55 protein-coding genes and 1 pseudogene (1 of these 56 only partly in view) are annotated in these 56,013 nt (G+C 72.5%); 20 read left to right on the top strand and 36 right to left on the bottom strand.

The annotated features are described in order from the left end of the window. Window positions 1–128, top strand: the 3' portion of a protein-coding gene (locus JK356_RS20960; RefSeq protein ID WP_307815818.1) for an endonuclease/exonuclease/phosphatase family protein. It extends 1,729 nt beyond the left edge of the window; only the last 128 of its 1,857 coding nucleotides appear in the window; its start codon lies beyond the left edge, outside the window; its stop codon occupies window positions 126–128. Window positions 129–166: 38 nt separating this feature from the next. Further along, complete coding sequence (locus tag JK356_RS20955; protein ID WP_236671678.1) at window positions 167–1,084, top strand: dihydrodipicolinate synthase family protein; 918 nt, start codon at window positions 167–169, stop codon at window positions 1,082–1,084. Between the two features lie 20 nt (window positions 1,085–1,104). Here JK356_RS20955 and JK356_RS20950 read toward each other — a convergent pair whose 3' ends face one another. Genes JK356_RS20950 through JK356_RS20935 form a run of 4 tightly spaced genes read right to left on the bottom strand, consistent with a single transcriptional unit; the run spans window position 1,105 to window position 3,819 of the window. Beyond that, complete coding sequence (locus JK356_RS20950; RefSeq protein WP_201870251.1) at window positions 1,105–1,896, bottom strand: EI24 domain-containing protein; 792 nt, start codon at window positions 1,894–1,896, stop codon at window positions 1,105–1,107. A gap of 15 nt (window positions 1,897–1,911) precedes the next feature. Continuing rightward, the gene (gene dapD / locus JK356_RS20945; protein ID WP_201870250.1) at window positions 1,912–2,901 is read right to left on the bottom strand and encodes a 2,3,4,5-tetrahydropyridine-2,6-dicarboxylate N-succinyltransferase; all 990 of its coding nucleotides are present in this window, start codon (window positions 2,899–2,901) and stop codon (window positions 1,912–1,914) included. 10 nt (window positions 2,902–2,911) lie between these two features. Further along, window positions 2,912–3,499: a TetR/AcrR family transcriptional regulator gene (locus tag JK356_RS20940; RefSeq protein WP_201870249.1), complete on the bottom strand. Its 588-nt coding sequence runs from the start codon at window positions 3,497–3,499 to the stop codon at window positions 2,912–2,914. After that, entirely contained in the window at window positions 3,499–3,819 is a 321-nt protein-coding gene (locus tag JK356_RS20935) for a multidrug efflux SMR transporter (RefSeq protein ID WP_201870248.1), read from the bottom strand. Before JK356_RS20935 ends, JK356_RS20940 begins: the two co-directional genes overlap by 1 nt. A 147-nt stretch (window positions 3,820–3,966) precedes the next feature. On the opposite strand from JK356_RS20935, the gene JK356_RS20930 reads away from it, so the two are divergent. Beyond that, window positions 3,967–4,203, top strand: coding sequence for a hypothetical protein (locus JK356_RS20930; RefSeq protein WP_201870247.1), 237 nt, complete (start codon window positions 3,967–3,969; stop codon window positions 4,201–4,203). Window positions 4,204–4,298: 95 nt separating this feature from the next. Here JK356_RS20930 and JK356_RS20925 read toward each other — a convergent pair whose 3' ends face one another. From JK356_RS20925 to JK356_RS20890, 8 genes are read right to left on the bottom strand one after another with little or no spacing between them, the layout of a single operon-like run. Further along, window positions 4,299–4,685, bottom strand: a complete 387-nt coding sequence (locus JK356_RS20925) for a metal-sulfur cluster assembly factor (protein ID WP_201870246.1) — start codon at window positions 4,683–4,685, stop codon at window positions 4,299–4,301. Then, entirely contained in the window at window positions 4,628–5,092 is a 465-nt protein-coding gene (gene sufU / locus JK356_RS20920) for a Fe-S cluster assembly sulfur transfer protein SufU (RefSeq protein ID WP_201870245.1), read from the bottom strand. Before sufU ends, JK356_RS20925 begins: the two co-directional genes overlap by 58 nt. 17 nt (window positions 5,093–5,109) lie before the next feature. After that, entirely contained in the window at window positions 5,110–6,378 is a 1,269-nt protein-coding gene (locus tag JK356_RS20915) for a cysteine desulfurase (RefSeq protein WP_201870244.1), read from the bottom strand. After that, window positions 6,375–7,139, bottom strand: coding sequence for a Fe-S cluster assembly ATPase SufC (gene sufC / locus JK356_RS20910; protein ID WP_201870243.1), 765 nt, complete (start codon window positions 7,137–7,139; stop codon window positions 6,375–6,377). The genes JK356_RS20915 and sufC overlap by 4 nt, the downstream gene beginning before the upstream one ends. Before the next feature lie 7 nt (window positions 7,140–7,146). Beyond that, the gene (locus JK356_RS20905; RefSeq protein ID WP_201870242.1) at window positions 7,147–7,488 is read right to left on the bottom strand and encodes a non-heme iron oxygenase ferredoxin subunit; all 342 of its coding nucleotides are present in this window, start codon (window positions 7,486–7,488) and stop codon (window positions 7,147–7,149) included. Further along, window positions 7,485–8,666: a Fe-S cluster assembly protein SufD gene (gene sufD, locus JK356_RS20900; RefSeq protein ID WP_201870241.1), complete on the bottom strand. Its 1,182-nt coding sequence runs from the start codon at window positions 8,664–8,666 to the stop codon at window positions 7,485–7,487. Before sufD ends, JK356_RS20905 begins: the two co-directional genes overlap by 4 nt. A gap of 60 nt (window positions 8,667–8,726) precedes the next feature. Continuing rightward, window positions 8,727–10,148: a Fe-S cluster assembly protein SufB gene (gene sufB, locus JK356_RS20895; protein WP_201870240.1), complete on the bottom strand. Its 1,422-nt coding sequence runs from the start codon at window positions 10,146–10,148 to the stop codon at window positions 8,727–8,729. After that, complete coding sequence (locus JK356_RS20890; RefSeq protein ID WP_201870239.1) at window positions 10,145–10,996, bottom strand: helix-turn-helix domain-containing protein; 852 nt, start codon at window positions 10,994–10,996, stop codon at window positions 10,145–10,147. Before JK356_RS20890 ends, sufB begins: the two co-directional genes overlap by 4 nt. A gap of 172 nt (window positions 10,997–11,168) precedes the next feature. On the opposite strand from JK356_RS20890, the gene JK356_RS20885 reads away from it, so the two are divergent. From JK356_RS20885 to JK356_RS20875, 3 genes are all read left to right on the top strand, one after another. Next, window positions 11,169–12,101: an ABC transporter ATP-binding protein gene (locus JK356_RS20885; RefSeq protein WP_201870238.1), complete on the top strand. Its 933-nt coding sequence runs from the start codon at window positions 11,169–11,171 to the stop codon at window positions 12,099–12,101. A gap of 107 nt (window positions 12,102–12,208) precedes the next feature. Further along, window positions 12,209–12,934 carry an ABC transporter permease gene (locus JK356_RS20880; RefSeq protein ID WP_236671690.1) on the top strand — a complete coding sequence of 242 codons (726 nt, stop codon included), beginning with the start codon at window positions 12,209–12,211 and terminating at the stop codon, window positions 12,932–12,934. 51 nt (window positions 12,935–12,985) lie between these two features. Further along, window positions 12,986–13,987, top strand: a complete 1,002-nt coding sequence (locus JK356_RS20875; protein WP_201870260.1) for a heme A synthase — start codon at window positions 12,986–12,988, stop codon at window positions 13,985–13,987. 225 nt (window positions 13,988–14,212) lie between these two features. Here JK356_RS20875 and JK356_RS20870 read toward each other — a convergent pair whose 3' ends face one another. Both JK356_RS20870 and JK356_RS20865 read right to left on the bottom strand, forming a co-directional pair. After that, a complete protein-coding gene (locus JK356_RS20870; protein ID WP_201870236.1) occupies window positions 14,213–14,503 on the bottom strand; it encodes a hypothetical protein in 291 nt (96 codons plus the stop codon). A gap of 49 nt (window positions 14,504–14,552) precedes the next feature. Further along, entirely contained in the window at window positions 14,553–15,506 is a 954-nt protein-coding gene (locus JK356_RS20865) for a heme o synthase (protein WP_374100692.1), read from the bottom strand. 370 nt (window positions 15,507–15,876) lie between these two features. Here JK356_RS20865 and tkt point away from each other — a divergent pair, with 370 nt between their 5' ends. The 5 genes from tkt to pgl are packed head-to-tail and all read left to right on the top strand — an operon-like array spanning window position 15,877 to window position 22,528. Continuing rightward, window positions 15,877–17,955 (top strand): transketolase, encoded by a 2,079-nt coding sequence (tkt, locus tag JK356_RS20860; RefSeq protein ID WP_201870234.1) that lies wholly within the window; start codon window positions 15,877–15,879, stop codon window positions 17,953–17,955. 33 nt (window positions 17,956–17,988) lie between these two features. Next, on the top strand, window positions 17,989–19,107 hold the full coding sequence (gene tal / locus JK356_RS20855) for a transaldolase (protein WP_201870233.1): 1,119 nt from the start codon (window positions 17,989–17,991) through the stop codon (window positions 19,105–19,107). A gap of 27 nt (window positions 19,108–19,134) precedes the next feature. Next, the gene (gene zwf / locus JK356_RS20850) at window positions 19,135–20,661 is read left to right on the top strand and encodes a glucose-6-phosphate dehydrogenase (protein ID WP_201870259.1); all 1,527 of its coding nucleotides are present in this window, start codon (window positions 19,135–19,137) and stop codon (window positions 20,659–20,661) included. Then, window positions 20,658–21,770 carry a glucose-6-phosphate dehydrogenase assembly protein OpcA gene (opcA, locus tag JK356_RS20845; RefSeq protein ID WP_201870232.1) on the top strand — a complete coding sequence of 371 codons (1,113 nt, stop codon included), beginning with the start codon at window positions 20,658–20,660 and terminating at the stop codon, window positions 21,768–21,770. The genes zwf and opcA overlap by 4 nt, the downstream gene beginning before the upstream one ends. Further along, complete coding sequence (pgl, locus tag JK356_RS20840; protein WP_201870231.1) at window positions 21,767–22,528, top strand: 6-phosphogluconolactonase; 762 nt, start codon at window positions 21,767–21,769, stop codon at window positions 22,526–22,528. Before opcA ends, pgl begins: the two co-directional genes overlap by 4 nt. 120 nt (window positions 22,529–22,648) lie before the next feature. Here pgl and pgi read toward each other — a convergent pair whose 3' ends face one another. The 11 genes from pgi to JK356_RS20785 all read right to left on the bottom strand — a co-directional run bounded on the left by pgi (window position 22,649) and on the right by JK356_RS20785 (window position 34,157). Further along, a complete protein-coding gene (gene pgi, locus JK356_RS20835) occupies window positions 22,649–24,301 on the bottom strand; it encodes a glucose-6-phosphate isomerase (RefSeq protein ID WP_201870230.1) in 1,653 nt (550 codons plus the stop codon). A 122-nt stretch (window positions 24,302–24,423) separates the two neighbouring features. Next, window positions 24,424–24,759, bottom strand: a complete 336-nt coding sequence (locus JK356_RS20830; protein ID WP_201870229.1) for an RNA polymerase-binding protein RbpA — start codon at window positions 24,757–24,759, stop codon at window positions 24,424–24,426. Window positions 24,760–24,884: 125 nt separating this feature from the next. Next, complete coding sequence (secG, locus tag JK356_RS20825) at window positions 24,885–25,112, bottom strand: preprotein translocase subunit SecG (protein WP_201870258.1); 228 nt, start codon at window positions 25,110–25,112, stop codon at window positions 24,885–24,887. A gap of 93 nt (window positions 25,113–25,205) precedes the next feature. Continuing rightward, the gene (tpiA, locus tag JK356_RS20820; protein ID WP_201870228.1) at window positions 25,206–25,982 is read right to left on the bottom strand and encodes a triose-phosphate isomerase; all 777 of its coding nucleotides are present in this window, start codon (window positions 25,980–25,982) and stop codon (window positions 25,206–25,208) included. Window positions 25,983–25,985: 3 nt separating this feature from the next. After that, complete coding sequence (gene pgk, locus JK356_RS20815; RefSeq protein WP_201870227.1) at window positions 25,986–27,188, bottom strand: phosphoglycerate kinase; 1,203 nt, start codon at window positions 27,186–27,188, stop codon at window positions 25,986–25,988. Between the two features lie 129 nt (window positions 27,189–27,317). Beyond that, on the bottom strand, window positions 27,318–28,322 hold the full coding sequence (gap, locus tag JK356_RS20810; protein ID WP_201870226.1) for a type I glyceraldehyde-3-phosphate dehydrogenase: 1,005 nt from the start codon (window positions 28,320–28,322) through the stop codon (window positions 27,318–27,320). A gap of 155 nt (window positions 28,323–28,477) precedes the next feature. Then, entirely contained in the window at window positions 28,478–29,455 is a 978-nt protein-coding gene (gene whiA, locus JK356_RS20805; RefSeq protein WP_201870225.1) for a DNA-binding protein WhiA, read from the bottom strand. Beyond that, window positions 29,446–30,522: a uridine diphosphate-N-acetylglucosamine-binding protein YvcK gene (yvcK, locus tag JK356_RS20800; RefSeq protein WP_201870224.1), complete on the bottom strand. Its 1,077-nt coding sequence runs from the start codon at window positions 30,520–30,522 to the stop codon at window positions 29,446–29,448. Before yvcK ends, whiA begins: the two co-directional genes overlap by 10 nt. 2 nt (window positions 30,523–30,524) lie before the next feature. Continuing rightward, complete coding sequence (gene rapZ, locus JK356_RS20795; protein WP_201870223.1) at window positions 30,525–31,427, bottom strand: RNase adapter RapZ; 903 nt, start codon at window positions 31,425–31,427, stop codon at window positions 30,525–30,527. 41 nt (window positions 31,428–31,468) lie between these two features. Further along, entirely contained in the window at window positions 31,469–33,466 is a 1,998-nt protein-coding gene (gene uvrC / locus JK356_RS20790; protein WP_201870222.1) for an excinuclease ABC subunit UvrC, read from the bottom strand. Window positions 33,467–33,500: 34 nt separating this feature from the next. Continuing rightward, window positions 33,501–34,157 carry an MBL fold metallo-hydrolase gene (locus JK356_RS20785; protein WP_201870221.1) on the bottom strand — a complete coding sequence of 219 codons (657 nt, stop codon included), beginning with the start codon at window positions 34,155–34,157 and terminating at the stop codon, window positions 33,501–33,503. Between the two features lie 399 nt (window positions 34,158–34,556). Between JK356_RS20785 and uvrA the strand changes: the two genes are divergently transcribed. Both uvrA and JK356_RS20775 read left to right on the top strand, forming a co-directional pair. After that, the gene (gene uvrA / locus JK356_RS20780; protein WP_201870220.1) at window positions 34,557–37,403 is read left to right on the top strand and encodes an excinuclease ABC subunit UvrA; all 2,847 of its coding nucleotides are present in this window, start codon (window positions 34,557–34,559) and stop codon (window positions 37,401–37,403) included. Between the two features lie 122 nt (window positions 37,404–37,525). Next, window positions 37,526–40,999, top strand: a complete 3,474-nt coding sequence (locus tag JK356_RS20775; protein WP_307815814.1) for a phosphodiester glycosidase family protein — start codon at window positions 37,526–37,528, stop codon at window positions 40,997–40,999. Between the two features lie 57 nt (window positions 41,000–41,056). On the opposite strand, the gene JK356_RS20770 is transcribed toward JK356_RS20775, so the two are convergent. Both JK356_RS20770 and uvrB read right to left on the bottom strand, forming a co-directional pair. Then, window positions 41,057–41,656 carry a TerD family protein gene (locus JK356_RS20770; protein ID WP_201870218.1) on the bottom strand — a complete coding sequence of 200 codons (600 nt, stop codon included), beginning with the start codon at window positions 41,654–41,656 and terminating at the stop codon, window positions 41,057–41,059. A 62-nt stretch (window positions 41,657–41,718) separates the two neighbouring features. After that, window positions 41,719–43,818, bottom strand: coding sequence for an excinuclease ABC subunit UvrB (gene uvrB, locus JK356_RS20765; protein ID WP_201870217.1), 2,100 nt, complete (start codon window positions 43,816–43,818; stop codon window positions 41,719–41,721). Between the two features lie 173 nt (window positions 43,819–43,991). Between uvrB and JK356_RS20760 the strand changes: the two are divergent. Together JK356_RS20760 and JK356_RS20755 are read left to right on the top strand one after the other, a co-directional pair. Then, window positions 43,992–44,882: pseudogene (locus JK356_RS20760) on the top strand (glycerophosphodiester phosphodiesterase). Window positions 44,883–44,942: 60 nt separating this feature from the next. Beyond that, on the top strand, window positions 44,943–45,494 hold the full coding sequence (locus tag JK356_RS20755; protein WP_201870216.1) for a methylated-DNA--[protein]-cysteine S-methyltransferase: 552 nt from the start codon (window positions 44,943–44,945) through the stop codon (window positions 45,492–45,494). Between the two features lie 126 nt (window positions 45,495–45,620). On the opposite strand, the gene JK356_RS20750 is transcribed toward JK356_RS20755, so the two are convergent. The 3 genes from JK356_RS20750 to JK356_RS20740 form a co-directional block, all read right to left on the bottom strand. After that, window positions 45,621–46,310: a M23 family metallopeptidase gene (locus JK356_RS20750; RefSeq protein WP_201870215.1), complete on the bottom strand. Its 690-nt coding sequence runs from the start codon at window positions 46,308–46,310 to the stop codon at window positions 45,621–45,623. A 357-nt stretch (window positions 46,311–46,667) separates the two neighbouring features. Continuing rightward, window positions 46,668–47,432 carry a PIG-L deacetylase family protein gene (locus JK356_RS20745; RefSeq protein WP_236671677.1) on the bottom strand — a complete coding sequence of 255 codons (765 nt, stop codon included), beginning with the start codon at window positions 47,430–47,432 and terminating at the stop codon, window positions 46,668–46,670. A gap of 66 nt (window positions 47,433–47,498) precedes the next feature. Continuing rightward, a complete protein-coding gene (locus JK356_RS20740; RefSeq protein WP_374100691.1) occupies window positions 47,499–47,954 on the bottom strand; it encodes a type II toxin-antitoxin system PemK/MazF family toxin in 456 nt (151 codons plus the stop codon). An 83-nt stretch (window positions 47,955–48,037) separates the two neighbouring features. Between JK356_RS20740 and JK356_RS20735 the strand changes: the two genes are divergently transcribed. Together JK356_RS20735 and JK356_RS20730 are read left to right on the top strand one after the other, a co-directional pair. Further along, a complete protein-coding gene (locus JK356_RS20735) occupies window positions 48,038–48,484 on the top strand; it encodes a MarR family transcriptional regulator (RefSeq protein WP_201870214.1) in 447 nt (148 codons plus the stop codon). 56 nt (window positions 48,485–48,540) lie between these two features. Beyond that, on the top strand, window positions 48,541–49,800 hold the full coding sequence (locus JK356_RS20730) for an MFS transporter (RefSeq protein ID WP_201870213.1): 1,260 nt from the start codon (window positions 48,541–48,543) through the stop codon (window positions 49,798–49,800). Window positions 49,801–49,820: 20 nt separating this feature from the next. On the opposite strand, the gene JK356_RS20725 is transcribed toward JK356_RS20730, so the two are convergent. The 3 genes from JK356_RS20725 to JK356_RS20715 all read right to left on the bottom strand — a co-directional run bounded on the left by JK356_RS20725 (window position 49,821) and on the right by JK356_RS20715 (window position 52,310). Further along, window positions 49,821–50,402, bottom strand: a complete 582-nt coding sequence (locus tag JK356_RS20725; protein ID WP_201870212.1) for a hypothetical protein — start codon at window positions 50,400–50,402, stop codon at window positions 49,821–49,823. A 96-nt stretch (window positions 50,403–50,498) separates the two neighbouring features. After that, the gene (locus tag JK356_RS20720) at window positions 50,499–51,614 is read right to left on the bottom strand and encodes a DUF5954 family protein (RefSeq protein ID WP_201870211.1); all 1,116 of its coding nucleotides are present in this window, start codon (window positions 51,612–51,614) and stop codon (window positions 50,499–50,501) included. Between the two features lie 45 nt (window positions 51,615–51,659). Next, window positions 51,660–52,310 (bottom strand): uridine kinase, encoded by a 651-nt coding sequence (locus tag JK356_RS20715; protein WP_201870210.1) that lies wholly within the window; start codon window positions 52,308–52,310, stop codon window positions 51,660–51,662. Window positions 52,311–52,369: 59 nt separating this feature from the next. On the opposite strand from JK356_RS20715, the gene JK356_RS22465 reads away from it, so the two are divergent. From JK356_RS22465 to JK356_RS20705, 3 genes are all read left to right on the top strand, one after another. After that, complete coding sequence (locus JK356_RS22465) at window positions 52,370–52,534, top strand: hypothetical protein (protein WP_307815813.1); 165 nt, start codon at window positions 52,370–52,372, stop codon at window positions 52,532–52,534. Next, window positions 52,522–52,668: a hypothetical protein gene (locus tag JK356_RS22460; protein WP_307815812.1), complete on the top strand. Its 147-nt coding sequence runs from the start codon at window positions 52,522–52,524 to the stop codon at window positions 52,666–52,668. The genes JK356_RS22465 and JK356_RS22460 overlap by 13 nt, the downstream gene beginning before the upstream one ends. Window positions 52,669–52,773: 105 nt before the next feature. Beyond that, the gene (locus JK356_RS20705) at window positions 52,774–54,000 is read left to right on the top strand and encodes an aromatic acid exporter family protein (RefSeq protein WP_201870209.1); all 1,227 of its coding nucleotides are present in this window, start codon (window positions 52,774–52,776) and stop codon (window positions 53,998–54,000) included. Between the two features lie 19 nt (window positions 54,001–54,019). On the opposite strand, the gene JK356_RS20700 is transcribed toward JK356_RS20705, so the two are convergent. From JK356_RS20700 to JK356_RS20690, 3 genes are all read right to left on the bottom strand, one after another. After that, complete coding sequence (locus JK356_RS20700) at window positions 54,020–54,772, bottom strand: hypothetical protein (protein ID WP_201870208.1); 753 nt, start codon at window positions 54,770–54,772, stop codon at window positions 54,020–54,022. Further along, window positions 54,769–55,395 carry a hypothetical protein gene (locus JK356_RS20695; RefSeq protein WP_201870207.1) on the bottom strand — a complete coding sequence of 209 codons (627 nt, stop codon included), beginning with the start codon at window positions 55,393–55,395 and terminating at the stop codon, window positions 54,769–54,771. Before JK356_RS20695 ends, JK356_RS20700 begins: the two co-directional genes overlap by 4 nt. A 153-nt stretch (window positions 55,396–55,548) precedes the next feature. Next, window positions 55,549–55,908 carry a hypothetical protein gene (locus JK356_RS20690; protein ID WP_201870206.1) on the bottom strand — a complete coding sequence of 120 codons (360 nt, stop codon included), beginning with the start codon at window positions 55,906–55,908 and terminating at the stop codon, window positions 55,549–55,551. Window positions 55,909–56,013 lie beyond the last annotated feature (105 nt).

Below are 56,013 nucleotides of genomic sequence, written 5' to 3'. Positions count from 1 at the left end.
AGGTGCTCGACCAGACCCTGGTGTCGCCGTCGATCCGCCGCTTCGACTACGACATCGTGCACGTGAACGCCGAGTTCGCCGGCCAGGCCAGCGACCACGACCCGCAGGTGCTGCGCTTCACGCCCTGACCGTCCGCCAGGCGGGCCAGGCTGGGAGACTGCCGGACATGAGCAGCGACCCGGACATGCCCCTCGGCCGCCACGCGGCCGCGATGATCACTCCGTTCACCGCGAGCGGCGCCCTCGACACCGAGGGCGCTCAGCGGCTCGCCGCGCACCTGACGCGGCGGGGCGGCTGCGACGCGCTGGTGGTGAACGGCGCGGCGGGCGAGTCGCCGACGACGACGGACGCGGAGAAGACGGCGCTGGTCCGCGCCGTCGTCCAGGCCGTGGGCGACCGCGCGACGGTGGTGGCGGGCGTCGGCGGCAGCGATACCCGGCACGCGGTGGCGCTGGCGCGCGCGGCGCGCGTGACCGGCGCGCGAGGGCTGCTGGTGGCGCCGCCGAGCTGCCCGCACCTCGGCCAGGAGGAGGTCGTCCGCCATCTGCACACGGTCGCCGACGCCACGGACCTGCCGGTGCTGGTGCGTGACGTCGCCCACCGCGCCGGCAGCGGGCCGGCGCTGACGGCCGGTTCGCTGCGGCGGCTGGCCGCGCACCCGCGCGTCGCCGGCGTCGAGGGCGCCGCCGGTGACCCGCTCACGACCGGGCTGGTCCTGGCCGGCACGGACCTGGCCTGCTACTCGGGCGCCGACGAGCTGAACCTGCCGCTGTTCGCCCTGGGCGCGCGGGGATACGTCTCCACGGTGGCCAACGTGGCGGGCCCGCAGGTGCGGGCGGTGCTTGACGCGTTCGAGGCGGGCGACCACGCCCGGGCCGCCCGGCTGCACGGCGCACTGCTGCCGCTGGTCGAGGCGATGACGGGCGTGCCCGGCGCGGTCGCGGTCAAGGCGCTGTTCCGCGCGGCCGGCCTGCCGGGCGGCCCGGTGCGCGGCCCGCTGCGCGACGGGGACGCGGCGCTGACCGAGCGGCTGGCCGGGGCGCTGCGCCGGGCCGTGACCGGGTGCGCCGAAGCGGGCGCGTAGCACGCCGGGCAGGCTCCCGGCTACGGGGCGGCGGCCGGCGCCTGCGGAGGCGCGGCGTCGCGGCCGGTGCTCGCGTGGTCCGTCAGGTGCCGGGCGAGCATCGTGGCGCCGGCGACCGCCCCCGGCATCAGCACCACGGCTCCCAGCGGCAGCATGAACAGCAGCACCAGCGGCACGCCGAAGCCGAGGGCGGCCCCGAGGTGGCGGCGCAGCAGCCGCAGCCGTTCCCGCACGGCAACGCCCCGTCGTTCCATGGCGAACGACGTCAGCTCGGCCGCCAGGAAGAACCCGGAGACGGCGGCTCCCAGCACCGGGATGACGGTCTGGCCGAGCACCGGCACGAAGCCGAGCACGAACAGCGGCACCGTCACCAGCGCCATCCGCAGCAGCAGGGAGCAGCTGTCGCGCAGGGAGTGCCATAGCTGCCGCCACAGCGGCAGCTGCGGCGGGCCGCCCGGCACGCCCCCTTCGGAGTCGTCGACGCGCTCGGAGAGCGTTTCGTAGAAGGGGTCGCCGATCAGCAGCGTGACCGCGGTGAACGTGACCGCCGCCAGTGCCAGGCCGCCGCCGGTCAGGGCGAGGGCAACCACGGTGCGCAGCAGCGTGCGCCAGGTCTCGTCCCAGTTGTCGGCGAACGGCGTCGCCCAGGCGGCGAGGTCACCGGCGTTGAGCAGCAGGGCGACGAGCGCCCCCGCGTAGATCACGAGCGTGATCAGCGCGGGGAGCAGCCCGAACCCCAGCCAGCGCCGTCTGCGCAGGACCCACAGCTGTCCGCGTCCCAGGAGGGCGAGCCCGGTCGCTATGCCGTGCACGGGCGCGGCGTCCTCTCAGTTGTGGCTGTGCAGCTCGGCGTTGAGCCCGCCCCAGGAGCCGGTGCGGGGCAGCGCCTCGACCACGCCCGTGGTGGAGTTGCGGCGGTACAGCAGGTTGTCGGCGCCGGACAGCTCCAGGGCCTTGACGACCTTGCCGTCGGGCAGCGTGACCCGGGTGCCCGCCGTGACGTAGAGCCCGGCCTCGACGACGCAGTCGTCGCCGAGCGAGATGCCGATGCCGGCCTGGGCGCCCAGCAGGCAGCGCTCCCCGATGGAGATGGTTTCCTTCCCGCCGCCGGAGAGCGTGCCCATGATGGAGGCGCCGCCCCCGATGTCCGAGCCGTCGCCGACGACGACGCCCGCGCTGATGCGGCCCTCGACCATCGAGATGCCGAGGGTGCCCGCGTTGTAGTTGCAGAAGCCCTCGTGCATCACGGTGGTGCCGGTCGCCAGGTGGGCGCCGAGCCGCACGCGGTCGGCGTCGGCGATCCGCACCCCGGAGGGGACCACGTAGTCGGTCATGCGGGGGAACTTGTCCACGCTCGTCACCGCGAACGGGAGGCCCTCGGCGCGCGCAGCCAGCCGGGCCCGCCCGACGTTCTCCGGCGTGACCGGGCCCAGGCTCGTCCAGGCGACGTTCGCCAGCAGGCCGAAAACGCCCTCCAGGTTGAGCCCGTGCGGGCGGACGAGACGGTGGCTGAGCAGGTGAAGCCGCAGGTAGACGTCGTGGGCGTCCTGGGGCTTGTCGTCCAGCGACGCGATGACCGTGCGGACCGCCACGACCTCGACGCCGCGGCGGGGATCGGGCCCCAGCGCGCGGGAGGCGTCCGGTCCGAGCAGCTCGGCGGCGCGCTCCGGGGACAGCCGCTCGGTGCCCGCCGGGCCCGGGTCCTCGGTGAGTTCCGGGGCCGGGTACCAGGTGTCGAGCACGGTCCCGTCGTCGGTCACGGTGGCCAGCCCGGCGGCGACCGCGCCGGAGTGCGAGGTGGTGGGTGCGTCGGTCATGCCCCAGACGCTAACCCGTCCGGCCGCCGCCGTGCGAACTGGCTCCCCCGCCGGGCAGCACCCGCGCGAAAGCGGCGCTGACCTGCTCCGCGTCGAAGGGCGCGCCGGTCACCAGCAGCTGGAGCGTGAGCCCGTCGGCGAGGGCGACGACGGCGCGGGCGGTGGCCTCGTCGGAAAGGCGGCGGCGGATCAGCTCCGCCGTCTCGGCGTACCAGCGGGCGGCCACCGGGCGCACCGCCGGATGACGGAGGGCGGCGACGTACAGCTCGTACTCCAGCTGGGTCCGCTCGCGGCCGGGGCCGACGCACTCACCGACGAAGCGCGCCAGCTCTTCGGCCGGCGGGCGGGCCGGGTCCATGCCGTCCAGCCAGCGCTCCAGGCGCTCCCGCCACCGGCCGGTGACCCGCTCCAGCGCGGCGACCAGCAGCTCGTCGCGCCCGGAGAAGTGGTAGGTCGTCGAGCCCAGCGGCACGCCGGCCTCGGCGGCGACGGCCCGGTGGGTGAGGCCGGCGACGCCGCGCTCGGCGACGACGCGCACGGCCGCCTCGGTGAGCCGCTCGCGGCGGTCGGGGTCGTAGCGGCGGGTGCGGCCGGCCATCAGTGGGCACCGCTGAGGTTGAGGACGACGACGCCGGCGATGACGAGCAGCACGCCCAGGATCTTCGCGGCGGAGGCGGTCTCCCCCATGACCGCCATGCCCAGGGCGGCGATGAGCGCCGTGCCGGCCCCGGACCAGATGGCGTAGGCCGTACCGACCTCCATGTCCTTCAGCGTCCGCGCCAGCATCGCGAAGGCGATCAGGTAGCCGGCGACGGTGCCCAGCGAGGGCCACAGCCTGCTGAACCCGTCGCTGTACTTCATGCACGTGGTGCCGCCGATCTCGGCGAGTATCGCGGCGGCGAGGGTCAGATTGGCCATGTGGACGAGCGTACACAACGTTATGGACTACCGTCCATAACACGGCGCTGGCGGAGTGACCCGCCCGCGCGCCGACGAGTGGCCTCCCGCCGCGGTCCCGCATCCTTGCGGCGTTGGACGGCAGCCCAGCTCAGGGAGTGAGAAGCGATGGCACAGTGCGAGGTCTGCGGCAACGACTACCGGATGTCGTTCGAGGTGCACGCCGCCGGCAGCGTGCACGTCTTCGACAGCCTCGAATGCGCGGCCCAGAAGATGGCACCCGTCTGCGAGAACTGCGGCTGCCGCATCCTCGGGCACGGCATGGAGACGGAGCAGGGCCGCTTCTACTGCTGCGGCCACTGCGCCCGCGCCCAGGGCCACGCCGCGCTCGTCGACCACGCCTGACCCCGCGCCGCGGAACCCCCGCAACGACACGGCGGTGCCCCGATCCCCGTGCGGCACAGGGACCGGGGCACCGCCGCGCGCCGGCCGGATGTGGGTCAGACGTTGAAGCCGAGCGCCCGCAGCTGCTCGCGCCCCTCGTCAGTGATCTTGTCGGGACCCCACGGCGGCATCCAGACCCAGTTGATCCGCAGGTCCTTCACCAGGCCCTCGGTCGCCGTCCTGGCCTGGTCCTCGATGACGTCCGTCAGCGGACAGGCCGCCGACGTCAGCGTCATGTCCAGCGTGGCGACGTTGTCCTCGTCCACGTGGATGCCGTAGATCAGCCCGAGGTTCACGACGTCGATGCCCAGCTCCGGGTCGACGACGTCCATCATCGCCTCCCGGATCTCCTCCTCGCTGGCGGGCGTGGTGGTCGTGGTCTCGCTCACAGCGCCTCCTTCCGGGCAGCGCCGCCCAGAGCCTGGGCGGTGGCGTCCTTCCATGCCATCCAGCTCAGCAGGGCACACTTCACACGCGCCGGGTACTTCGACACGCCGGCGAAGGCCACCGCGTCCTGCAGCACCTCCTCCATGGCGTCGTCCGGAGTGAGCTGCCCCTTGGACTGCATCAGCTCCAGGAACGTCTCCTGGATCTTGCGCGCTTCGGCGAGATCCTTGCCCACGAGCAGTTCGTTCAGCACCGAGGCGGCGGCCTGGCTGATGGAGCAGCCCTGCGTCTCGTAGCTGATGTCGGCGATGGTCTCCCCGTCGTACCGCACGCGCAGCGTGATCTCGTCACCGCACGTCGGATTGACGTGGTGCACCTCGGCGTCACCCTCGCGCAAGCCACGCCCGTGCGGGTTCTTGTAGTGGTCCAGGATCACGTCCTGGTACATGGTCTCTAGCTGCACGTCGCTGGACCGCCCCTTCAGCCGAAGAAGTTCCGTACGTACTCCAGGCCCTCCGCCAGCGCGTCCACCTCGGCCGGAGTGGAGTACAGGTAGAACGACGCCCTCGTCGTCGCGGGAATTCCGTACCGCAGGCACACCGGCCGCGCGCAGTGGTGCCCCACCCGCACGGCGATGCCCTGCTCGTCGAGGACCTGACCGACATCGTGCGGGTGGATGTCGCCCAGCGTGAAGGAGATCGTCGCACCGCGGTCCTCAGCCGAGGCCGGCCCGATGATCCGCAGGCCCGGCACCTCGGCCAGCCGCCGCAGCGCGTACTCGGTCATGGCCCGCTCGTGCGCGGCGACGCGCTCCATGCCGATCGAGCTGAGGTAGTCCACGGCCGCGCCGAGCCCGACCGCCTGCGCGATCGGGGGCGTCCCCGCCTCGAACTTGTGCGGCGCCGGCGCGTACGTCGAGGAGTGCATCGTGACCGTCTCGATCATCTCGCCGCCGCCGAGGAAGGGCGGCAGGTCCTCCAGCAGCTCCTGCCGCCCCCACAGCACGCCGATGCCGGTCGGGCCGCACATCTTGTGGCCGGTGAACGCGACGAAGTCCGCCTGCAGCGCCTGCACGTCCAGCGGCATGTGCGGGGCGGCCTGCGAGGCGTCGATGACGACCAGCGCGCCCACCTGCTGGGCGCGCCGCACGATCTGCTCGACCGGGTTGTGCGTGCCCAGGACGTTGGAGACCAGCACAAACGAGACGACCTTGGTCCGCTCCGTGATGACCTCGTCGAGGTTCGACAGGTCCAGGCGGCCTTCGTCCGTCAGGCCGAACCACTTCAGCTTCGCGCCGGTCCGCTGCGCCAGGAACTGCCACGGCACGATGTTGGAGTGGTGCTCCATCTCCGTGATGACGATCTCGGTCGAGTCGTCCACCCGGTAGGGCTCGTCGGCCCAGCCGAGCATGTTGGCCACCAGGTTGAGCGACTCCGAGGCGTTCTTGGTGAAGACCACCTCGTCGCGGCTGGGCGCGTTGATGAACGCCGCGACCTTGTCGCGGGCGCCCTCGTACAGCGCCGTGGCTTCCTCCGCCAGCACGTGAACCCCGCGGTGGACGTTCGCGTGGTGGCGCTCGTAGTAGTCGCTCAGCGCGTCGAGCACCTGCCGCGGCTTCTGGGAGCTGGCCGCGTTGTCCAGGTAGACCAGCTTCTTCCCTTCGTGCACAGTGCGGTCGAGGACCGGGAAGTCCTTGCGGATCGCCTCGGCGTCCAGCGGACTGTGAGGCGCCGCGGCGGCAGAGGTCATGACGTGGCGCCCCCCTTGGTGTACTGCTCGTAGCCCTCGGCCTCCAGCTTGTCGGCCAGCTCGGCACCGCCGGACTCGACGATGCGGCCGCCCGCGAAGACGTGGACGTAGTCCGGGGTGATGTACCGCAGGATGCGGGTGTAGTGGGTGATCAGCAGGGTGCCCGCCTCGCCCGCGGCGCGGACGCGGTTGACGCCCTCGGAGACGATGCGCAGCGCGTCGATGTCCAGCCCGGAGTCGGTCTCGTCCAGGATGGCGATCTTCGGCTTCAGCAGCTCCAGCTGGAGGATCTCGTGGCGCTTCTTCTCACCACCGGAGAAGCCCTCGTTGACGTTGCGCTCGGCGAAGGACGGGTCCATGTCGAGGCGCTCCATGGCCTCCTTGACCTCCTTCACCCAGGTGCGCAGCTTGGGCGCCTCACCGCGGACGGCGGTCGCGGAGGTGCGCAGGAAGTTGGAGACGGAGACGCCGGGCACCTCGACCGGGTACTGCATGGCGAGGAAGACGCCGGCGCGGGCGCGCTCGTCGACGCTCATCTCGAGGACGTCCTCGCCGTCGAGCGTGACGGTGCCGCCGGTGACGGTGTACTTGGGGTGCCCGGCCAGCGAGTAAGCCAGGGTTGACTTGCCGGAGCCGTTCGGGCCCATGATGGCGTGCGTCTCGCCCTGCTTCACGGTCAGGTCGACCCCACGCAGGATCTCGGTGGGGCCGGACTCGCCCTCGACGGAGACGTGCAGGTCGTGGATCTCAAGCGTTGCCATGGTGCCTTCAGGACTCCTGAGTGACGGAGACGAGCACGGCCGCGCCGGGACCGTCTCCTTCGATCTTGACGGGGTAGACGGGGATGGGGCGTGTGGCGGGCAGGCCCGAGGGCTTGCCCGTGCGCAGGTCGAAGGTGGAGCCGTGGAGCCAGCACTCGATCTGGCAGTCCTCCACCTCGCCCTCGGAGAGCGAGACGTTCGCGTGCGAGCAGGTGTCGCTGACCGCGTAGACCTCGCCCTCGGTACGGACGACGGCCACCGGGGTGCCGTCCACCTCGACGCGCTTGGGCGTGTCCTCCTCCAGCTCGCCGAGGGTGCAGACCTGCTGGAACGACGCGGATCCGGTCATGCGATGGACGCCTCCAGTTCGGCGTCGAGCTTCGCCAGCAGCCGCTCCTCGACGTCCGGCACGCCGATCTGCTGGACCAGCTCGGCGAAGAAGCCCCGCACCACCAGGCGGCGGGCCTCCTCGGCGGGAACACCGCGCGACATCAGGTAGAACAGCTGCTCGTCCTCGAAGCGGCCGGTGGCCGAGGCGTGCCCGGCGCCGGCGATCTCGCCGGTCTCGATCTCCAGGTTGGGGACCGAGTCCACCCGCGCGCCGTCGGTGAGGACCAGGTTGCGGTTCAGCTCGTAGGTGTCGGTACCGGTGGCGGCCGACCGGATCAGCACATCGCCGATCCACACCGCGTGCGCCGACTCGCCCTGGAGCGCGCCCTTGTAGGCCACGTTGCTCCGGCAGTTGGGCGTCGCGTGGTCCACGAACAGCCGGTGCTCGTGGTGCTGGCCGTTGTCCGTGAAGTACAGGCCGTACAGCTCCGCCTCGCCGCCCGGCCCGGTGTAGCTGACGCGGGGGTGGAGGCGGACGACGTCGCCGCCGAAGGTGACGACGACCGACTTGAACGTGGCGTCCCGGCCCACCAGCGCGTTGTGCTGGGAGCAGTGGACGGCGGTGTTGTCCCAGTCCTGCACGGACACGACGGTCAGCTTGGCGCCGTCGCCGACCTGGAACTCGACGTTGGCGGCGCGCACGGCGTCGCCGGTGTGGTCGAGCACGAGGACGGCCTCAGCGAAGTCCCCGATGGAGAAGACGGTGTGGCCGTAGGTGACGCTGCCCTCGCCGTGCAGACTGAACCGCACGGGCTCGGTGAGGACGGCGTTCTTCGGCACGGTGACGACCGTGGCCTTCTCGAACGAGGTGAACGCCTGCGCGGCGATGCGGTCGACGGGCTTCCCCGCCCGGCCGATGCGGGGATCGTCGCGGCCGACGGTCTCCATGGTGACGCCCTCGGGCGCGGAGAACTCGACCTTCAGGGCGCCGGAGGCGGCGGCGGAGCCGTCGTGCAGTCCCCGCAGCCGTTCCAGCGGGGTGAAGCGCCACTCCTCCTCGCGGCCGTGGGGCACGGGGAAGTCCGCCACATCGAAGGACGGCGGCGCGCTCATCCGCGTCGCGACGGTGGACTCGGCGGCCACGGCGACCGCGCCGCCCGCGGATGAGCCGGCCGGCATGCTCTGTGCCTCAGCCATGGGTCTCGTCGTGCTCACTCTCTTGCTCGGGCTTGATCGGTTCGTGGGGAGGGCGCCGGGTCAGCCGACGGCGCCCTCCATCTGGAGCTCAATGAGGCGGTTCAGCTCAAGGGCGTACTCCATCGGCAGCTCCTTGGCGATGGGCTCGACGAAACCGCGGACGATCATCGCCATGGCCTCGTCCTCGGACAGGCCGCGGCTCATCAGGTAGAAGAGCTGGTCGTCGCTGACCTTCGAGACCGTCGCCTCGTGGCCCATCGTCACATCGTCCTCGCGGACGTCGACGTACGGGTAGGTGTCGGAGCGCGAGACGGTGTCCACGAGCAGCGCGTCGCACAGCACGTTGGACTTCGAGCCCTCCGCGCCCTCGCCGATCTCGATGAGGCCCCGGTAGGAGGTGCGGCCGCCGGACCTGGCCACGGACTTGGAGACGATGTTGGACGAGGTCCGCGGCGCCATGTGGACCATCTTGGCGCCGGCGTCCTGGTGCTGGCCCTCGCCCGCGAAGGCGATGGACAGCGTCTCGCCCTTGGCGTGCTCGCCCATCAGGTAGACGGCCGGGTACTTCATCGTCACCTTGGAGCCGATGTTGCCGTCGATCCACTCCATGGTGGCGCCCTCGTAGGCCACGGCGCGCTTGGTCACCAGGTTGTAGACGTTGTTCGACCAGTTCTGGATGGTCGTGTAGCGGCAGCGGGCGTTCTTCTTGACGATGATCTCGACGACGGCCGAGTGCAGCGAGTCCGACTTGTAGATCGGCGCGGTGCAGCCCTCGACGTAGTGCACGTACGCGCCCTCGTCCACGATGATCAGGGTCCGCTCGAACTGGCCCATGTTCTCCGTGTTGATGCGGAAGTAGGCCTGGAGCGGGATCTCCACGTGGACGCCCTTGGGCACGTAGATGAACGAGCCGCCGGACCAGACCGCCGTGTTCAGCGCGGCGAACTTGTTGTCCCCGGCCGGGATCACGGTGCCGAAGTACTCCTGGAACAGCTCCGGGTACTCCCGCAGGCCGGTGTCCGTGTCCACAAAGATGACGCCCTGGGACTCCAGGTCCTCGCGGATCTTGTGGTAGACGACCTCGGACTCGTACTGCGCGGCAACGCCAGCGACCAGCCGCTGCTTCTCGGCCTCCGGGATGCCCAGCTTGTCGTACGTGTTCCTGATGTCCTCCGGCAGGTCATCCCAGGTCTGGGCCTGCTTCTCGGTGGACCGCACGAAGTACTTGATGTTGTCGAAGTCGATCCCGCTGAGGTCCGAACCCCACGTGGGCAGCGGCTTCTTCTCGAAGAGCTTCAGCCCCTTCAGGCGCAGCTTCAGCATCCAGTCCGGCTCGGACTTCTTGGCCGAGATGTCGCGGACGACCTCCTCGGACAGGCCACGCCTGGCGGCGGCACCGGCCGCGTCCGGGTCGGCCCAGCCGTACTCGTAGTTGCCCAGCCCTTCCAGCTCGGGGTGGGCAGTCTCCGTGGGGAGCGTCATGCGGGGTTCCTCCCGGCGTTACGTGCTGATGCGGTGGTCTTGGGTGCGGACGGTCTGTGTGAGGAAGGCCGTTGTGACGACGGGGCCGCAGCGGACCCGGGGACGGACTCCGGGACAGACTCGGGGACAAACGTGGTGCAGACGCCGTCGCCATGGGCGATGGTGGCCAGGCGCTGCACGTGGCTGCCCAGCAGCGCGGAGAACACCTCGGTCTCCGCCTCGCACAGCTGCGGGTACCGCTCGGCGGCGTGCGCCACCGGGCAGTGATGCTGGCACAGCTGCTGCCCCGCCGTTGCCGGGGCCGGTGCGGCGCGCGCCGTCGCCGAGTAGCCGTGGCGGGTCAGGGCCTCGGCCAGCGCCCTGGTCCGGTCCCCGGGAGCGGCCCGCTCGACGTGCGGGCGGTACTGCTCCGCCTGGGCCGCGGCCCTGGCGCGGGCGAACGCCATCACGGCCGCCGCGCCCCGGGACCCGCCGCCGGCGGACTGCTCGATCCAGCGCAGCGCCTCGACGGCGAGTTCGTCATAGGCGTGGTCGAAGGCGTCCCTGCCGCAGTCGGTCAGCGCGAACACCCGCGCCGGACGGCCGCGGCCCCGCGAGCCGTAGACCCGCTTCTCGCGGGGCTCGACGACGCCCTCCGCGGTGAGCGCGTCGAGGTGACGGCGCACCGCGGCCTGCGTCAGCTCCAGCCGGTCGGCCAGCTCGGCCGCCGTGGACGGACCGTGGTCGAGGATCGAACGGGCCACGCGCTGCCGCGTGCCGTGCTGCTCCTCCAGGGCCGCGGGCAGGCCCGAAGCGCCGGTGGCACCCTTGGCCACCGGCTCGTCGCGCCGCTCGCTCGCCTTTTTCACAACGTCATTGTTGCGTAATTCGAAGGACACGAGCAAGCCAGCTCCTGACCAGCCGGAATGCCGTTCGTCACGTTAGGCGACCCTAACCGGCCGGCCCATCCCGCCGGCCCGCCGCCCCCTGGGGAGCACCCCGCCCGCGGTCTCCCCCGCCGGTGCTTCCTACACTTCGGGCATGCACGCAGCAGGGGGCACGCCCGCGGTCGAGGCGGCCGGCCTGGTCAAGCGGTACGGCACGGTCACCGCAGTCGACGGGCTCGACCTCACCGTCGGCCGCGCCACGGTCACCGCCGTGCTCGGCCCCAACGGCGCCGGCAAGACCACCACCCTCGAGTGCTGCGAGGGCTACCGCAGGCCCGACGCCGGGCGGCTGCGCGTGCTGGGCCTGGACCCGGTGACACAGGGCGCCGAGCTGCGCCCCCGCATCGGGGTGATGCTCCAGAGCGGCGGCGTCTACCCCGGGGTGCGCGCGGCCGAAATGCTGCGCCACATGGCCCGGCTGCACGCCCACCCCCTCGACGTGCCCGCGCTCATCGACCGGCTCGGCCTGGGCTCGTGCGGCCGCACCCCCTACCGGCGGCTGTCCGGCGGCCAGCGGCAGCGGCTGGCCCTCGCGCTCGCCGTCGTCGGCCGCCCGGAGCTGGTCTTCCTGGACGAGCCCACCGCCGGGCTCGACCCGCAGGCCCGCCGCGCCGCCTGGGACCTGGTGCGCGAGCTGCGCGCCGACGGCGTGACCGTCGTGCTCACCACCCACCACATGGAAGAGGCCGAGGAGCTGGCCGACGAGGTGGCCATCGTGGACGCGGGCCGCGTCATCGCCCAGGGCACGCCCGCCGCGCTCTGCGGCGGCGCGGGCGACGTGCTCCGCTTCACCGGCCGCCCCGGCCTGGACCTGGCGTCGCTGCTGGCCGCCCTGCCCGACGGCTGCGACGCCGCCGAGCCCTCCCCCGGCTCCTACCGCGTCACCGGCGACGTCGGCCCCCGGCTGCTGGCCACCGTGACCGCCTGGTGCGCCCAGCACGGCGTGCTGCCCGACCGCATCACCACCCAGCGGCACAGCCTCGAAGACGTCTTTCTCGACCTCACCGGCAAGGATCTGCGCTCATGACCGCCCCACCGCCCTCACCGCGCGAGCCGGGCCGCGAGGGGCGTCCCGGCACAGGAGGAGCCGCCGGCCGGTACACGCCCCGGCCCGGCGCCGCGCCGCTGCCCCGCATGATCGCCGCGCAGACCGCCCTCGAGACGCGGATGCTGCTGCGCCACGGCGAGCAGCTGCTGCTCACGATCGTGATCCCCGCGCTGCTCCTCGTCGTCTTCAGCGGCGCCGACATCATCGACGGTATGAACGAGGGGCGCGGCGGCCGGGTGGACTTCATGGCGCCCGGCGTGCTGGCGCTCGCGGTGCTCTCCACGGCCTTCACCGGCCAGGCCATCGCCACCGGGTACGAGCGCCGCTACGGCGTGCTCAAGCGGCTCGGCGCCTCCCCGCTGCCGCGGTGGGCACTGATGTGCGGCAAGACCGGTGCGGTGCTGGTCGTGCTGCTGCTGCAGACGGCGCTGCTGACGGTGGCGGCCCTGTCGCTCGGCTGGTCACCGCAGGGCAGCCCGGTCGCGGCGGCGGCGCTGATGCTGCTCGGCACGGCCGCCTGCTCAGGGCTGGGGCTGCTGATGGCCGGGACGCTGCGCGCCGAGGCCACGCTGGCGGCGGCCAACCTGGTCTTCGTGCTGCTGCTCGTCGGCGGCGGCGTGGTCATCCCGCTCGCGGACTTCCCCTCCGGCGTGCGGGGCGCGCTGGAGCTGCTGCCGCTCACCGCCCTGGCGGAAGGGCTGCGCGAGGTGCTGCGCGAGGGCGCGGGCATGCCCTGGGGGAACGCCGGGGTGCTGGCCGCCTGGGCGGTGCCGTCACTGGCCGCCGCGGCCCGGTTCTTCCGCTGGGAGTGACCCTCGTGAAAACACGCACAAGCTCGGGCCTACCATGAGCGTGTGCCTTTTATGCCGGAACTGTCGAAAGCCGCGCGCAACCCCCTGGCGTACATCGCCGCGCGCTACACCTCCCGCCCCGAGACGGTGCGCCGGGCGGCCCTCACCGCGCTCGCGATGAGCGTGCTCATCGTCATCACGGGCGGCGCCGTCCGGCTCACCGGCTCGGGCCTGGGGTGCGACACCTGGCCCAAGTGCTCGGACGACAGCCTCGTCGCCACCTCCGAGATGGGCATCCACGGGGCGATCGAATTCGGCAACCGCCTGATGTCCTACGTGGTCTGCGCGGCGGTCGGCTGGTTCATCATCACCGCCCGGTCGGCCAAGCCGCGCCGCCGGAGCCTGACGCGGCTCGGCTGGCTCCAGTTCTGGATCGTGGCGAGCAACGGCATCATCGGCGGCATCACCGTGCTGACCGGGCTCAACCCGTACATAGTGGCCTCCCACTTCCTGGCGGCCATGGCACTGGTCACGGCGACCACCGTGGCCTGGCTGCGCGCCCGCGAGGGTGACGCGGCGCCGCGCCCGCTGGTGGGGGTGCCGGTGCGCCGCGCCGCGCTGGGCCTGACGCTGCTGGCCGGGGCGCTGCTCGTGGTCGGCACGGCGGTGACCGGCAGCGGCCAGCACTCGGGCGACGACGGCGACATCAGCCGCATGCCGTTCGACTGGGAGGCCATCACCCGCGTCCACTCCGCGCTGGCCTGGCTGGTGGTGCTCGGCACGCTCGCTCTGTGGGTCCTGCTGCGGATCGTGGACGCCCCCAGCGGGCCGCGGGCCCGGGCCAGGGAGCTGCTGGCCGTGCTGGTGGCCCAGGGCGTCATCGGGTACGTCCAGTACGCGCTGGACGAACCGGCGTGGCTGGTGGGCTTCCACCTGTTCGGCTCGACGCTGGTGTGGATCGCCGCGCTGCGCCTGCTGCTGTCCACGCGGGAGCGGGCCGAGGCCGCACCCGGCACCGGGCCGGCCCGCGCCGCGGCCGCCACGCGCGCGCCGGCCACGCCGGCCGCCCCCTGACCCTCACGCTGACCCTCACGCTGGCCCTCACGCCTGTCCGGCCCGGCGCTGCCCCACGCGGACCGGTGTCATGCCGGCGCCCGTGCGGCGGCGGAGTGCCCGGGAGGGCAGCGCGGCAGCGGCCGGAGGGGCAGAACGCAGGGGCCGGAGGGGCAGAACGCAGGCGCTTCACGGGGCGGAACCACGGCAGCCGGAAGGGCCGGGCAGCAGGCAGCGGGAGGCGCCTCAGCCCCGGGCGCCGGTGAGCTGGGAGCCCGCCATGCGCCGCCACTCGTAGCTGCCCGTGCGCATCCGCCCGGCCAGGTCGCCCGACAGCTCCTCGCGCAGTTCCACCCCGGCCCGCGCGGCCGCCTCCGCCAGCTCCTCGCGGCCAGGAGCCACCAGGTCGCCCCACGCCCCGTCCTGGCCGACCAGCACCAGCCGGTAGCCGCGGGCGCCGAGATACGCGAGGTGGCCCTCGGCGCCGCCGTGCGCGGCGGCGAAGGCGCGGACGCTGCCGGTGAGATCGCGTGCCATGGAATCCTCCTCGTCGGAGAGCCTCGTCGGAAAGCCGGCCGGGGGCTGGTCAGCTGAGGAACGGGTCGAGGGCGACGGCGAGGAAGAGCAGCGAGATGTAGCTGATGGAGTAGTGGAACAGCCGCATCTCCTTCAGCTTGGCGCCGCCGACGCCCGCCCGGGCCCGGGCCCGCAGCGCGTGCGCCTCGTACAGCCACCAGCCGCCCGCCGCCGCCGCGACGACCGTGTAGAACCAGCCAACGTAGCCCAGCGGCCACAGCGTCAGGGAGACGGCGACCATGGCCCAGCTGTAGAGCACGATCTGCCGCGCCACGACCGTGCGGGCCGCGATGACCGGCAGCATCGGCACCTTGACCCGGGCGTAGTCCTCCTTCACCCGCATCGACAGCGGCCAGTAGTGCGGGGGCGTCCAGAAGAAGATGACCAGGAACAGCACGACCGCGGCCCACGAGACGGTGCCCGTCACCGAGGACCAGCCGATCAGCACCGGCATGCACCCGGCGATGCCGCCCCACACGATGTTCTGTGCGGTCCGCCGCTTGAGCCAGGCCGTGTACACCAGCACGTAGAACAGCAGTGCGCTCAGCGACAGCGCCGCCGAGACCCAGTTCACCGTCAGCCCGAACCACGCCGTGGAAACCACGGCGAGACCGACGCCGAAGACCAGGCACTCCCGCGGGCTGACCGCGCCGGTGACCAGCGGCCGGTTGCGGGTGCGGTCCATCAGGGCGTCGATGTCGCGGTCCAGGTACATGTTCAGCGCGTTGGCGCCGCCCGCCGACATGTATCCGCCCAGGCACGTGGCCAGCACGAGCCACAGGTCCGGCACGCCCTGTTCCGCGAGGAACATCACGGGCACGGTGGTGATCAGCAGCAGCTCGATGATGCGCGGCTTGGTCAGTGCGAGGAACGCCTTGCACCGGTCGGCCGCCGACAGGTGCGCCGGAGCCGGGCCGGGCCCGGTGCCGGGCTTCGCCACGGAACGGGAATCGACGGCCGTCACGGACACCCCTGGTAGTGCGAACGTCAGCGACTTGCGCTGCGGGCGGATGGCTGCGGGCTCGGCCTGCGCCGGTCCCGGAGGAACGGCTGCGGAACCGCAGGTAAGAGCTCGCGCGTACCACGTCACTTTAGACGGCCCCGGGCCGCCGCCCGCCGCCGGGGTCGGGCGTGCCGTGGCCGCGTGGCGGAACCGGTGTGCCCGGGCAGTCCGGTAGCCGTCGCCGCGCCCCGGGTACGTCAGGGGGCGGGCGGTAGGCTCGAAGGCGCCGGTGCACCTGCCAGTGCTGTCAGGCGAAGCGAGTCGTACACCGGCCTGGAGAGAGCGCAGCCCGGTCGTACGCGATAGTTGCGGAGAGGAGCCCTGACGCAGGGTGAGCAGCAAGAAGACCACCTCAGACCTCGACTGGACCGACCTGGACGACCGGGCGGTCGACACCGCCCGGGTCCTGGCCATGGACGCCGTGCAAAAGGTGGGCAACGGCCACCCCGGAACGGCGATGAGCCTGGCGCCCGCCGCCTACGTGCTCTTCCAGAAGCTGATGCGTCATGACCCGTCGGAGCCCGACTGGACCGGCAGGGACCGGTTCGTGCTCTCCGTCGGCCACACCAGCCTGACGCTGTACATCCAGCTGTACCTCGCCGGGTACGGTCTCCAGCTCGACGACCTGAAGTCGTTCCGCACCTGGGGCTCGCGCACGCCGGGCCACCCCGAATACGGGCACACCGCCGGCGTGGAGACCACCACCGGCCCGCTGGGCCAGGGCCTGGGCAACGCCGTGGGCATGGCGATGGCCGCCCGCTACGAGCGGGGTCTGTTCGACCCGGAGGCGGCCCCCGGCGAGTCGCCGTTCGACCACACCATCTGGGTCTTCGCCGGTGACGGCTGCCTCCAGGAGGGTGTCGCCAGCGAGGCGGCCTCCCTGGCCGGGCACCAGAAGCTGGGCAACCTGGTCCTGCTGTACGACGACAACCACATCTCCATCGAGGGCGACACCGCCACCGCCTTCTCCGAAGACGTGCTGGCGCGCTACGAGTCCTACGGCTGGCACGTGCAGCGCATCGAGCCCAAGGAGAACGGCGACCTCGACCCGCACGCGGTGTACGCGGCGCTGAAGGCCGCCCGCGAGGAGACCGGCCGCCCGTCCATCGTCGCGGCCCGCTCGATCATCGCCTGGCCCGCGCCGAACGCGCAGAACACCGAGGCCGCCCACGGCGCCGCGCTGGGCGAGGAGGAGGTCGCCGCCACCAAGCGCGTGCTGGGCTTCGACCCCGAGCGCCACTTCCAGGTCGAGGACGAGGTGCTGGCGCACACCCGCGCCGCCGTGGAGCGGGGCCAGACCGCGCGCGCCGAGTGGGAGAAGCGGCTCGCCGCCTGGCGTGCCGCCAACCCCGAGCGCGCCGCCGAGTTCGACCGGATCGCGGCCGGGCAGCTGCCGGAGGGCTGGGAGAAGGAGCTGCCGGTGTTCGACGCCGGCTCCTCGGTGGCCACGCGCAAGGCGTCCGGCCAGGTGCTCAAGAGCCTGGGCGCGGTGATCCCCGAGCTGTGGGGCGGCTCCGCCGACCTCGCGGGCTCCAACAACACCACGATCGACCCGTCCTCCTCGTTCCTGCCCGAGGGCAACCCGCTGCCGGAGGCCGACCCCTACGGCCGCACCATCCACTTCGGCATCCGCGAGCACGCCATGGGCGCGGCCATGAACGGCATCGCGCTGCACGGCAACACCCGCGTCTACGGCGGCACGTTCCTGGTGTTCTCCGACTACATGCGGCCCGCGGTGCGGCTGGCGGCGCTGATGAAGCTGCCCGTCACCTACGTGTGGACGCACGACTCGATCGGCCTGGGCGAGGACGGCCCCACCCACCAGCCCGTCGAGCACCTCCCGGCGCTGCGCGCGATCCCCGGCCTGAACCTGGTGCGGCCCGCCGACGCCAACGAGACCGCGATCGCCTGGCGCGAGATACTTCGCCGCCACTCCTCTCACCCGGCCCCGCACGGTCTGGCGCTGACGCGGCAGAACGTGCCGGTGTACGAGCCCAACGAGAACGCCGCCAAGGGCGGTTACGTGCACACGGAGGCTGAGGGCGGCACCCCGCGGGTGCTGCTGCTGGCGACCGGCTCCGAGGTGCAGCTGGCGCTCGCGGCCCGCGAGCAGCTCCAGGCGGAAGGCATCCCGGCGCGCGTGGTGTCGCTGCCGTGCCTGGAGTGGTTCGAGGAGCAGGATCAGGCGTACCGCGACCACGTGCTGCCGCCCGACGTCACGGCGCGCGTCGCCGTGGAGGCCGCCGTCGGCCAGTCGTGGCACCGGTACGTGGGCGACGCCGGCCGCGTGGTGTCGCTGGAGCACTTCGGTGCCTCGGCCGACGCCGCCACGCTGTTCCGGGAGTTCGGCTTCACGCCTGAGGCGGTCGCCCAGGCCGCCCGGGAATCCATCGCCGCCTCTGAGCGCTGAACCCGTAGACGAGACAACAGGAGACCGAATCCCATGACTGACGCGCTCAAGCGGCTCTCCGAAGCGGGGGTCGCGATCTGGCTGGACGACCTGTCGCGCCGGCGCATCACCTCGGGCAACCTGTCCGAGCTGGTGGACCAGCAGCACGTGGTCGGCGTAACGACGAACCCGGCGATCTTCCAGAAGGCCATCTCCGGCGGCGACGGCTACGAGGAGCAGCTCGCTGACCTCGCGTCCCGCGGCGTCACGGTCGACGAGGCGGTGCGCATGATCACCACCGCCGACGTCCGCGACGCGGCCGACGTGCTCCGCCCCGTGTACGACGAGACCGGCGGGCGGGACGGCTGGGTGTCCATCGAGGTGGACCCGCGCCTGGCGCACCAGACCCGGGCGACGGTCGCCGAGGCCAAGCAGCTGTTCTGGCTGGTGGACCGCCCCAACACCCTGATCAAGATCCCGGCCACCCGGGCCGGCCTGCCCGCCATCACCGAGACCATCGCGCGGGGCATCAGCGTCAACGTCACGCTGATCTTCTCCCTGGAGCGCTACCGCGAGGTGATGGACGCCTACATGGCCGGGCTGGAGCGGGCGAACGCCGCGGGCCTGGACCTGAAGCAGATCCACTCGGTGGCGTCGTTCTTCGTCTCCCGCGTGGACACGGAGATCGACAAGCGCCTCGACGCGCTGGGCACGGCCGAGGCCGCGGCGCTGCGCGGCAAGGCGGCCGTCGCCAACGCGCGGCTGGCCTACCAGGCGTACGAGGAGGTCATCGCCTCCGACCGCTGGGAGGCGCTGTCGCGCGCCGGCGCCAACCCGCAGCGTCCGCTGTGGGCCTCGACCGGCGTGAAGGACCCGGCCTACCCGGACACGCTGTACGTCACCGAGCTGGTCGCCCCCGGCACCGTCAACACCATGCCGGAGGCCACGCTCACCGCCACCGAGGACCACGGCAAGGTCACCGGCGACACCATCAAGGGCACCTACGAGCAGGCCCGCGCCGATCTCGACGCCGTCGAAAAGCTCGGCATCTCCTACGACGAGGTCGTACAGCAGCTGGAGGACGAGGGCGTCGAGAAGTTCGAGACGGCCTGGAACGCGCTGCTCGACTCGACGAAGGCGGAGCTGGAGCGTCTCGCGGCCAAGGAGCGCTGAGCGGCCGTGACCACTGGCGACGCTGTGATCCGCGCGGCGGGCAACCCGCTGCGCGACCCCCGGGACCGGCGGCTGCCCCGCATCGCCGGTCCCTCGGGGCTGGTGATCTTCGGAGTCACCGGCGACCTGTCCCGCAAGAAGCTGATGCCGGCCGTCTACGACCTGTCCAACCGCGGGCTGCTGCCGCCGGGCTTCTCCCTGGTGGGCTTCGCCCGCCGGGACTGGGAGGACGAGGACTTCAGCCAGGTCGTCCACGACTCGGTGGAGGCGCACGCGCGCACGCCGTTCCGCGAGGAGGTCTGGCGGCAGCTGGCCGAGGGCATGCGCTTCGTCTCCGGCACGTTCGACGACGACGACGCGTTCGCCCGGCTGCGCTCCACTATCGAGGACCTCGACAAGCAGCGCGGCACCGGCGGCAACTTCGCCTTCTACCTGTCCGTTCCGCCGAAGTTCTTCCCCACGGTGGTGCGGCAGCTGAAGAAGCAGGGCCTGTCAAACGCGCCGGAGGGCAGCTGGCGGCGCGCCGTGATCGAGAAGCCGTTCGGGCACGACCTGGCCTCGGCGCGTGAGCTGAACCGGATCGTCCACGAGGTGTTCTCGCCGGACGAGGTCTTCCGCATCGACCACTACCTGGGCAAGGAGACCGTCCAGAACATCCTGGCACTGCGGTTCGCCAACACCCTCTTCGAGCCGGTGTGGAACCGCAGTTACGTGGACCACGTGCAGATCACGATGGCCGAGGACATCGGCATCGGCGGCCGGGCCGGGTACTACGACGGCATCGGCGCGGCACGTGACGTCATCCAGAACCACCTGCTCCAGCTGCTGGCGCTGACCGCGATGGAGGAGCCCGCCTCCTTCGACGCCGAGTCGCTGGTCACCGAGAAGCTGAAGGTGCTCCGGGCCGTCAAGCTTCCCGAGGACCTCGCGCGGCACACGGTGCGCGGCCAGTACACGGCCGGCTGGCAGGGCGGCGAGAAGGTCCCCGGCTACCTCGAGGAAGAGGGCATCGACCCGGACTCGGTGACGGACACCTACGCCGCGATGAAGCTGGAGATCGACAACCGCCGGTGGGCGGGCGTGCCGTTCTACCTGCGCACCGGCAAGCGGCTGGGGCGGCGGGTCACGGAGATCGCGGTCGTCTTCCAGCGGGCGCCGTACTCCCCGTTCGACGCCACCGACACCCAGGAGCTGGGGCAGAACGCCCTGGTCATCCGGGTGCAGCCGGACGAGGGCGTCACCGTGCGCTTCGGCTCGAAGGTGCCGGGCACGCAGATGGAAATCCGGGACGTCACGATGGACTTCGCCTACGGCGAGTCGTTCACCGAGTCCAGCCCGGAGGCCTACGAGCGGCTGCTGCTCGACGTGCTGCTCGGCGACGCCAACCTCTTCCCCCGCCACCAGGAGGTGGAGCGGTCCTGGGAGATCCTCGACCCGGTCGAGGAGTTCTGGGCCCAGCACGGCAGGCCTGAGCCGTACACGGCGGGCTCCTGGGGCCCCAGGGCGGCGGACGAGATGCTCGCGCGCGACGGACGGAGCTGGCGGCGGCCATGAACATCGACCTGACGGACACCACATCCGGAGAGATCAACACGGCGCTCGTGCGCGCGCGGCGCGCCGCCGGCGCCCCGGCGGTCGGCATGGTGCTGACGCTCGTCATCGTCACGGACGAGGGGAACCACTACGACGCGCTGCGGGCCGCGAGCGAGGCCTCCAAGGAACACCCGGCGCGCACCCTGGTGGTCATCCGCCGGCCCGGCCGCTCCCCGCGTGACCGGGCCGCCGCCCGGCTCGACGCCGAGGTGCGGGTCGGCGGCGACACCGGCATCGGCGAGACCGTGCTGCTGCGGCTGCACGGCGAGCTGGCGGCGCACTCCCACAGCGTGGTGGTGCCGCTGCTGCTGCCGGACGCGCCGGTGGTGGTGTGGTGGCCCGACGAGGCGCCCGAGCACCCGGCGAAGGACCCGCTGGGGGTGCTGGCGCAGCGGCGGATCACCGACGCGGCCTCGGCCGAGGACCCGGTGGCGGCGCTCACCGCGCGGGCGAGCGTGTACGCCCCGGGCGACACCGATCTGGCGTGGACGCGGATCACGCCGTGGCGCAGCGTGCTCGCGGCGGCCCTCGACCAGCGGCCGGTGCGCGTGACGGCGGCCATCGTCGAGGGCGAGGAGTACAACCCGAGCACGGAGCTGCTGGGCATGTGGCTCGGCGACCGGCTGGGCGTGCCTGTGGACCGGGTCATCTCCGAAGGCCCCGGCATCACGGCGGCGCGGCTGGTGACCTCCGACGGCCAGATCTGCCTGGACCGGCCCGACGGCTCCCTGGCGAAGCTCGCCATGCCGGGCCAGCCGGACCGGGACGTGGCGCTGCACCGCCGCAGCATGGCGGAGCTGATCGCCGAGGAGCTGCGGCGGCTCGACCCGGACGAGGCGTACGAGCAGGCGGTGCGGTTCGGCGTCAGCAAGCTCGGCAGCGGCCAGGCCCGCGCCGCGGCGGCCGCCGCCGGGAAGCCCGTCCGGCCGACGGCGGCGGACGCGTTCGGCAGGAAGCCCGGCTCCGGCCAGGCTTCCGCCAGGAGCGCTCAGCGCGGCCCTGCCGGCAAGAACTCCGGGAATAACTCCGGCAAGAACGCCGGAAAGAACGCGCCGGAGCGGGACGCGTGACCGCCGCACCGCAGCTCCTGGTGCACGAGGGCACGGAGCGGATGGCGCGGGAGACCGCGGCCAGGCTCCTCACCGCGGTGGCGGACGCCCAGGCCATCCGGGGCACCGCGTCGGTCGTGCTGACGGGCGGGCGGAACGGCAACGCCGTGCTGTCCGCCCTCGGCGCGGCCCCGGGGCGGGACACCGTGGACTGGCGCCGCGTCGACCTGTGGTGGGGCGACGAACGCTACCTGCCCGCGGGCGACCCGGACCGCAACGACACCCAGGCCCGCGCCGCCGTGCTCGACCAGCTGCCGCTGGACCCGGCCCGGGTGCATCCGATGCCGGCGCCTCCCAGCAATGACGTGGAGGCCAGCGGCGGCCCGGAAGCGGCGGCGGAGCGGTACGCCGCCGAACTGGCCGCGGCCAGCGGCCCGTTCGACGTGCTGCTGCTGGGGGTCGGGCCCGACGCGCACGTCGCGTCGCTGTTCCCGGGGCACCCCGCGGCGGCCGAGACCGGACGGACGGTGGTCGCCGTCCGCGAGGCGCCGAAGCCGCCGCCGGTGCGGATCTCGCTGACGATGCCCGTCATCCGCACCGCCCGCGAGGTGTGGCTCCTCGCCGCCGGCGAGGACAAGGCGGACGCCGTGGCTCTCGCCCTCTCCGGCACGGACGGGGCCCGGGCCCCGGCGGCGGGCGCGCGCGGCAGCGAGCGCACGCTGTGGCTGCTCGACGAGGCGGCGGCCGCCGGCCTGCCGCCTGGCAGCCGCCCGGCCTGAGCAGCCGGTCTGACCCGCCCGTGCCCGCCCGCGCCCGCAGCGGGCGGGCGCGGGCGGGCACGCATGTCAGCCGGGTGCAGCCGGCACCGCTGGCCGGGACGCCGGGCCGTGCCGCCCGCGTCAGCGGCCGCGCAGCTCGCGGTAGCGGCCGACCAGCGCCGCCGTGGAGGGGTCGAGGCCCTCCGCCGTGCCATCGCCGGTCAGGGCGGGCTCGACCCGCTTGGCCAGCACCTTCCCCAGCTCGACACCCCACTGGTCGAAGGAGTCGATGTCCCAGATCGCGCCCTGGACGAACACCTTGTGCTCGTAGAGCGCGACGAGCTGCCCGAGCACGGACGGCGTCAGCTGGCGGGCGAGGATGGTCGTGGTGGGGCGGTTCCCCGGGAACGTCCGGTGCGTGACCAGCTCCTCGGCGACGCCCTCGGCACGCACCTCCTCGGCCGTCTTGCCGAAGGCCAGCGCCTGGCCCTGGGCGAACAGGTTGGCCATGAGCGCGTCGTGCTGCTCCTTCAGGTCCTGCGGCAGCTCGTCCACGGGCCGGGCGAAGCCGATCAGGTCGGCGGGCACCAGCGTCGTGCCCTGGTGCAGCAGCTGGAAGTAGGCGTGCTGGCCGTTGGTCCCGGGCGTACCCCAGACGACGGGGCCCGTGCTCCAGCTGACGGGCTGGCCCTGCCGGTCCACGTACTTGCCGTTGGACTCCATGTCGAGCTGCTGGAGGTAGGCCGTGAACTTCGACAGGTAGTGGCTGTACGGCAGCACGGCATGGGACTGCGTGCCGTGGAACGCGCCGTACCAGACGCCCAGCAGGCCCAGCAGCACGGGGGCGTTGGCCTCCAGGGGCGCGGTGCGGAAGTGCTCGTCGACGGTGCGGAAGCCGTCGAGCATCTCCCTGAACCGCTCCGGGCCGATCGCGATCATCAGCGACAGGCCGATCGCCGAGTCGTAGGAGTAGCGGCCGCCGACCCAGTCCCAGAACTCGAACATGTTGGCCGTGTCGATGCCGAACTCCGCGACCTTCCCGGCGTTGGTGGAGACCGCGACGAAGTGCCGCGCCACGGCCGCCTCGTCACCGCCGAGACCGGCGAGCAGCCAGCGCCGCGCCGAGGTGGCGTTGGTGATGGTCTCCACGGTGGTGAACGTCTTGGAGGCGACGATGAACAGCGTCTCGGCCGGGTCGAGGTCGCGCAGGGCCTCGTGCAGGTCGGAGCCGTCCACGTTCGACACGAAGCGGAAGTCCAGCTCCCGCGCGGTGTACGGGCGCAGCGCCTCGTACGCCATGGCCGGGCCCAGGTCGGAGCCGCCGATGCCGATGTTGACGACGGTGCGGATCCGCGCGCCGGTGTGTCCGCGCCACTCGCCGGAGCGGACCCGCGCCGCGAAGCCGGCCATCCGCCCGAGCACCTCGTGGACGGCGGGGACGACGTTCTCCCCGTCCACCTCGATGACGGCGTCCTTGGGGGCCCGCAGCGCGGTGTGGAGCACGGCCCGGCGCTCCGTCACGTTGATCTTCTCGCCCCGGAACATGGCGTCCCGCAGCTCGGTGACCCGCGCCGCCACGGCCAGCTCACGCAGCAGCCGCAGCGTCTCGTCGGTCACCAGGTGCTTGGAGTAGTCGATGTACAGGTCACCGACGGTCACTCCGTAGCGCTCGGCCCGGCCCGGGTCCTGGTCGAACAGGTCCCGCAGCCGCACCTCCCCCACCCGCTCGCGGTGGGTGGCCAGGGCTTCCCACTCCGGCATCCGGTCCAGCCTGGCACGCTGTGCTGCGCTCATTCTTCCCGTCCAGCCTTCGCTCGCTTCTCGCCTGCGTCAACGCCAAAGCTAGTCGATCAGCCGGGAAGGTGAGGCAGCGGCTCGGCCGGATCACGCGCCCGCCGCCGTCGGATGACGGGGCGTCAGATCTCGCCGCGGAGCTTGGCCAGCGCCTCGGCCAGAATGGCCTCGCCGTCGGCGTCGCTGCGGCGCTCGCGGACGTAGGCCAGGTGTGTCTTGTAGGGCTCCGTGCGGGGTGGGTCAGGCGGGTTGTCACGGTCGGTCCCGGCCGGAAAACCGCACCGCGGGCAGTCCCAGGTGTCAGGGATCTGTGCGTCGCTGGCGAAGCTCGGTCGTGTCTCGTGCCCGTTCGCACACCAGAAGGACACCCTCAGTCGAGGCGCGGACTCGCCCCGCTCGGCCTCCCCCATGGGCCCCGCCCCGACCCGGCTGCCCCGGATCGCGTTGCCACCTGCCACGGTCGTAACTCCCTGCCTCACGTGCTGCGTGTGCTGCGACGTCGCCTCAGTCTATGCAAGGCTCAACGCACGTCCAGTGCTTCGAGTTACTGACTTACGCCTCCCGGCCAGGGCCGTACGCGCGGCTAATCGATCAGCAGCCCGAGGGCCACGATGATGCCGAACCAGATGAGGGCCACGACAACCGTGATGCGGTTGAGGTTGCGCTCGGCGACCGAGGATCCGCCCACCGAGGACTGCATGCCGCCGCCGAACATGTCGGACAGACCACCGCCCTTGCCCTTGTGCATCAGCACCAGGAGCCCCAGCAGTGCGCTGAAAATGATCAGGGCGATCTGGAAGACGAGCTCCACAGCAGGAACCAACTCTCTTCGGTAGACGAACGGACAAAAGGGCCGGGGGCCGGAAGAGCCCGGCCCCCGACAGGCTACCGCTGGTCGCGGCGTTTACTGCTCCCGGTACCGGACGATCTTGACGAACTCATCGGCGTCGAGCGAGGCACCGCCGACCAGGGCGCCGTCTACGTCGGGCTGGGCCATGATCGCGGCGACGTTCGACCCCTTGACGGAGCCGCCGTACTGGATGCGCACGGCGTCCGCCACGTCCTGGTCGTACAGCTCGGCGAGCCGGGCGCGCAGGGCGGCACACACCTCCTGGGCGTCCTCGGGAGTGGCCACCTCGCCGGTGCCGATCGCCCAGACCGGCTCGTAGGCGATGACCAGGGTTGCCGCCTGCTCGGCGGGGACCTCGCGCAGCGCGCCGTCAAGCTGGGCCAGCGTGTGCGGCACGTGCTCGCCGGCCTTGCGGACCTCCAGCGGCTCGCCAACGCACAGGATCGGCGTCAGGCCGTGCCGGAAGGCGGCCCGCACCTTGGCGTTGCAGGTCTCGTCGTTCTCACCGTGGTACTGGCGGCGCTCGGAGTGGCCGACGACGGCGAAGGAGCAGTTCAGCTTGGCCAGCATCGGGCCCGCGATCTCACCGGTGTAGGCGCCCGAGTCGTGCGCCGAGATGTCCTGCGCGCCGTACTTGATCTTCAGCTTGTCGCCGTCGACCAGGGTCTGCACGGACCGCAGGTCGGTGAAGGGCGGCAGGACGGCGACCTCGACCGCCTCGAAGTCCTTGTCCGACAGCGCGAACGCCAGCTTCTGGACGTGGGCGATGGCCTCGAGGTGGTTGAGGTTCATCTTCCAGTTGCCGGCCATGAGCGGCTTGCGTGATGCCATGCGTCAGTCCTCCAGCGCCTTCAGGCCGGGCAGCGTCTTGCCCTCCAGGTACTCCAGGCTCGCCCCGCCACCGGTCGAAATATGGCCGAAAGCTTGCTCGTCGAAGCCCAGGATCCGGACGGCCGCGGCCGAGTCGCCGCCGCCGACGACCGTGAAGCCGTCGCTCGCGGCCAGGGCCTGGGCCACCGCGCGGGTGCCCACGGCGAAGTCCGGGTGCTCGAAGACGCCCATCGGGCCGTTCCAGAAGACGGTGGCGGCGTCAGCGAGCCGGGAGGCGTACAGCTCACGGGTCCGCGGGCCGATGTCCAGGCCCTGGAGCCCGGCGGGGATGGCGTCGGCGGCCACGGTCTCGGGGTTGACCGGCGCCTTGGCGGCCAGGTCCGGGAAGTCCTTGGCGGCCAGCACGTCCACGGGCAGCACGAACTCGACGCCGCGCTCCTCGGCCCGCCGCAGGTAGTCCCGCACGGCCGGGATCTGGTCCTCCTGGAGCAGCGAGTCGCCGACCTGGTGGCCCTGGGCCGCCAGGAACGTGTACGCCATGCCGCCGCCGACGAGGATGCGGTCGGCGCGCTCCAGCAGGTGGCCGATGACGCCCAGCTTGTCGGAGACCTTCGCGCCGCCGAGGACGACAGCGTAGGGGCGGCTGACGTCCTCGGTCAGCTTCTTCAGCACGCCGACCTCGGTGGCGATCAGCCCGCCGGCGGCGTGCGGCAGCCGGGCGGGGAGGTCGTAGACCGAGGCGTGCTTGCGGTGCACGGCCCCGAAGCCGTCGCCGACGTACAGGTCGGCCAGCTCCGCGAGCTGGCCGGCGAACGCGCCGCGCTCGGCGTCGTCCTTGCTGGTCTCACCAGGCGAGAAGCGCAGGTTCTCCAGGAGCGCCACCTGGCCGTCGGCCAGGCCGGCGACAGTGGAGCGGGCGCTCTCCCCCACGGTGTCACTGGCGAACGCCACGGAGGCACCGAGCAGTTCGCCGAGCCGCTGCGCGACGGGCGCGAGGGAGAAGGCCGGGTCGGGGGCGCCCTTGGGGCGGCCGAGGTGCGAGGCCACGACCACCTTGGCGCCGGCCTGGGCGAGCCGGGAGATGGTCGGCACGGCGGCGCGGATGCGGCCGTCGTCGGTGATCGTCCCGCCTTCCAGCGGGACGTTCAGGTCGGCGCGGACGAAGACCCGCCGCCCCGCGACCTGAAGGTCGTCAATCGTCTTCATGCTGTCCTCACGACTTCGTCGAGTCGGGTTGAGTCCGGTCGGTTGCGTCCTGGGGCCGTCACGGCAAGGGCTCGCCGGGCGCGCGGTCACGCGCCCTGCGAGCCCTTCGTCTCACGGCGGCAGTGAGGATCAGAGCCGCTCGCCGACGTACACGGTGAGATCGGCGAGGCGGTTGGAGTAGCCCCACTCGTTGTCGTACCAGCCGACGATCTTCACCTGGTTGCCCTGCGCCATGGTCAGCTGCGAGTCGAACGTGCAGGAGGCCGGCCAGTTCACGATGTCGGACGAGACCAGCGCGTCCTCGGTGTACTCCAGGATGCCCTTCAGCTGAGTGTCCGCAGCCTGGCGGAAGGCGGCGTTCACCTCGTCCTTGGTGACCTCGCGGCTGACCTCGACCACCAGGTCGGTGACCGAGCCGGTCGGGACCGGCACGCGCATCGCGATGCCGTCCAGCTTGCCCTTGAGCTGCGGCAGCACCAGGGCGGTGGCCTTGGCGGCGCCGGTGGTGGTCGGGATGATGTTGACCGCCGCGGCGCGGGCCCGGCGCAGGTCCTTGTGCGGGAAGTCAAGGATGCGCTGGTCGTTCGTGTACGCGTGGACGGTCGTCATCATGCCCTTGACGATGCCGAAGTTCTCGTCGAGAACCTTCGCCATCGGCGCCACGCAGTTGGTGGTGCAGGAGGCGTTGGAGATGACGTGGTGGCTGGCCGGGTCGTACGCGTCCTGGTTCACGCCCATGACGACCGTGAGGTCCTCGTTCTTCGCGGGCGCGGAGATCAGCACCTTCTTGGCCCCGGCGGCGAGGTGCTTGGCGGCGTCGTCACGCTTGGTGAAGATGCCGGTGGACTCCACCACGATGTCGGCGCCCAGCTCGCCCCACGGCAGGTTGGCCGGGTCCCGCTCGGCCATCGTCCGGAACGTCTGGTTGCCGACGGTGATGGTGTCGTCGGTGTGGCTGACCTCCTGCTGCAGGCGGCCGAGGATGCTGTCGTACTTCAGCAGGTGCACCAGCGTCGCGTTGTCGGTCAGGTCGTTGACACCGACGATCTGGACATCTGCCCCCTGCTCAAGGAGCGCGCGGAAGTAGTTGCGACCGATACGGCCGAAGCCGTTGATGCCTACGCGGATCGTCACGAACCGATCTCCTCGTGTGTACGCCGGTGAGGGGGCACCGGCGATGCCGTATTGGGATCTCCCCGACCATCTCCGACCCTACCGCGCCCCGGTCTCCGGGGTGACATCGGCCGGGCCGGGGTCACCCCCGGGAACCGGGCCGGGGCGGGGGCGCCCTAGCCGACCATCTCCTCGGTGAGATTCGCCTCGGTGCCGGGGATGCCGAGGTCCTGCGCGCGCTTGTCGGCCATGGCCAGCAGGCGGCGGATGCGGCCCGCCACGGCGTCCTTGGTCAGCGGCGGCTCGGCCAGCGCGCCCAGCTCCTCCAGCGAGGCCTGCTTGTGCTCCATGCGCAGCCGGCCAGCGGCGGCGAGGTGGTCGGGCACGTCCTCGCCGAGGATCTCCAGGGCCCGCTGCACCCGGGCACCCGCGGCCACGGCCGCCCGGGCGGACCGGCGGAGGTTCGCGTCGTCGAAGTTGGCCAGGCGGTTGGCCGTCGCCTTCACCTCGCGCCGCATGCGGCGCTCCTCCCAGGCGAGCACCGACTCGTGCGCACCCAGCCGCGTCAGCAGCGCGCCGATGGCGTCGCCGTCACGGACGACGACGCGGTCCACGCTGCGCACCTCGCGCGCCTTCGCCTGGATCTGCAGGCGGCGGGCGGCGCCGACCAGCGCCAGCGCGGCCTCGGGTCCGGGGCAGGTGACCTCCAGCGAGGAGGACCGGCCCGGCTCGGTCAGCGAGCCGTGAGCGAGGAAGGCGCCGCGCCAGGCGGCCTCGGCATCGCAGGTGGCGCCGGAGACCACCTGGGGCGGCAGGCCGCGGATCGGGCGGCCCCTGCCGTCGACGAGCCCGGTCTGGCGGGCCAGCTGGTCACCGCCTGCGACGACGCGCACCACGTAGCGGCTCCCCCGGCGCAGGCCGCCGGGCGCCATGACGACCAGGTCGGAGGTGTGCCCGAAGATTTCCAGGATGTCCCGGCGCAGCCGCCGGGCGGCGATGCCCGTGTCCAGCTCGGCCTCGATCACGATGCGCCCGCTGACGAGGTGCAGGCCACCGGCGAAGCGGAGAATCGACGACACCTCCGATTTCCGGCAGCAGGTGCGGGTGACGGGGAGCCGCGCGATCTCGTCCTTCACCGCAGCCGTCATCGCCATGGGCCGATCCTTCCATGCATTCGGAAAATACGGTCGTACGCGGCGGCCAGCAGCTCCGGATCGTGCCGGGGTGTGCCGCCGCCCTCGGTGGAGTCTCCGGCCGCGGCCACCGGCGCCAGCTCGACCCGCGCCCCCAGCCGTTCGGCGGCCTGGCACAGCATGTCGGCGTCCGGCACAGCGGCCCGGTCTGCCAGCACCACGTCGAAGGCGAGTTTAGGGGCGTGTTGTCCCAAAACCTCCACATGACGCTGCGGCGAGAACCCGTCAGTTTCCCCCGGCTGGGGCGCGAGGTTCAGGGACAGGACCTTGCGCGCCCGGGTGCGGGTGAGAGCGTCGAGGAGCTCCGGCACCAGCAGGTGCGGGATCACCGAGGAGAACCACGAGCCGGGACCGAGGACGACCCAGTCGGCGTCCAGCACCGCCTCGACCGCCTCGGGCACAGCGGGCGGGTCCTTCGGCACCAGCACGACCTCGCGGACCTCGCCGGGGGTCAGCGCGACTGCCGCCTGGCCGCGGACCGTCGTCAGCTCCTCGGGCCGCTCCGGGTCCAGGCCGCTGACCACGGCCTCCAGGGCCAGCGGCACGGCCGACATGGGCAGCACCCGGCCGTGCGCGCCGAGCAGCTTGCCCACCAGGTCCAGGGCCTTGACGTGGTCGCCCAGCTGCTCCCAGAGCGCGACGATCAGCAGGTTGCCCACGGCATGATCATGGAGCGCGCCGCCGCTGCTGAAACGATGCTGCACGACGCGCGACCACGTGCGGCCCCACTCGTCGTCGCCGCACAGCGCCGCCAGCGCCTTGCGCAGGTCACCCGGGGGCAGCACGCCGAGCTCCTCGCGGAGCCGGCCGCTGGACCCGCCGTCGTCAGCGACGGTGACGACGGCGGTCAGATCGCCCGTGATCCGCCGCAGGGCGGTGAGGGAGGCGGACAGCCCCGTGCCGCCGCCGAGCGCGACGACCTTGGGCTGGGCGCGCCGCCGGCCGCGCAGCGGGCGGATCGTGCGCCACCCCCGCCGCGGCGCGGGGCCGGGCCGTCCCGGCTGTGATCGCAGGCCCTTGCCCGGCATGTCTATTCGCGCCCCATGTCCCGGTGGACGACGACGGTCTCGACGCCGTCGGCGGCCAGCCGCCGCGCGAGCCGCTCCGACATGGCGACGCTGCGGTGCTTGCCGCCGGTGCAGCCCACGGCGATGGTCACGTACCGCTTGCCCTCGCGCCGGTAGCCGTCGGCGACGAGCCGCAGCAGCTCCGCATAGCGGTCGAGGAACTCCTTGGCCCCCGGCTGGTTGAACACGTACCCCGCGACCTCCTCGCTGGTGCCCGTGTACGGGCGCAGCTCGGGCACCCAGTGCGGATTGGGCAGGAAGCGGCAGTCCACCACGTGGTCCGCGTCCACCGGCAGGCCGTACTTGTAGCCGAAGGACATCACCGTGGCACGCAGCTCCGGCTCGTCCGCGCCCGTGAACTGCGCGTCCATCTTGGCGCGCAGCTCGTGCACGTTGAGGTTGGAGGTGTCGATCACCAGGTCGGCGTCGCCGCGCAGCTCCCGGAGCAGGTCGCGCTCGGCCGCGATGCCGTCGACGATCCGGCCGTCGCCCTGGAGCGGGTGCGGGCGGCGGACCGACTCGAACCGCTGGACCAGCGCGTTGTCCGAGGCCTCGAGGAAGACGATGCGGCGCGTGACCCCCTTGGCGTCGAGGTCGGTCAGCGACTCCCGCAGCGAGTCGAAGAAGCTGCGGCCGCGGACATCGACGACGACGGCGATGCGGGCGACGTTGCCCTGGGAGCGGGCGCCGAGGTCGACCATGGTGGGGATGAGGGCGGGCGGGAGGTTGTCGACGACGAACCAGCCGAGATCCTCCAGGCACTTCGCGGCGGTGGAGCGCCCGGCACCGGACATGCCGGAGATGATCACCAGCTCCGGCATGGCCATGGCCTCGTCGGCCGCCGCGTCTGAGGTCGGTTCGTTCATGTGGCCGTCCCCCGTGTGTCGAGTGTGTGAAGGTGTCCGTGTCAGTCTTCGATGATCTCTCCGGTCGCGGTGTTGACCGCGGGCGCCGGGGACTGGCTGCCGGCGAGGGAGGCGGCGACGGCCTCGGCCGTCTTGCGGCCGATGCCCGGCACCTCGCTGATCTCCTCGACGGTGGCCGCCTTCAGGCGCTTCACCGAGCCGAAGTGCTTGAGCAGTGCTTTCTTGCGGGTCTCCCCGAGGCCGGGCACGGCGTCGAGGGGACCCTTCCTTATCGCCCGTGACCGCTTGCTGCGCTGGTAGCGGATGGCGAAGCGGTGCGCCTCGTCCCGCACCCGCTGGAGCAGGTACAGCCCCTCGCTGGTGCGGGGAAGGATGACGGGGTCGTCCTCGCCCGGCAGCCAGACCTCCTCGAGCCGCTTGGCCAGGCCGCAGACGGCGACATCGTCTATGCCCAGCTCGTCCATGGCACGGCGGGCGGCGGCCACCTGAGGCTGGCCGCCGTCCACGACCACCAGCTGCGGCGGATAGGCGAACCTCCTGGGGCGGCCGTCGTCCTCCGGGCCAGACGCGCCGGCTGCGGTCCGCGGTTCCCCGTCCGGCTCCTGCCCGGCGCCGTCCCCGGCCCAGGTGCCGGTCTTCTCCTGCTCCCGCAGGTAGCGGCGGAAACGGCGGGTGATCACCTCGTGCATGGCGCGGACGTCGTCCTGGCCGGCGAAGCCCTTGATCTGGAACCGCCGGTACTCGCTCTTGCGGGCGAGGCCGTCTTCGAAGACCACCATGGAGGCGACCACGTCGTCGCCCTGGAAGTGCGAGACGTCGAAGCACTCGATGCGCAGGGGGGCAGAGTCCAGGGCGAGCGCCTCGGCGATCTCCTCCAGGGCACGGGAGCGCGTCGTCAGGTCGGAGGCGCGTTTCGTCTTGTGCAGCGCGAGCGCCTGCTGGGCGTTGCGCGCGACCGTCTCCATCAGGTCCCGCTTGTCGCCGCGGCGGGGCACGCGCAGGCTGACGCGGGAGCCGCGGCGCTGGCTGAGCCAGTCGGCCAGCGGCTCGGCGGGCTCGGGCAGGGCGGGGACGAGGACCTCGCGGGGCACGCCCTCGCCGCTCTCGTCGCCGTAGAGCTGCTGGAGCGCGTGGCCGACGAGCCCGGGCGTGCTGACGTTCTCTACCTTGTCGGTGACCCAGCCGCGCTGCCCGCGGACCCGGCCGCCGCGCACGTGGAAGATCTGGACGGCGGCCTCGAGCTCGTCCTCAGCCAGGGCGATGACGTCGGCGTCGGTGGCGTCGGCGAGCACCACCGCGTTCTTCTCCATGGCGCGCTTGAGCGCCTCGATGTCGTCGCGCAGCCGGCCGGCCCGCTCGTATTCCAGGCGCTCGGCTGCCTGGTGCATCTCCGCTTCCAGGCGGCGCAGGTAGGTGCCGGTGCGGCCCGCCATGAAGTCGCAGAACTCCTCGGCGAGGCGGCGGTGTTCCTCCGGAGTGACGCGGCCGGTGCAGGGCGCGGAGCACTTGTTGATGTAGCCGAGCAGGCAGGGGCGGCCGACGGCGCGGGCGCGCTTGAAGACGCCGGCCGAGCAGGTGCGGATGGGGAAGACCCGCAGCAGCAGGTCGACCGTCTCGCGGATGGCCCAGGCGTGGGCGTAGGGGCCGAAGTACCGCACGCCCTTCTTCTTGGGGCCGCGCATCACCTGGGCGCGGGGGATCTCCTCGTTCATCGTGACCGCGAGCGAGGGGTAGCTCTTGTCGTCGCGGTACTTGACGTTGAACCGCGGGCTGTACTCCTTGATCCAGGAGTACTCCAGCTGGAGCGCCTCGACCTCCGTGGACACCACGGTCCACTCGACGGAGGCCGCCGTGGTGACCATGGTCGCCGTCCTGGGGTGGAGCCCGGAGAGGTCCTGGAAGTAGGAGGACAGGCGCTGGCGCAGGCTCTTGGCCTTCCCGACATAGATCACCCTGCGGTGCGCGTCGCGGAAGCGGTAGACGCCCGGCGAGTCGGGGATCTCGCCCGGCTTGGGGCGGTAGGAGGAGGGATCGGCCATGGTCGCCACCCTACTGCCGGGCCCGGACACCGCGTTACCAGCCGCGTTCGCGCCACTCTTCCAGGTGGGGGCGCTCCGCGCCGAGGGTCGTGTCGTCGCCGTGGCCCGGGTAGACCCAGGTTTCGTCGGGCAGTTCGCCGAAGAGCTTGGTCTCGACGCCGTGCAGCAGGCTGGCGAACGCGCGGGCGTCGCCGCGGGTGTTGCCGACGCCGCCCGGGAAGAGGCAGTCGCCGGTGAAGATGTGGGGGTGGCCGTCGGGGTCGTCGTAGACGAGCACGATGGACCCGGGGGTGTGACCGGTCAGGTGGCGGGCGGTGAAACGGCAGTCGCCGATGGTGAGCGTGTCGCGGTCGTCCAGCAGGACGTCGGTGGGCACGGGGATGCCCTCGGCGTCGAGGCGTCCGGCATAGGTGCGGGCGCCGGTGGCGCGGACGACGGGCGCCAGGGCCTGCCAGTGGTCGGGGTGGCGGTGGGTGGTGAGGACGGCGGTGATGCCGTCGTCACCGATGAGGCGGAGCAGCGTGCCGGGCTCGTCGGCGGCGTCGATGAGCAGCTGCTCGCCGGTCTGGCGGCAGCGCAGCAGGTAGGCGTTGTTCTCCATGGGGCCGACGGCGACCTTGGAGATGATCAGCCGCGTCAGTTCGTGGACGTCCGCCGGGCCGCCCACGGTCACCTTTCCGCTGTAGGACATGTCGCTCAGTGTTCCAGAGCGGAGCGGGGCGGGGCGGCAGCGGGGGGCCGCGTGCCCGGCGGCCGGACAGCGCGGGCACCGGGGCAGAGGCGGTGGCACCATGGCGCGGGGAGGCCGTGGCGCGGCAGCGCACGAGGCCACCGCCGCTGCCCGGGCCCGGGCAGTCCGGGGAGTCCGCCGCGGGGGCGGTGCGTGCGGGCACGCGGTACCTGCCTCACTCCTTTGAGTGAAACCACTGAACGGAAGAGGCATCCGGCCGATAATCGAACGTGCGTGCTATAGGCTGACTCCTCGCAGCCACCGCACGCGGGACCGGTTGTCAGTCGCCGCCCCTACCCTTGACAGGGGTCTTCCGCGTGCCGCGGTTCCCCCAGACAGACAGGAAAGGTGTCATCCGGCGTGGCCGACCGACTCGTCATCCGTGGAGCTCGCGAGCACAACCTGAAGAACGTCTCGCTGGACCTCCCCCGCGACTCGCTGATCGTCTTCACGGGCCTGTCGGGGTCGGGCAAGTCCTCCCTCGCCTTCGACACGATCTTCGCCGAGGGCCAGCGCCGCTACGTGGAGTCGCTCTCCGCATACGCCCGGCAGTTCCTGGGGCAGATGGACAAGCCGGACGTCGATTTCATCGAGGGCCTCTCCCCCGCGGTGTCGATCGACCAGAAGTCCACCTCCCGCAACCCCCGCTCCACGGTCGGCACCATCACGGAGGTCTATGACTACCTCCGGCTGCTCTTCGCGCGCATCGGCAAGCCGCACTGCCCCGAGTGCGGGCGGCCGATCGCCCGGCAGTCGCCGCAGGCGATCGTGGACAAGGTGCTCGGCCTGGAGGAGGGCAGCCGCTTCCAGGTGCTGTCCCCGCTGGTGCGCGAACGCAAGGGCGAGTACGCCGACCTCTTCGCCGACCTCCAGGCCAAGGGGTACAGCCGGGCCCGGGTGGACGGCACGACGGTGCAGCTGTCGGATCCGCCGAAGCTGAAGAAGCAGGAGAAGCACACCATCGAGGTGGTGGTGGACCGGCTGACGGTGAAGGAGAGCGCCAAGCGGCGGCTGACGGACTCAGTCGAGACGGCGCTCGGGCTGTCGGGCGGCATGGTCATCCTCGACTTCGTCGACCTGCCGCCAGACGACCCGCAGCGGGAGCGGATGTTCTCCGAGCATCTGTACTGCCCGTACGACGACCTGTCGTTCGAGGAGCTGGAGCCGCGGACGTTCTCGTTCAACTCCCCCTTCGGCGCGTGCCCGGAGTGCACCGGCATCGGCACGCGGATGGAGGTGGACCCGGAGCTGATCGTCCCCGACCCGGAGAAGACGCTGGAGGAAGGGGCCATCCACCCCTGGTCCCACGGACACACCAGGGGCTACTTCGGCCTGCTGATCGGCGCTCTCGCGGAAGCGCTGAACTTCCGCACCGACGTCCCGTGGCAAGGGCTGCCGCAGCGCGCCAAGAAGGCCCTGCTGTACGGCCACAAGACCCGGATCGATGTCCGCTACGAGAACCGCCACGGGCAGGAGCGGGCGTTCACCACCACCTTCGAGGGCGCGGTGCCGTACATCCGCCGCCGGCACGCGGAAGCCGAGTCGGACTCCTCCCGCGAGCGCTTCGAGGGCTACATGCGCCAGGCCCCCTGCCCCGCCTGCCACGGCACGCGCCTGAAGCCGCTGGTGCTGGCAGTGACGGTGCAGGGGAAGTCGATCGCCGAGGTCGCCAGCATGTCGATCAGCGAGTGCGCCGAGTTCCTGGGCGGCATGAAGCTGACCGCGCGCGAGAAGAAGATCGCCGAGCGCGTCCTGAAGGAGGTCAACGAGCGGCTCCGCTTCCTGGTGGACGTCGGCCTGGACTACCTCTCGCTGGACCGGGCGGCGGCCACCCTCTCGGGCGGCGAGGCGCAGCGGATCCGGCTGGCGACGCAGATCGGCTCGGGCCTCGTCGGCGTGCTGTACGTGCTCGACGAGCCGTCGATCGGGCTGCACCAGCGGGACAACCACCGGCTGATCGAAACCCTGGTGCGCCTGCGGGACCTGGGCAACACCCTGATCGTCGTGGAGCACGACGAGGACACCATCAGGACCTCGGACTGGGTGGTGGACATCGGCCCGGGCGCCGGGGAGCACGGCGGCAAGGTCGTGCACAGCGGTCCGCTGAAGGAGCTGCTGGCCAACCCGGACTCGCTGACGGGCCAGTACCTCTCGGGCGAGAAGTCGATCCCGGTGCCCGCGATGCGGCGGCCGACCGACCCCAGGCGCCGCCTGACGGTGCACGGCGCCCGCGCCAACAACCTGCGCAACATCGACGTGAGTTTCCCGCTCGGCGTGCTCACCGCGGTGACCGGCGTCTCGGGCTCCGGTAAGTCGACACTGGTCAACGACATCCTCTACACGCACCTGGCCCGCGAGCTGAACGGCGCGAAGACCGTGCCCGGCCGGCACACCCGCGTCACCGGCGACGACCAGGTGGACAAGGTGGTGCACGTCGACCAGTCGCCGATCGGGCGTACCCCGCGCTCCAATCCGGCGACGTACACGGGTGTCTTCGACCACATCCGCCGGCTGTTCGCGGAGACGACCGAGGCGAAGGTGCGCGGGTACCAGCCGGGCCGCTTCTCCTTCAACGTCAAGGGCGGCCGCTGCGAGAACTGCTCCGGCGACGGCACCATCAAGATCGAGATGAATTTCCTGCCGGACGTGTACGTCCCCTGCGAGGTCTGCCACGGCGCCCGGTACAACCGGGAGACGCTGGAGGTGCACTACAAGGGCAAGTCGATCGCCGAGGTGCTCGACATGCCGATCGAGGAGGCGTGCGACTTCTTCGAGGCGGTGCCCGCCATCGCGCGCCACCTGCGCACGCTCAATGACGTGGGCCTGGGGTACGTGCGGCTGGGGCAGCCAGCGCCGACGCTCTCCGGTGGCGAAGCGCAGCGCGTGAAGCTGGCCGCCGAGCTCCAGCGCCGTTCGACGGGCAACACCGTCTACGTGCTGGACGAGCCGACCACCGGCCTGCACTTCGAGGACATCCGCAAGCTGATCGCGGTGCTGTCCGGCCTGGTCGACAAGGGCAACACGGTGATCGTCATCGAGCACAACCTGGACGTCATCAAGACCGCCGACTGGGTGATCGACATGGGCCCGGAGGGCGGGCACGGCGGCGGCCTCGTGGTCGCCGAGGGCACGCCGGAGCAGGTCGCCGAGGTACCGGCGAGCCACACCGGCAAGTTCCTCCGCGACATGCTGCCGCTCGTCTCCTGACGGCAGGGGGCCGTTCGCCGGAAGTTCCCGCCGGCGCCCTGGCGCCGTCCCGGCGCGCTTGCCACGCTGGCCCCACGCGCATGACGTGCGTTCAGCGGACCAGCGTGTGCAAGGAGTTCTTAGTGGACGATCCCCTGTCAGGAAGAGCGTTCGCCGCCGCCCCGCGCCCGCGGGCGCTGGCCGCCGCGGTCACCGTGGCGGCGGTCGCGCTCGGCCTCGCGCCCGCGGCCGCCGCGGCACCCGCCCCGGCGTCCCCCGGCTCCGCCGTCAGCCCGGCCCCGGCTCCGGCGTCCGCTGTGCCGGACGGCGCTCTCGAACTGTCCCGCACCGAACGGCCGGTGGCCCCCGGGGCCCAGCTGACGACCTACGAGTCACTCGAACCGGGAGGGTGGCTCGCCGCGCAGGCCCTGACCCTGGACCTGACGAGCGATCTGGAGATCGACTACCTCGCGGGGGAAGACGTCACCGGCAGCGGTACGGTCAGTGACCTGGCAGCCGCGCACGACCCGGGCGAGGGCCGCACCACAGTCGCGGCGCTCAACGGCGACTTCTACGACATCAACGCCACCGGCGCCCCGGTCGGCTCGGGCATCTCCGGCGGCGAGCTGACGCAGTCCGCGGCCGAGGGCAGCAGCGAGGCCGTGGGCATCGGGCCCGGCGACGCCGGACGCGTCCTGGAGCTGTACTTCGACGGCACGCTCACGCTGCCAGACGGCACCCAGGCCCCGCTGGCGGCCTACAACGCCGCCCGGGTCCCCGATGACGGGGTAGGCGTCTACACCCCGCAGTGGGGCGACGCCGACCGGGCGCTGACGGTGCCGGGCGCCACCGCCGTCACCGAGGTGACGCTGGCGGACGGCGAGGTCACCGCCGTGTCGGACGAGCCCGGCGAGGGCCGCATCCCCAGCGGCTCCACGGTGCTGCTCGGCCGCGGCGAGGGGGCGGACATCCTCGGTGCCCTGACGGCGGGCGACACCGTGGACATCGCCTACGCCCCGCGCACCGGCGATGGCGGCCCGCTGCCGCGCACCGCCGTCAGCGGCCGCGGCGTGCTCGTCGAGGACGGCGAACCGGTGAACTGGGAGGGGCAGCCCAACAACGCGGCCGCCCCGCGCACCGCCGTGGGTTTCTCCCGGGACGGCCAGGAGATGTACGTCCTGACCGTGGACGGCCGCCAGGCCCGCTCGGCCGGCGTGACGCTGACCGGACTGGCCGGGATGATGGCGGACCTCGGCGCCTACTCGGCGCTTAACCTCGACGGCGGCGGCTCCACCACCCTGCTGGCCCGCGCCCCCGGCGGATCCGCGCCCGAAGTCGTCAACAGCCCCTCCGACGGCCGGGAGCGGCCCGTACCCAACGGCCTCGCCGTCACCGCGCCCGAGGGCAGCGGCCGCCTCACGGGCTTCACGGTGGCCACCGCGGCCAGCCCGGCGGCGGCGCCGACCGCGGACACGGTGCCCGGCGGCCACCCCGAACGCGTCTTCCCCGGCCTGACCCGGCAGCTGACGGCCACCGGCTACGACGAGACGTACGGCCCCGCCGAGGGAGACCCGCGCTGGTCCACCGGCAGCAGGCGCGTCGGCACGGTCTCCCAGGAGGGCGTGTTCACCGCCAGGCGCCCCGGCAGCACGGAGGTGACGGCGGCGGAAGGTGACGCGCGCGGCTCGATGGAGCTGACGGTACTCGGCGAGCTGGCGCGCGTGGAGCCCACAAAGCGGCGGGTGGGCCTGGCCGACGCCACGGACCGCGCGGCGTTCGGCCTCGTCGGCTATGACGCGGCGGGCAACTCCGCACCGATCGAGCCGTCCGACGTGGCACTCAGCTACGACACCTCCGTGATCACGGTCGAGCCCGACTCCCGCTCCGGCGGCTTCACGGTCACCGCCGCCCCGGGCCAGGTCTCGGGCGCGGCCACGGTCACCGCCACGGTCGGCGGCACCGTCACCGAGCTGGTCGTCACCATCGGCCTGCACGACGTGCTCACGGCAGACTTAGAGGACGCGGCCGACTGGTCGTTCAGCCACGCCCGCGCCGGCGGCTCGCTGGCCCCCGAGCCGGCGGGACGGCAGGGCACGGGCCTGCGCCTGACGTACGACTTCTCCCAGGACACGGCGACACGCGCCGCGTACGCCACCGCGCCGCAGGACATCCCCGTCGCCGGCCAGCCGCAGAGCTTTTCGCTGTGGATCTACGGCGACGGGCACGGCGCCTGGCCGTCCCTGGAGGTCACGGACGCGCAGGGCACGAGCCACGTGCTGCGCGGGGACTACCTCACCTGGGAGGGCTGGCGCAACGTGACCTTCGCCGTCCCCGAGGGCGTGGCCTACCCGCTGTCGGTGCACCGGTTCTACGTCGCCGAGACCCGCCCGGACCAGCAGTACGAGGGCGAGATCGTGATCGACGAGCTCACCGCGCGGACGCCGCCGGAGGCGGAGCTCCCGGCCGCCGGCGCGGACGCCGGCGCCGGCGTGATCGGCCCGGGCACGGAGGCGGCGGACCGCGACTGGCGCTTCGCCGTCGTGTCCGACGCGCAGTTCGTGGCGCGGGAGCCGGACAGCGAGACCGTCGCGCAGGCGCGGCGCACGCTCCGGGAGGCCCGGGCCTCGGACCCGGAGTTCGTCGTCATCAACGGCGACTGGGTGGACGAGGGCTCGCCCGCGGATCTCGCCTTCGCGCGACGGGTCATTGAGGAGGAGCTCGGCGACACGCCCTGGGTCTACGTCCCGGGCAACCACGAGGTAATGGGCGGGTCACTGGAGCAGTTCGAGGCCGAGTTCGGCGACGCACGGCTGGCGTTCGACCACCGCGGCATCCGCTTCCTCACCCTGGACACCTCCTCGCTGACGCTGCGCGGCGCGGGGTACGACCAGGTCGCGCAGCTGCGGGAGCAGCTCGACGACGCCGCCGCCGACCCTACCGTCGGCGCGGTGGTGGTCATCGGGCACGTGCCGCCGCGCGACACGACGGCCCACCCCGCGAGCCAGCTGACGGACCGCCGGGAGGCCATGCTGCTGGAGAGCTGGCTGGCGGACTTCCGCCGCCAGACCGGCAAGGGCGTGGTCTATCTGGGCGCCCACGTCGGCGTGTTCGACTCCTACCACCTGGAGGGCGTGCCCTACGTCATCGGCGGCAACGCGGGCAAGGCCCCGTCCGCCGCGCCCGGCGACGGCGGTTTCACCGGCTGGGCCGTGGTCGGCGTCGACCGGGTGACACCCGGCGAGCAGGCGCGGGCCCGGCGGGCACCGCACGAGGCGCTGCCGGACTGGGTGACGGTCCAGACGATGCCGCACGCGGACGGCCTGACGCTCCAGGCGCCCGCGGCGCTGCGGCGCGGCGAGACCGCCGAGGTCCAGGCCACCGTGATCCAGGGGCAGGGGCAGCAGGCCCGGGAGGTGCCCGTCGCGTTCCCCGTGAGCGCCGACTGGTCAGGCTCGCGGGACCTGTTCCTCGGCCCGGCCGAGCGCGCCACCGGGCGGCACGTCGCCGCCTTTGATCCGGCCACCGGTGAGCTGACCGGACTGCGGCCGGGAACGGTGCGGCTGACGGTCGGCGTCAGCGGCGAGCGGCAGTCGGTGTCGGTCACCGTCCGGCGGTAGCGGACGGCCCGCCCTCGCTCCCCGGCCGGCTCACAGCGAAGGCTCACAAACGAAGGCTCACAACAAAGGGGTGAGGGCGGGCAGCAGGTCCTGCAGGGTGCGGCCGGTGGCGGGCACCCCCAGTGCGGTCATCCGCCACCCGGCGTCCTCACGCCGCACCTTCGCCATGATCTGGGCGGTGACCTTGGCGTCGTCCCCGCCGCCGGACAGCGTGTACCGGGCCAGTTCCCGGCCGGTGGACTCCTCGACCAGCCGGCAGAACGCCTCGCCGAGCCGGGTGAACGCCTGGCCGGTGAAGGAGGTGACGGTGAAGAAGATCTGGTCGATCCGCTCCGGGACCTGGGCCAGCCGCACGGTGATCGACTCGTTGTCCTCCCGCCCGGCGCCACCGGTATGGCTGTCCCCGGTGTGGGTGACGGAGCCGTCGTCGCTGGTCAGCTTCCGGAAGTAGACGACGTCCGCGGCATGCTGCCCGGAGAAGAGCACGGCCGAGGCGTCCAGGTCGATGCCGCGCGGGCCGCGCAGCAGCCGGGAGACCAGGCCGCCGGAGTGAGGTGCGGCCTTCCATCCCAGGCCCATCCGGACGGTGGGCTGTCCGCCGCCCGGCGTCCGGGCGTCCAGGGTGAGGGACTGGCCCCGTGACAGGCTGACGCTCACACCGGTCTCCCTCCTGGCGCCTGTGCCTGGGGCCAGCCTACGCGGCCGTCCCCGGGGCGGCGTCACTTCAGGCCGGCCTCCCGCATCTGCCGCAGCTCCTTCTTCATCTCCGCGACCTGGTCACGCAGCCGCGCCGCGATTTCGAACTGGAGCTCCGCGGCCGCTGCCCGCATGCGCGCGGTCAGGTCCTCGATCTCCTCGGCCAGCTCGGTGGCGGGCCGGTCCGTCAGCGGCTTCTCCCTGCCCGGCGCGGTCTTGCCGGGCACCGGCGCCGTCTTGGGCTTGCCGGACTGGCGGTAGCCGGTCTCCAGCAGCTCCTGGGTGTCGACCTCTTCGCGGGCGATGGCGGCGACGATGTCGTTGATCCGCTTCCGCAGCGGCTGGGGGTCGATGCCGTTCGCCTCGTTGTACGCGATCTGCTTGGCGCGGCGGCGGTTGGTCTCGTCGATGGCCTTGCGCATCGCGGGCGTGACCGTGTCGGCGTACATGTGGACCTGGCCGGAGACGTTCCGCGCCGCACGGCCGATGGTCTGGATCAGCGACGTGCCCGAGCGGAGGAAGCCCTCCTTGTCCGCGTCGAGGATGGCCACCAGCGAGACCTCGGGCAGGTCAAGCCCCTCGCGCAGCAGATTGATGCCGACCAGGACGTCGTACTCGCCCGCGCGCAGCTCGCGCAGCAGCTCGACACGGCGCAGGGTGTCGACGTCGCTGTGGAGATAGCGGACGCGGATGCCGAGCTCCAGGAAGTAGTCGGTGAGATCCTCCGCCATCTTCTTGGTGAGGGTGGTGACCAGGACCCGCTCGTCCTTCTCGGTCCGCTCGCGGATCTCGTGCACCAGGTCGTCGATCTGGCCTTCGGTGGGCTTGACGACGACCTCGGGGTCGACCAGGCCGGTGGGGCGGATGATCTGCTCGACGACGCCGTCCGAGCGCGACAGCTCGTAGGGGCCGGGGGTGGCCGACAGGTACACCGTCTGCCCGATGCGCTCCAGGAACTCCTCCCACTTCAGCGGGCGGTTGTCCATGGCGGACGGCAGCCGGAAGCCGTGGTCCACGAGGGTGCGCTTGCGGGAGGCGTCTCCCTCGTACATGGCGCCGATCTGCGGCACGGTCACGTGCGACTCGTCGATGACGAGGAGGAAGTCGTCGGGGAAGTAGTCGAGCAGGGTGTGCGGCGGCGAGCCGGGCTCGCGCCCGTCGATGTGCAGCGAGTAGTTCTCGATGCCGGAGCAGGTGCCGATCTGCCGCATCATCTCGATGTCGTACGTCGTGCGCATCCGCAGCCGCTGCGCCTCCAGCAGCTTGCCCTGCCGCTCCAGCTCCGCCAGCCGCTCCGCCAGCTCCGCCTCGATGCCCGCGATGGCCCGTTCCATGCGCTCGGGGCCGGCCACGTAGTGCGAGGCGGGGAACACGTAGAGGTGCTCCTCCCGTGAGACCACCTCCCCGGTGACCGGGTGGAGCGTGGACAGTGCCTCGATCTCGTCGCCGAACATCTCGATGCGGACGGCCAGCTCCTCGTAGACCGGGAAGATCTCGATGGTGTCGCCCCGCACCCGGAACGTGCCGCGGGTGAACGCCATGTCGTTGCGCTGGTACTGGATGTCCACGAAGCGGCGCAGCAGCGCGTCCCGGTCGATTTCCTGGCCGACCCGCAGCGGCACCATGCGGTCGACGTACTCCTGCGGCGTGCCCAGGCCGTAGATGCAGGAGACGGAGGCCACGACCACGACGTCACGCCGGGTGAGCAGCGAGTTCGTCGCGCTGTGCCGCAGCCGCTCGACCTCCTCGTTGATCGAGGAGTCCTTCTCGATGTACGTGTCCGTCTGCGGCACGTACGCCTCTGGCTGGTAGTAGTCGTAGTACGACACGAAGTACTCGACCGCGTTGTGCGGCAGCAGCTCGCGGAACTCATTGGCCAGCTGGGCGGCAAGCGTCTTGTTCGGCGCCATCACGAGGGTGGGCCGCTGCAGCCGCTCGATCATCCAGGCCGTCGTGGCGGACTTGCCGGTGCCGGTCGCGCCGAGCAGCACGACGTCCTTCTCGCCGCCGCTGACGCGCCGCTCCAGCTCGTCGATGGCCGCCGGCTGGTCGCCGCTCGGCTGGTAGGGGCTGACGACCTTGAAAGGCGCCACCGTGCGTTCGATGTCAGAAACGGGCCGCATGGTCCCCACCGTACGACCCTCCACTGACAACGGCCCCGCTGACAGCCGCCCCGCTGCAGAAGGGCCCCGGACAGCACCAGGGTGTTCACGCGGCGGTCACCGGGTACTGTCTGTCCGTTCGCCCGGCGGGGCAGGCTCTTCTCGTCCCGGTCCTCTCGAGTGAGGAGTCCCCCATGCCGATACGCCGTGCCGTTCGCCGGTCCGCGCCGGCCCTCACGCTCGCCCTCACCGTCCTTGCCGCCCTGGCCGCTCCGGCCGCCGGGCAGGCCGCCGCGGCGGAGCCCGGCCAGGACGCCCCCCGCGTGGTCGCGCACCGGGGAGCCTCCGGGCACGCGCCGGAGAACACCGTGGCGGCGGCGGAGGCCGCCGCGGAGCTTGGTGCCCGGTGGGTCGAGACCGACGTCCAGCGGACCGCCGACGGCGAGCTGGTGCTGGTGCACGACGAGACGCTGGAGCGCACCACCAACGCGGAGGAGGTCTTCCCCGACCGGGCGCCGTGGAACGTGTCGGACTTCACCGCGGCGGAGATCGCGCAGCTGGACGCGGGCAGCTGGTACGGCGAGGAGTTCGCCGGCGAGCCCGTGCCGACGCTCACGGAGTTCCTGGCGGTGCTGGAGGAGAACGGTCAGGACCTGCTGCTGGAGCTGAAGTCGCCGGAGCTGTACCCGGGCATCGAACAGGAGGTGCTCGTGCAGCTGGCGGAGCAGGGCTGGCTGGGTGAGGACGCGGCGGGCGAGCTGGTGATCCAGAGCTTCAACGCCGACGCCGTACGGACCGTGCACGAGCTGGAGCCGTCCGTCACCACGGGGTTCCTGGGCACGCCGGACCCGGACGAGCTGGCCTAGTACGCGGAGTTCGCCGACCAGATCAACCCGCGGTACACGGACCTGACGGCCGGGTACGTCGCGGCCGTGCAGGAGCTGACCGGGCCGCATGGCAGGCCACTGGAGGTCCAGACCTGGACGGTCAACGAGCCGGAGGACGCCGTGCGCGTGGCCGCTCTCGGAGTGGACGGAATCATCACGGACGTGCCCGACGTGGTAGACGACGCCCTGGCGGGCTGACCCGGTGCCCGGGTCCGGCGCGGGGCGTCACTGTCAGTGGCGCCCCGTAGGGTGCGGGCCATGACGGAGACGAAGGGCACCGGGTTTCGCTGGACGGTGCGCGCCACCCCGGTGGGGCCGCTGCTGCTGGCGGCCACGGGCCGCGGTCTGGTCAGCGTCGTCTTCCACGCGGAGGGAGGGGCGCGTGACCGGGCGCTCCCGCGGCTGGCCGCGAGGCTGGGCGGCCCGCCCGTGCCCGACGACGGCCGCGACCCCGTGCTGGCGGGGGCGGCCGCGGAGCTGGACCGCTACTTCGCGGGCGGCCTGCGCGCCTTCCGCACGGCGCTGGACTGGTCGCTGGTCTCGGGCTTCACCGAGCGGGTGCTGCAGGAGCTGGCCGCGTCCGTGCCGTACGGCACCGTCGTCGGGTACCAGGAGCTGGCGGAGCGGGTCGGTGACGGCGGGGCGGCCCGGGCGGTGGGCGCCGCGATGGGCGCCAACCCGCTGCCGGTGATCGTGCCGTGCCACCGCGTGGTGGCGGCGGACGGCGGCATAGGCGGCTTCGGCGGCGGGCTGGCGGCTAAGCGTGAGCTGCTCGCGCTGGAGGGCGTGCTGCCGCAGCGCCTGTTCTGACCGGGCTTGCGCCGTGTCCGGGCCCCGGCACACGCGTGCCCGGCGGCGGCCGGGTGGCCGCCGCCGGGCATCGGCGGGGTGAGCAGCCGCGGCATCAGCGGTCGCGGCGCCGGACAGCAGGAGGCGTCAGAGGCTGACGTCCTTGTCCTTCAGGAACTGCACGGGGTCGATGGCCGAGCCGTAGTCCGGCGTGGTCCGCACCTCGAAGTGCAGGTGGGGGCCGCTGCTGTTGCCGGTGTTACCGGACCGGGCGATCTCCTGGCCCGTGGACACCGACTGGCCGACGCTCACCTCGACGCTCGACAGGTGGGCGTACTGGGTGTACGTGCCGTCCGAGTGCTTGATCACGACGGCGTTCCCGTACGCGGGGCCGTCGCCCGCGCCGTTGCCGCCGGCCTTCACGACGGTACCGCCGTGGACGGCGCGGACCTCTGTGCCGGACGGGACCGCGAAGTCCTGGCCGCTGTGGTCGGCGGCCCAGCGGCTGCCGCTCTCGGCGAAGGAGGCGGACAGCGCGTAGTCGGCGACCGGGCTGACCCAGGACTTGGCCTTGTCCTCAGCGGCCTCAGCGGCCTTGGCCGCCTCCTGCTGGGCCTCCGCCTGGCTCTGGGCGGACTTGGCCAGGTTCTCCGCAGTCAGCGCGGAGTCGAAAGCCGCGGCGACGTGGGTGGTACCGGAGTTGTCGGCGACCGCCCCGGCAGCCGTCGCCACGCCCGACGTACCCAGCAGGGCCGCGGCGCACAGGCCAGCCGTGACGGCACCGGCACGGGAACGGAAACGGAAGGCGGGGACGCGCTTCAGGGTGGAGTTCGACATGGGAGAGACAACCTCTCGATTGGGGAAATCCGCCTTGCGGCGTTATCGCTCCACCTTGATAACCACCGGCGCACTTCCGCAGCAAGCACCTCAATTACTAAGAAGAGCCGTAGAAAAAGCAGCGGGAATTAAGTCCCTTGCGATGATCTTTACCGCAGGTGAGAGCGGCACCTTCCCGAGTTCAAGCGCCCTGCTCACCGGCTCAGGGAAGGAAGACAGAAGCGTCAGCGGTCCGAAATTCCCGCCCGCACGGGACCAAAGTCCCAGCCCTTTGTCATTACTCGTTACTAAGCAGCGTCGTAGGGCCCCATATGCGTGTGTCGAGCGTCACGAATGACACCGAAGAGAGCGTCGGATTCAGCGTGGAAACAGCTCGAACGTCACGCAGGCCCTGCCGCCGAAACGCGCGGCCTCCGCCTGGGCGCTCTCGCTGAGGAGCGTGCGGGCGTAGTCCTCCGGCGCCCGGTCGCTGAGGGCCGCGATGTAGGCCCGGTGCTCAGCGAGCGAGGCGATGGCCCGCTCGAGGGAGCGCTCGCTGACGGCCTGGGCGTGCGTGGCCTGAGGGGAGGCCGCGACGGCGACCCACCGCACCCCGCCCCAGGGCTGGAGCCCGCCGTCCGCCAGCTGCTCGGGGAAGATCCACCGGTTCCCGGCGTCGCCCGCCGCATCCAGGACGGCACGCCCCACGGCCCGGTGATCGGGGGTGTTCCAGGCGTGCCCGTCCCAGGTGTCGCGGTGGTTGAGCGTGACCAGCAGCTCCGGCCGGTGCCTGCGGATCGCCGCGGTCAGGTCGCGCCGGAGGGCCACCCCCTCCTCGATCACGCCGTCCCGGTGGTCCAGGAACTCCACCGTGGTGACCCCCACGACGGCGGCGCTGGCGCGCTGCTCCGCCTCCCGCACCCGCGCGGACTCGTCGGGCGGCAGCCCGTCGATCCCGGCCTCTCCCCGGGTCACCAGCGTGTAGGAGACCTCGCGGCCGCTCGCGGTCCACTCGGCGATGGCCGCCGCGGCGCCGTACTCCAGGTCGTCGGGGTGGGCCACGATGGCGAGCGCGCGCCGCCAGCCTGCGGGCATCTCCGCCAGCCGCGGGGGCTCGGGGGATGCTGCGGGACGCGTTGTCATCGCCGTGGTCTCCTTCGCTGTGCGCACCAGCTGGCCGCTGCTCACCCTAAGCCGGGCCGGCCCGGTTCACCGCCAGCCGTGGCGCAGCCGCAGCGCGTCGACGACGCGGTTGTACCGCGCCCGGTCCAGCGCGCACGCCTCCCGCCGCATGCCGCTGGGGTGCACGCGCAGCACTCGTTCCAGGTGCACCCAGGACTCGCGGGCCTCCCGGTCCCACGGCCCGGTGCCGAGCGGCATCCACTCCCGGTCGTGGCTCCGGTCGCGGCTGGTGAGCTGCACGGCCAGCAGCGTCTGGGCGTTCTCCTCCCGCGCGATCACCAGGACGGGCCGGTCCTTGCCCCTGCCGTCGTTCTCTTCGTACGGCACCCAGGTCCACACGATCTCGCCCGGGTCAGGGTCGCCGTCGAAGGCGGGCGCGTACACCGCCCGCGCCCGGTCCAGCGCGCGCGGGTGCACCTCGACCGTCGCCCCGGCACCGCTGCGGCCGGGCACGTCCTCGCCCATTGTCATGTCCGTTGTCATGCGGACACACGCTAACGGCCGGCGCCCTGGCGCGGCATCCGCCCCCCTGGATACATACATAAGTGTGTTATACATTTATCTGCGTGGACGACGCGGCCGACGAGCACGACGAAGATCTGACCCGCCTGAGCGCCGCCCTGGAGCGGGCCGCGAGCTGGATCCGCAGGGCAACCCCACCAGGCGAGCTGAACCTGCTGGAAACCTCCGTGCTGAGCGCGCTGGCCGCCGACGGCCCGCTGCGGGTCACCGACCTCGCGGCGCGGGAGCGCGTCAGCCAGCCGGGCATGACCGGCATCGTCGCGCGCCTGGCCGGCGCCGGCCTGCTGGCCAAACGGCCGGACCCCGAGGACCGGCGCGCCGTGCTCCTCGAGGCCACCGAGGCAGGACGCGCCTACCTGGACGCCCGGCACGCCGCACGTGCCCGGGTCTTCGCCGCCCGCATCGCCACGCTGCCGCCGGACCAGCGGCGCGCGCTGCTGGCCACCATCGACGCGCTGACCGCGCTCACCGCCGAGCGAGACGACGCGTAGCCGGTCGACGGCATCCGTACGCACCCCGTCATCGCACACGCGAAGGGATAACCCGCATGAGTCAGCCCGGAACAGGGGCGGGCAGCGCCGTGCCCGCACAGGCCGCGCCGCCCGCCTCTCCGGCACCCCGCCAGCCGCACGACGCCACCCCCAGCCCGTTCCGCCAGCCACGGGCGGTATGGGCGGTGGCCTTCGCCTGCGTGGTGTCCTTCATGGGCATCGGGCTGGTTGACCCGATCCTCCCGGCCATATCTGAGCAGCTCGACGCCTCCCCCAGCCAGGTCACCCTGCTCTTCACCAGCTACCTGGTGGTCACGGCCGTGGCCATGCTGGTCACCGGCTGGGTCTCCAGCCGTCTGGGCGCCAAGCGCACCCTGCTGAGCGGCCTCGCCCTGATCGTCGTCTTCGCAGCGCTGGCGGGCGCGAGCGGCAGCGTGAACGGCATCATCGGCTTCCGCGCCGGCTGGGGCCTGGGCAACGCCCTGTTCATCGCCACCTCGCTCGCGGTCATCGTCGGGTCCGCCAGCGGCGGTTTCGCCGGGGCGATCGTGCTGTACGAGACGGCACTGGGCGTCGGCATCGCCACCGGCCCGCTCGTCGGCGGCCTGCTGGGAGAGGTCAGCTGGCGCGGCCCGTTCTTCGGCGTGTCGGTGCTGATGCTGATCGCGCTCGTCGCCACCGTCGTCCTGCTGCCCCCCACGCCGCGCGGCGACCGGCCCGAATCGCTCACCGAGCCACTGACGGCGCTGCGCCACCGGGCCCTGGCCACCACCAGCGTCACCGGCCTGCTGTACAACTGGGGCTTCTTCACCATGCTCGGCTACGCCCCGTTCCTGATGAACCTGTCAGCGATCAAGCTGGGCTGGGTCTTCTTCGGCTGGGGCGTGCTGGTGGCGCTGTTCGCGGTGCTCGGCGCCCCGCGGCTGCGCGACCGCCTGGGCACGCCGGTCACGCTGTACGGCAACCTGGTGCTGATGGCCGCCACGCTCGCGGTCATCGGCGTGTGGGCCGACCACCGTGCGGTGGTCATCGTGGCGGTGATCGTCTCCGGCGTGTTCGTCGGCGTCAATAACACGCTCGTGACCACGGCCGTCATGAGCATCGCCCCGGTGCCACGCCCCGTCGCCTCAGCCACCTACGGCTTCGTCCGCTTCATCGGCGGCGGGCTCGCGCCCTACGCGGCGGGCAAGCTCGTCGACCACTACAACGTCCACGTCCCGTTCCTGCTGGGCGCGGTGATGGTCGCGCTGGGCGCCGTGCTGCTGGCCACGGTGCACCGCCAGCTCGCCGGCGCCGACACCGGGCACCCGGCCTGACCGCCCGGCGGCGGCCGGGATCAGGCCTCTCCCTCGCCGCCGCCGAGCGCCGCCGCCATCGGCTCCCGGTGCGCGGGCGACCGCATCACCAGCCCGATCCATGACCCGTCCCGGAAGTGCACGTCCAGCCGCCCGCGCTGGAGCACGCCCTTCGGCCGCGGGCGGACGCCCGTGATCTCCGCGCGCTCCGTCTCCCAGCAGGGCACCATCTCGTCGGTGGGCTTCAGCCCCTTGAGCGCCAGGCGTGGCTGAAGCACCAGCACCCGGCGGTCGGTCACCACGAGGTCGCCGGCGTTCGCGACGACGTGGATGCGCAGCCGGCCCGCGGTGGAGCGCCAGCCGCCCGCCATGCCCCTGCCGTGCAGGCCCCGGCCGATCACGTTGCCCACCAGCACGTCCTGCGCGTACCCGCCCGCAGCCATCACCGTCCCGGCCTTCGTGGCCGGGGCGAGCTGCGGGTAGACCTCGCGCACCATCCAGAACGGCGGCTCCGGCACCCCAGGCGCCACGTGGAACTCCGCCGCGCACCGCAGCTGCTCGCCCTGCTCCAGAAACGGCAGCGCCCTGGCCGCCGCCTTCCCCGTCCGCGGATCGTCCGCCATGGCCGCTGTCCCCCGTCTCACCGCCGCACTCACTTAAATGGAGCAGCAGTGTACTGAGGGTGCGCCGGACGGCCCGCATGGTGTTCCCCGTACCCGCTACTCGTCCACGATGCCGTTGGCGCGGTCCCGGGCCGCCTGGACGTTGACCGGGTCCTCCGGGTCCCAGTCGGAGGGCCGCGGCGGCTCCGGTCCGTCGGGCCCAAGGCGCACCAGGCGTTCGATCCGGGTGACGCGGTAACACCGTCCCAGCGCCTCGATGGTGTCCAGGCGCGCGCTGCGCAGCCGGACCAGAGCGTCGGCGCAGTCGCGCAGCTGGCGCCTGGTCAGGGTCGGCTCGCCGGGCTCAAGAAGGCGGCGCTGGCGCGCGATGTGGTCGATGACCTGCTGCGGCAGCTCGGGGGCGGGGCGGTGGCCTGGCAGGCGGGGACGCAGTTCAGCGGGGAGGAGCATCTCGAAGAAGTCGGCGAGCTGGTCGCGGCTCTCCTGCGGGGTGTCGTGGCAGATGATGGTCTCCGGGCTCCACCTGCCGTTTCTCCGCTCGGACACGGTAAAGCCCGTGGGCAGCAGCACCCCGCCGGGATGGGTGCGCCGGGCGCGGACGGAGTCGGCGTAGACGTCGGCGGGCACGCCCCTGCGGGGATAGACGAACCGCAGCAGGTCTACCCGCAGCAGCCCTTCGGAGACACCCGTGGCCGCCGTGGGATCGATCAGGAACCCCTCGGAGCGCGGGCGGCTCCTGCCCGACCCGCCGATAGGAAGCGGATCGGGGTCGCTGGGGCGCGGCGGCTCGGGGCCATCGGGACCGAGCCGGGCGAACATGTCGCCCCGGGCGATGCGGAAGCGGCAGTCCCGGACGGTCAGATCGTCGGTCTTCTCCGACTCCATGGTGTGGGCACCGCCCATCCACGCCCGGTACCCGGCCTCGTCCCCCGCCTCCCTGGCGGCCGCGGCGCGGCGGCGGCACACCGATGCCAGGGCGTCACGGCAGCCCTGGGGCGCGGCCTCGTCGATGAGGAGGACCCGCCACCGGCCGTCGGGTTCCTGCTCGGTGACGGCGAAGAGGGGGCCTTGTCCGACGATGTCCGGATAGGCGTCTCTGGCCTCCCACGCCTCCGTGTCGGTCAGGACGGAGACGGGGTCGTCGGAGCGCGTCACGCGGATGACGCGGTGCGGTTCGGGGAGCTCGTCCGCGTCGCGGGGGAATACGGGCATGCGCGCATTGTGAGGCGGGAGGCGGCCGGTCCGCAGGACTTTGGCTCATCTGTGGGCGCGCGGGGGGTTGTTCCACGCCGGGCGGCGCGAGTCATCGGCGCGCACCAGGACGTGTGCGACGTCGGCGGGGGCCACTTCCGTTTCGTAGCGGGCGAACGCGGGCAGCATCCACTGCTCTTCCGGGGCGGTTCTGCGGGCCAGTGCGCCGGGGCTGAGGCTGAGGTGCACCACCAGGTCCGCGGGGAACCAGTGGCCGAGCAGCAGCGGGCCGTGCAGCAGGAGCACCCCGCCGGGCGGCAGGCGCACGCGCGGGCTGCGGGTGGCCCGGTCGCGCACGGGGTCCCACAGGTCGGGCAGCACCTCACCGCTGCCGCCCGGTTCCAGAGGCGCGAACACCTCACGCCACAGGGCGCCCGTGTCCAGCCACCGCTCGTAGTAGGCGTCCGGGTCGTGGCGGCCGTACTCCAGGCGGAGCGAGGCGGGACGCCAGAACCCGCCGGCGGCGACGGTCAGCGCCTCGCGCCCGCGCAGCCGGACCGCGGCGGCGAGGGCCGTGGCCAGGGCGCCGGGATCCGCCGCCGGGGCGCCGTCGACCAGCACGCGCGGCCAGGGCGAGCCGTCCCGCGTCGTCAGCGACACCGTGCGGTCGGCGAGTTCCTCGGTCAGCCGTTCCCAGGTGATGGCTTCGAGCCGCATGCCGCCATCCTGCGTCATCGGGCCCCGCCGCTGTCAGGGGCGGCTCCTGCGCATCGGGCATGCTGCGGACCGGATCGGTGATGGTGGGCGTGGCGGACGTGCGGCGGGCCGCGGAGTTCTGGTGCCGGGCGCTGGAGCACGTGCCGCGTGAGGAGGTGGCCGACGACTGGGCGGTCCTCGTTCCCGCCGGCGGCAGGCCGGGGCCGGGCTGTTGCCGGCGCTGAGCGAGACGCCGCCGCCCGCGTACCCGCAGACGCACCTGGACCTGTACCCGAGGGACGCCGCCTTCATCGTGCTGGCCGGCACGGAGGGCAACCGCTTCGGCGTCATCGGCACCGGCCGGGCCGACACGTCGTGAGAGCTGGGGTCCGGCCGGCAGCAAGCCGCATTTCCGAAATGTTAAGAAAACGCCTATAGGATCGATGCGGCGTCGTCACGCCGGACCCGAAGAAGGGAGGCGTCCGTGCCCAAGCCCCCCGATGTGGGCGAGCGCGTCGCACAGCTCGCGCAGCGGCGCAACGAACCCGTGGTGGTCCAGACGCTGCGGTCCACCGCCGCGGCGACGCTCGCGTACATCGCCGCCCGCTGGCTTACGGACGTGCCCGCCCCGCTGCTGGCCCCGCTGACGGCGCTGCTCGTCGTCCAGGTGACCCTCTTCGCCACTCTCACCAGCGGCATCCGGCGCGTGAACGCGGTGGTGGCCGGCGTGGTGCTGGCGACGGCCTTCAGCGTGATCGTCGGCCTCAGCTGGTGGAGTCTGGGACTGCTGATCCTCTGCGCGCTCAGCATGGGGCGCCTGGTCCGGGCACACGAGTTCGTCCCCGAGGTGGCCATCAGCGCCATGCTCGTCCTCGGCGTCACCCAGGTGACGGAGACCGCGCTCGACCGCGTCGTGGAGACGCTCATCGGCGCCGCCGTCGGGCTGCTGTTCAACCTGGTCTTCGTGCCGCCGGTCTGGGTCAGCACGGCAGAGGAGGACATCGAGGCGCAGGCCAACCGCATGCGGAATCTCCTGCTGCGCCTCTCCGAGGAGGTGGACGAGAGCCACACGCCGGTGCCGCGCGTCGCTGCCAGGCTGGAGGAGGCACGCCGTCTCGACCAGGAGGTGTCGGAGGTCGACGCCTCGCTGAGCCAGGCCGAGGAGAGCCTGCGTTTGAACCCGCGCGTCAAGGAAGGGCTCCTCACCCGCATGGTGCTGCGCACCGGTCTGGACACGCTGGAGGTCTGCGCCGTACTGCTGCGCTCCCTGACCCGCACGCTGACCGACCTGGCACAGCACCGCAGGAACGAACCACTGTTCGAGACCGAGACGGCGGGAACTCTGCGCGAGCTGTTCACGCGCCTCGGCGACGCCGTCAGCGCCTTCGCCGTCCTGATCACCAGCCAGGTCAGCGCTAACGCCGAGGAGGCGGAGGCACGGCTGACCGAGGAGCTCGACACCTGCCGGTCCCTGCGCGAACGCGTCGCCCGCATGCTGCTGGCCCGGGTCCAGGAGCACCCCCGCCAGTGGCAGCTCCACGGCGCCCTGCTGGCCAACGTCGACCGCATGCTCGACGAACTCGATGTCGAACGCCGCTCGGTCCACCTCGCCGAAGAACTCGACCGCTACTCCCGCGAACGCCACAACCGCCCCCGCGGCCTCCGCGGCCTGCGGCAGCGCCTCGCCGCCGCCACCCTCGGCATCGACTGACCCGCGCCTGCACCGCCCGTCAGCCGTCACATTCCACGCCGCCGCTCCGCGCAGGCACCAGGCGCACCTGCCCCGCCGGGACCCTCAGCGGGCCGCTCACGCCAGCGTCCCACAGCACGGCGACGTCCCCCGCCACGCCGAACGACAGGTACGGGCGCGACGGGTCGACCCGCCCCCCTTCGCCCGGCAGCCGCTCCACGGGAACGGTCGGCTCCACGCACGCCCACTCCGGCGTCACGCCGAAGTACAACGGCGGTTGCCTTCCCTCCCGCGCCGCCTCCTTCACGGCCGCGGCCGCGCGCCCCGCCGACTCGACGGCCAGCCCCGACACCGACACCAGCACCATCAGCAGGACCGCGACGTACACGAGCGCGTTGCCGCGCCCGGGCCGCACCAGGTGATAGTGCCTGGCAATGCCCCACCCAGCCGGCAGCAGCAGCCCCACACTGAGGTACGACAGCAACCGTCCCGCCGCGATGACCTGCCACACGCCCGGAACGGACAGCTCCTCAGGACTCAGTGAGAGCTGGTCCGCGTACAGGGCGTGCAGTACGGACCCCGCGCTCGCCAGGAGCGACACCACGGCTGAGAACGCCAGTGGCACGACCCACACCGCCCACTCCCCCCACGTCCACTGCCGCACCAGCAGCCAGATACCCGCGATCGTCAGCACGGCCAGCGCACCGAACAGCCACCGGCCCGCAGGTGGCGCGTCCCGGGCGACGACGGCGCACAGCGCCATGGCGGCGACCGCCCCGGCCAGGCGCGTCACGCGCCGTTCCCCGTCCTCCTCACGCCGCAGCACCGTTCCGGACCGCGCCCGGCTGTCCAGCGGCCTGACGTCCAGGCCCGAGGGCCGTGCCGTCCCGGCGACAGCGGTAACCGGGCCAGCCGCCACGCCTCCGACGGCGTGCCGGTGACCACCGCACCGGTGTCGCGCAGGCCCAGACGTTCCGCGGCCCGCGCCCGGGCCCTGGCCCACCGGTACGCCAGCAGGGTGCGGCGCGGCACCGGGCGGACCAGCGGCGGCGCCGGCCGGTGTGCCGTGGTATGCACGCGCCATTCGGGAAGCAGCTCGCGGTCCCGGTCCGCCAGCTCGGCGCGCCGCACGTACATCTCCAGCCGCGCCTCCCGCGCCAACCGCCGCACGCGCCACACTGCACCTCTTTCGGCCCGCCACGCCGAGCCGTACAACCGCACCTCGACGAGCAGCACACGTGCCCCGTCCCGCGGGCGCAGCACGCCGTCCGTCAGCCCTTGCCCCCGCTCCCCCGCCTCCTGCACGGGCCAGCCCTGGCGCTCGCAGGCGGCCATGGCCTCCTCAAGATCGCGCTGCCCGCCCCGTACCTCCACAAGCGCCAGCACCCGGCGGTCGAACCGCTTCCCTCTCCGCACGCCCGCCCCTCTCGCCAGCTCCCAGCATTCCCGGGGGACCCCCTGCTTCGGCACGCACCGCAACGCGCATGGTGCGGCGACGGGCAGAACGCCCGCACGACCGCGGCAACACGCGGACGAGGCCCGGGGCCTCACTGACCCGGTGGGGGAGAACTACGAGCCGAAGTGGAGGCCGCCGTGGATCTCCTTGGTCTGGATGACCGGCCCGTGCACGGTCGCGCCACCGGAGATGGTGTTGTGCACGGTGGTCTGCGAGGGGGCCAGCTCCTCCCGGTGGGTCTCCGCCCACTCCCGCAGGGCGGCGGCGAAGGCGTCGTCCTCGCGGGCACGGGCCGCGATCATCGCCACCAGCGCGTCGCGGTCCTCCGGCTCAGGGGCGGCCGGCTCCGCCTCGGCGCGGCCCGTGAGCCGCCGGGCCAGGGAGACGAGCGCCCGCCAGGCGCTGGCACCAGCCTCGCCCGCCGCGCTGTTCGCGGCGGCACCGGCCAGGGCGATCGCGGCTTCGAGGTCCATGCGCCCCACCGTACTGCGGCCGGTACGATCGCCGCCATGGCGCGGCGACAAGCCGGGGGGTTCCGGACACCGTGACCGAAGCGGCGAAGTAGGATGAAAACTTGT

Origin of the sequence: Streptomyces sp. 7-21 (assembly GCF_016741785.1) — a bacterium.
GTDB lineage: Bacteria > Actinomycetota > Actinomycetes > Streptomycetales > Streptomycetaceae > Streptomyces.
This window is presented reverse-complemented; position numbering and strand designations above follow the sequence as displayed.

Bases quoted from the DNA above. Each gene is read 5' to 3' on its own strand.
- JK356_RS20955 (WP_236671678.1), top strand. From the start codon at position 167: ATGAGCAGCGACCCGGACATGCCCCTCGGCCGCCACGCGGCCGCGATG.
- sufB (WP_201870240.1), bottom strand. From the start codon at position 10,148: ATGACGCTCCCCACGGAGACTGCCCACCCCGAGCTGGAAGGGCTGGGC.
- rapZ (WP_201870223.1), bottom strand. From the start codon at position 31,427: ATGAACGAACCGACCTCAGACGCGGCGGCCGACGAGGCCATGGCCATG.
- JK356_RS20750 (WP_201870215.1), bottom strand. From the start codon at position 46,310: ATGTCGAACTCCACCCTGAAGCGCGTCCCCGCCTTCCGTTTCCGTTCC.
- JK356_RS20740 (WP_374100691.1), bottom strand. From the start codon at position 47,954: ATGACAACGGACATGACAATGGGCGAGGACGTGCCCGGCCGCAGCGGT.
- JK356_RS22465 (WP_307815813.1), top strand. From the start codon at position 52,370: ATGCTGCGGACCGGATCGGTGATGGTGGGCGTGGCGGACGTGCGGCGG.
- uvrC (WP_201870222.1), bottom strand. From the start codon at position 33,466: ATGGCCGATCCCTCCTCCTACCGCCCCAAGCCGGGCGAGATCCCCGAC.
- JK356_RS20725 (WP_201870212.1), bottom strand. From the start codon at position 50,402: ATGGCGGACGATCCGCGGACGGGGAAGGCGGCGGCCAGGGCGCTGCCG.
- uvrB (WP_201870217.1), bottom strand. From the start codon at position 43,818: ATGCGGCCCGTTTCTGACATCGAACGCACGGTGGCGCCTTTCAAGGTC.
- JK356_RS20715 (WP_201870210.1), bottom strand. From the start codon at position 52,310: ATGCGGCTCGAAGCCATCACCTGGGAACGGCTGACCGAGGAACTCGCC.
- JK356_RS20720 (WP_201870211.1), bottom strand. From the start codon at position 51,614: ATGCCCGTATTCCCCCGCGACGCGGACGAGCTCCCCGAACCGCACCGC.
- JK356_RS20885 (WP_201870238.1), top strand. From the start codon at position 11,169: ATGCACGCAGCAGGGGGCACGCCCGCGGTCGAGGCGGCCGGCCTGGTC.
- sufC (WP_201870243.1), bottom strand. From the start codon at position 7,139: ATGGCAACGCTTGAGATCCACGACCTGCACGTCTCCGTCGAGGGCGAG.
- JK356_RS20690 (WP_201870206.1), bottom strand. From the start codon at position 55,908: ATGGACCTCGAAGCCGCGATCGCCCTGGCCGGTGCCGCCGCGAACAGC.
- JK356_RS20940 (WP_201870249.1), bottom strand. From the start codon at position 3,499: ATGGCCGGCCGCACCCGCCGCTACGACCCCGACCGCCGCGAGCGGCTC.
- dapD (WP_201870250.1), bottom strand. From the start codon at position 2,901: ATGACCGACGCACCCACCACCTCGCACTCCGGCGCGGTCGCCGCCGGG.
- tpiA (WP_201870228.1), bottom strand. From the start codon at position 25,982: ATGGCATCACGCAAGCCGCTCATGGCCGGCAACTGGAAGATGAACCTC.
- yvcK (WP_201870224.1), bottom strand. From the start codon at position 30,522: ATGCCGGGCAAGGGCCTGCGATCACAGCCGGGACGGCCCGGCCCCGCG.
- tal (WP_201870233.1), top strand. From the start codon at position 17,989: ATGACTGACGCGCTCAAGCGGCTCTCCGAAGCGGGGGTCGCGATCTGG.
- JK356_RS20870 (WP_201870236.1), bottom strand. From the start codon at position 14,503: ATGGCACGCGATCTCACCGGCAGCGTCCGCGCCTTCGCCGCCGCGCAC.
- JK356_RS20785 (WP_201870221.1), bottom strand. From the start codon at position 34,157: ATGTCCTACAGCGGAAAGGTGACCGTGGGCGGCCCGGCGGACGTCCAC.
- JK356_RS20745 (WP_236671677.1), bottom strand. From the start codon at position 47,432: ATGACAACGCGTCCCGCAGCATCCCCCGAGCCCCCGCGGCTGGCGGAG.
- JK356_RS20925 (WP_201870246.1), bottom strand. From the start codon at position 4,685: ATGGAAGGACGCCACCGCCCAGGCTCTGGGCGGCGCTGCCCGGAAGGA.
- JK356_RS20905 (WP_201870242.1), bottom strand. From the start codon at position 7,488: ATGACCGGATCCGCGTCGTTCCAGCAGGTCTGCACCCTCGGCGAGCTG.
- JK356_RS20930 (WP_201870247.1), top strand. From the start codon at position 3,967: ATGGCACAGTGCGAGGTCTGCGGCAACGACTACCGGATGTCGTTCGAG.
- JK356_RS20880 (WP_236671690.1), top strand. From the start codon at position 12,209: ATGATCGCCGCGCAGACCGCCCTCGAGACGCGGATGCTGCTGCGCCAC.
- sufD (WP_201870241.1), bottom strand. From the start codon at position 8,666: ATGGCTGAGGCACAGAGCATGCCGGCCGGCTCATCCGCGGGCGGCGCG.
- JK356_RS20755 (WP_201870216.1), top strand. From the start codon at position 44,943: ATGACGGAGACGAAGGGCACCGGGTTTCGCTGGACGGTGCGCGCCACC.
- pgi (WP_201870230.1), bottom strand. From the start codon at position 24,301: ATGAGCGCAGCACAGCGTGCCAGGCTGGACCGGATGCCGGAGTGGGAA.
- JK356_RS20730 (WP_201870213.1), top strand. From the start codon at position 48,541: ATGAGTCAGCCCGGAACAGGGGCGGGCAGCGCCGTGCCCGCACAGGCC.
- opcA (WP_201870232.1), top strand. From the start codon at position 20,658: ATGAACATCGACCTGACGGACACCACATCCGGAGAGATCAACACGGCG.
- JK356_RS20935 (WP_201870248.1), bottom strand. From the start codon at position 3,819: ATGGCCAATCTGACCCTCGCCGCCGCGATACTCGCCGAGATCGGCGGC.
- pgk (WP_201870227.1), bottom strand. From the start codon at position 27,188: ATGAAGACGATTGACGACCTTCAGGTCGCGGGGCGGCGGGTCTTCGTC.
- whiA (WP_201870225.1), bottom strand. From the start codon at position 29,455: ATGGCGATGACGGCTGCGGTGAAGGACGAGATCGCGCGGCTCCCCGTC.
- JK356_RS20875 (WP_201870260.1), top strand. From the start codon at position 12,986: ATGCCGGAACTGTCGAAAGCCGCGCGCAACCCCCTGGCGTACATCGCC.
- JK356_RS20915 (WP_201870244.1), bottom strand. From the start codon at position 6,378: ATGACCTCTGCCGCCGCGGCGCCTCACAGTCCGCTGGACGCCGAGGCG.